Below are 55,541 nucleotides of genomic sequence, written 5' to 3' on the forward strand. Positions count from 1 at the left end.
GGGACTAAAACCTTTGAAACGCTATGATTCCATGAAAAGCCAAAATCACGAAATTTCAGCACATTAGCCCCTATCATATCACAAAATGACATGATACAATGCCATACAATGCCATAAATACGGCAAAATATCGTGTACAAATTCGTGTACGTGGTTTTTACGTTGATATATTCGTGTACCATCATAAATTGTCAAACCGGGACATTGCCCGTTCTTTCAATTCATCGACAATTTTAACGTATGGTTTCATTGCCGAAAAATCATTGTGTCCCGTCCACTTCATTATCACCTCACTTGGGATTCCGAGCTGCAAGGCGGTAACAACAAACGTGCGCCGCCCGCAATGGGTGGTGAGCAACGCCCACTTGGGGAACACTTCTTCATGCCGGACATTCCCTTGGAAATATACAATCCTTATCGGTTCATCAATGCCGCACACTTGCCCCAAGATTTTCAAATGTGCATTCATTTTTGTATTAGCAATCACAGGCAGAGCCAAATCACCGCGCAATGTTTTGTCTTTGTATTTGTCAAGGATGGATTGTGAATGCTTGTTCAACTCAATGCGCAAGCCATCCACGGTCTTTTGTGTTACAACATCAATGAATCCATCTTTAACATCCGTTTTTCTCAATTTGGCAACATCCGAATATCGTAACCCGGTGAAGCAACAGAACAAGAAAACATCCCGGACTTGTTCAAGTGCCTTTTGTGTCGGCAAGAATTGGTAATTCTCCAGCAACTTGATTTCGGCTTGGGTCAAATAGATAATTTCCTTTGAATTGCCGTCCGTCCCTTTCAATTTTGGTTTGAATGTGTCGTGAATATCACCATCATAATATCCTTTTGATGCAGCCCAACGGAAAAACCAACGCACAAATGCAAGATGCTTGGCGATGGTGGTGTTTCGGAATCCTTGCTTGTTCAGATAGCCAAGATATGCTTGCATCTTTGATTCTGTAATTTGCGGGAAAGACAACTTGGGGTCAAAGTCTTTCAAGTGTCTTTTCAAGGCTGCAAACTTTTCGTGTGTTGCATCCGTCCATTGATTTTGCTTGCCCATCGTGTCCGTGAAGATGTCAAACACGGTAAACAGATTGTCGCCGGGATTCGGCACACTTTCATTCGTCTTTGTCTTGCGCCCGACCATATCATTGAAAAGGTCTTTGATTTCCCCAACGGTCGGAACACGCTTTTCAAGTAATTCATACCGGGCAAAGATTTCATTGATGTTGGCTTTCCATTCATCAATGGTGCGGTTGATTGCAGATGCCCCCGGTGCAGCACTCAAAGCGTGTTGTGTGGTCGTGTCCCATTGTTCAATATCAATATCAAGCCTTGTCGGGAAATCAATAGGAGTTTGACCGCGCAAAGTGACACGCATTCGGATGGATGCTTTTGTGTCCCTTGAATGCCGTTTGTGCAATATGAATTTTACGCCCCACTGAATTTTCATTGCTTTTCCGTTTTAAGAATCTTTCCCCGACCAAGCAACAACCATTCAGCCGACACACCAAAATCCGAACAGAGAGCCGCCAGCGCGTCAATATCAATCATTTTATACGTTGATTCCTCAATGGGTTTATCCAACGCATTCTTAATGCGTGAATACTTTGTGCGATTCAACTTGTGTTCTTCACAAAATCCTTTCAAGCCATTCACCTTTTCCGATGCAATAGCCAAATCCAACGCTTGAAAGAATCTGCGTTGAATTTCAAAGGCACGGGGATTTATGCTTTTCTTCATCGTAAAAGTCTTGCCTTAATTGTTGAACTTGAATTTTGTGTGCGACCTTTTATTTTCATTGTCGCAATGTAGGAATCATTCAAAACACCGAAATCAAAGGCGATGTCAAGATTCCATCCTTTCGGTTCTGTAATATGGGCAATCTTTGTTTCGGCATTATATACCCATTCCCCTTGTTTTATGATTTCCTTTTCCCCGGATTCATTTACGGTGTATTGCGTGAATATATTGGGATAGGCAAATTCATAATATGCGCAATCCCCGGTGTCTGATATATCCACAAAGTACCCATCGGAACACAAATAAGCATATTGAAACCATGTTCCGGCAATATCGGACAATACGGTTTGGGGTTCTTCATTGTCCAATGTATTATCCTTTGAACAAGAAACAGACAGGGCGCAAAGCAACGCTAATATAAGGTATCTATATACTTTCATGGCTTCATCTTTTTGTCGTATTCAACAATCATTTTATCAAATGCCGCCCTTTCAACGGTGGCAAGTTCTTCACCTTTTAATGATGCAAGTTCAAGTGCATCAAAGATGGATTCCGGCATAACCGAATAATAAGATGGGTTGCCGTAATAGTCATTCACCTTGATTTGTATTGTGTCCATATCTTTATTTTGTTAGTCGTTCAATTATCACCAATAATTTATCAATGTGTTCTTGTGCCTTGGCAAGTGATTGTTCCTTGCTTGCAAGCAAATCCAACAATCTTGCGGTGTCAGGCTTGTTGTTTACCGTCACATTGTTGCCGTTGATATTGTCGCCATTGACATTGCTTTGTTCAGCACCCCCGGCATACTGATGTTGTTTTAGCATCAAATCACGCAACATTGCGTGTTTTGCTTTCGGTATTGTTGTACCTGATTCCCAATTTTGAACGGTTCTTGGGTGTACTCCAAGCATTTCCGCAAGTTTTTCTTGCGAAACATTCAATTGCTCACGAATTTTTTTAATATCAAATTCATTCATATTCAATTAGTTATGTTATACACGCAAATTTAATACGCAAAATTGTGTGATAAAAATTTGGTTTTTCGCACAATATGCCGTATCTTTGCAAACGTAAACGAAAACAATGCAAAGGTAAAGCAAAGTTTCGTTGAAACAAATAGCAAATTTACGTCAAATTTGCGACATGACGAAAAATTGTGCCGCAATTTTACAATAATTAAAAATAAAAGAGTAATGAGCAAAGAACAATTTTCATTTTCAAAAGGGTGGTCGCAAGTTCGTAATGGCGACATACCAACGTGCCGCGAAAAGCTGATGGCGGCATTGAATGTGACAACGCGGGCGGCATTCCTTATCCGCATGAAAGGAAAGGTTGAACCAAAAGTTTCGGAAGCAAAGGCGGTGGAAGAAGTCTTTTCGGAATTTGGAATCACTGATGTTTGGGGGATTGCAGAATGATAGAAGATGCCGTAAAACTCACCAAACGCGAATCCGAAATTGCGGAATTATTCGCATGGGGCGCAACTAAAAAGGATATAGCAAACCGCCTTTATATTTCGGAAAGAACGGTTGAAAATCATGCCCGGAACATCTTTGAGAAAACAAGATGCACCAAGGTAAATGAATTGTCCGCGTGGTGGTTTTGCATGACATTTCACATATCATTTGAACTTTCACCATTCAAAAGAAAAGTGTTTGCATTGTTCCTTTTGGGTATTCTGATACCTCAAATGTGGTCAAATGACAACGTGATTATGGCACGTAATGCCCGGACAACAACGACAAGGATTTGCCGTGTACGTGGTCGCCGAAAGGCTGATGGGGATTTTTCACCATTCGTTTAACATCAAAATTTCGCAACAATGAATGAATTAAAAAATGCCTTTGTCTTGAAAGGCTTAACAATCAAACAAAAAGCCGTGGTTTGGTGGTTCTCAATATCGCTTTGCCTTTTGTGCAGTACGGAGGATGCCCCCTTGTGGTTTTTATTCTTGGAGGTGGCAAGCCTTGCATTATCCGCACATTTCTTAAAGAAAATACCAATCCCCGATTATTTCAAGGAAGATGAAGAATGATAAACATTGACCCACAAACAAGAATTATCGACCTAACGGTTGGGCAACTGATGGAATTGTTGGAAAGTGCGAAAGAAGCACCGAAACAAGCCCCCCAAGAAGTCAAGGAACATCGCAAGGTGTATGGCATTGCCGGGATTGCTCAAATTTTCAATTGTAGCATGACAACGGCAAACCGCATCAAACGAAGTGGGCGCATTGACCGGGCTATTACCCAACATGGGCGTATAATTGTGGTTGATGTTGAATTGGCTTTGGAACTATTTAATAACAAATAAATATCGCAACAATGAAACAAGTAACATTAAAGTCCTTGACCTTTGTAAACTTCAAGGGTGAAAAGGAGCGGACAACGAATTTCAATGCCGATGTTACAACCATTTCCGGCGGCAATGGTCTTGGCAAGTCAAGACATTTTGACGCATTCATTTGGTTGTTGTTTGGCAAAGACACCAAAGACCGCAAGGATTACGAAGTAAAGACACGCATTAACGGGCAAGAGCTTCACAACGTGGAATGCAGTGTGTCAGGTGTAATTGTCGTTGATGGTGAGGAAATCACCCTGAAACGTGCTTTTGTTGAAGATTGGGTAAAACCGCGTGGACAAGTTGAGCGAGTGTTCAAGGGAAATCACACGGAATGTTGGTGGAATGAAACCCCGGTCAAGGTGGGCGAATACACCAAGCGCATTGAAGCAATCATTGATTCATCCGTATTCAAGATGATTACCAACCCGGCTTTCTTTGTGAATATGGATTGGAAGTTGCAGCGCGAACAATTGTTTCAGCTTGCCGGAACAATCACAGATGCCGAAATTGCTTCACAAAAGCCCGAATTTGCCCTTTTGCTTGATAAGATAAGCGGCAAATCATTCGCAGACTTCAAAGCCGAAATCGCGGCTAAAAAGAAGCGTTTGAAAGGTGAACTTGACCAAAACCAACCGCGCATTGACCAAACCCACAAGATGATGCCGGAAAATGAAGATTTCCATGCAATAGAAATGGAAATTGAACGTGCAGACAGGGAGATTGCCGACATTGACAAGGCAATTGCCGATGTTACTGCCGCCATACGCAAGCAGTATGACAAGGAGCAAGCAAAGCAGAAGCAAATAAATACGTTGAAGTCAGAATGCCAACAAATCATTTTCAAGGCAAAGGAACAAGCGCAAAATGCCGCCTTTGAAGCCAATAGCAAACGCCGGGAATTGGAAAGCAGCATCAAGGACAAGAAACGTGAACTTGATTCCGTGAAAAAGGATATAACCAACGGGCAAGTTGAGGTCGCACGCATCCACCGGGATATTGACAAACTCAAAGAAGAACAAGACACCATCCGCAATGAATGGTACAAGGAAAACGGCAAGAAATATGACGGTGGTACAATATGCCCGCATTGCGGACAAGAATTGCCCGAATCCATGCTTTCGCAAGCCCGTGAAGTGTTCAACAGGGCACAAGCTGACAAATGCAATGAAATCACCGAAAAGGGCAAGAATCTTGGCGCAAGAATCGCCGAAAAGGAAGCAAGGGTTGAGAGCATCAAGGAATCAATCGAGGAATCCAAGAAGCAAAGCGAATCTTTGACCAAAGAGATTGAAATCTTGGAAGCATCTTTTGCCGGAATCCCCGTTGTTGATGTTGCCGCCGTTGTGCCTGAAAACATCCCCGAATGGGTTGCCAAGCAAAAGGAAATCGCCGACATTGAAGCCACCGTTTCAACCGACAACACCGGGATTGACACAAAGGATTTGCAGAGCCAAAAGGCAACGTGGAACGCTTCGCGCGATGAACTGAAAGCAAGACTTGCAAAACGTGATGCCATTTCACGTTGTGAAAAGGAAATATCACAGCTTGAAGAAAACGGCAAGAAGTTGGCACAACAAATCGCCGATGTCGAGCGTGAAGAATACACCATTGAGCAATTCACCAAGACCAAGATTGACGAATGCGAAAAACGCATCAATGCCATGTTCAAGTTCGTTTCATTCAAGTTGTATGATTACACCTTTGATGGCAATGCCGTTGAAACGTGCGTTCCGCTTGTTGATGGTGTGCCTTATGGCAGTGCCAACACCGCCGGACAAGTCAATGCCGGGTTGGATATTATCAACACCCTTTGCCGACATTATGGCATTTGTGCCCCGATATTCATTGACGGTCGCGAAAGTGTCAATGAGATAATCCCAACGGAAAGTCAGATTATAAACCTTGTTGTCACCAAAGACAACAAATTAACAATTCAATAAAATTTCGTAACAATGGAAGAAAACAAGAAAAGTGCATTCATTTCCAAGGTGGAAGAGTTTGCAACATCAATGTCAGAAATGACAAGTGAAAACAAGACAAAGCGCGGTTTGGTGATATTAGCCACCGAAACCCCGGAAGATTCCAACACCACCGCCCAAGAAATCGCAATCATGGGCAATCAAGGGCAAATAGTCCGGGCAATTGCGGAACTTGCCACACAGGAGCAAACAAGGGAACTTGTTGTTGAGGGTCTGAAACTTGCTTCAATTAAAACCCTGATGGATAAATTGGGGGGGGATTTGACAACCATAAATCTAACAATTAAATCATAAGACAATGAACGAATTACAGCCAAAAAACAACAATGCGGTGGTTGTTTCACAACCCACCCAAGTAGGGTTCAACTTCTTTGACCCGGTGCAGTTTGACACAATGCAACGTGTGTGCAAGTTGTTTGCTTCATCCGAACTTGTGCCAGAAATGTATAAGGTTTCAGAGAAAAATCCGATTGAAAAAGCAATGGCAAATTGCATGATTGCTATTGAGATTGCACAACGTATCGGCGCAAGTCCTTTGATGGTGATGCAAAACATGGTTCCCATCTATGGCAAACCGTCTTGGTCGTCCAAATTCCTTGTCGCAACCGTGAACACTTGCGGGCGTTTCAATCCCTTACAATACAGATTTATCGAAAAGGGTATGTTGGGGATGGTGGATTACACGGATTATGTTTGGGACAATGCAACACGTTCCAAACGTGCCGTAACCAAGCAATTTGACGGCAAAAAGGTGATGGACATTGAATGTGTCGCATTCACGACCGCCAAGGGTTCGGACAAGATGTTGGAAAGTTCGCCCGTTTCCGTCCGGCTTGCCATTCAAGAGGGTTGGTTCACAAAGAACGGTTCAAAATGGCAGACAATGACACGGCAAATGCTAATGTATCGTGCCGCATCATTTTGGACAAGTGCTTATGCGCCGGAACTTTCAATGGGTATGAAAACCATTGAGGAATACCAAGACATTCAGGATGTCGAGTATCAAGAAATCAAGGACACCCCGGAAGAAGAACGCAAGAACAATGCTAACAAGGAACAAATAAGCATGGACTTGGCAGATGGTAAAGACAAAACAACAAAAACGGTTGTTGATGCCCAAACCGGGGAAATCAAGAGCGAGATTCCAACGGAAGAAGCACCGAAAACGGAAGAACCGCAAAATTCACCCAGTTTCTAAACCCTAAATCCGAAAGGTTATGCAGCTTAAAGTATTGGGTTCATCCTCAAAGGGCAATTGTTACTTGCTTGACAATGGCAAGGAAGCCTTGGCAATAGAATGTGGCATTTCATTCAAAGAAGTGCAAAAGGCGGTCAATTTCGATGTTTCACGCATCAAAGGGGCGATTGTATCACACGAACATGGCGACCACGCCAAACACGTTGAAAACTTCATTCAGGCGCAAATCCCCGTGTATATGTCCACGGGAACATTGCATGAAGTGATAAAGAAGTTCAAAAGCCCCTATTTGTCACCGCTTATGATGGAAGCCGGGTGCATTGTCGAAATCGGCAATTTCAGGGTTCAAGCATTCGACACCATACATGATGCCGCCGAACCTTTCGGATTCCTGATATATCACCCGGAATGTGGAATGGTCTTGTTTGCGACTGATACGCATTATTTGCACTATACGTTTGCAGGATTGAACAATATCTTGATTGAATGTAATTTCAGACAAGACATTTTGGATGCCAATGTTGAATCCGGCAGATTGCCAAGTGCATTGAGGGCGCGAACCATGAAATCCCACATGGAATATGAAACTTGCAAGGGGACATTGCTTGCAAATGACTTGTCGGGGGTGAACAACATTGTGTTGATACACCTTTCCGATGGCAATTCAAATGCAAGTGAGTTCCGGCAAGGAATCATGGAAGCGACAGGTAAGACCATCCACATTGCGGAAAGTGGAATGACATTAAATTTCAACAAATCACCCTTTTAATTCAAAAAGACATGAAAAAGTTTTTAATCACAAACAAGAAAACGCAAGAGATTTGCGGCAAGTTCGATTCAAAGAATGAAGCTGCGGACGAAATGATGGACTTTATCGAGAATCACAATGAAGATTTGGATTCGGAAGATGAAGATTATCTGACCCCGTTTGATTTCTCCCTTGAAGAAGTCGAAATCAAGGAAGTAAACGAGTGTATCACCGACTTTGAAAAAGCCCGGAAGCATCTTAATGGCAAGCCAAATGCCGACTTCACCGTATCAAAGAAGATTCTTTCCGACAATAGTGTGAAACTTGAAGATGTCGCCCGATTGGTGAACGACATAAACCCCAAGCACATGAAAGCCCTTGTCGCCCTGAATGAGTTGTTCACCATTGCACAGGCATGGAACAAGGAAGATAATTTCACCCCGGATTTCTCAAACCGAAATCAAACGAAATGGTTTCCGTGGTTTGTATATTCCAATGCTGCTGCGGGGTTCGTGTTTGCGTATACGGGTCATACGGCTACGTCTGCGTATGCGTCTTTCGGTTCTCGGCTTTGCTTCAAAACATCCGACCGCGCCCGCCAATTCGGGGAACAATTCATTGACTTGTGGAATGATGTTTTGTTGTTCAGACAACCAAGTGTTTCACTATAAAACAAAATGGTCATGGGAAAGTCACTTGGTAAAGAGTACACAAGCAAGATTGAACGTGTTGCCTTTCTGAAAGACAATTGCGATGCTTGCGAAAACAAGGGGTACATGAAGCCATACACCCCGGAAGAACTGCAAGGACACAAAGAAAATCTTGCCAACGTGTCGATTGAGATTGCTGAAATCGAAGCGGAAATGAAGCAAGTGCAAGCCGAATACAAAGGACGCTTGAAACCACTTAAAGAACAACGGGCAAACATGGTTTCCAACATTAAGGCAAAATCGGAGTATGTGAATGAAGTATGTTACAGGTTCACAGACCGGGAAGCCCGCGTAACGGAATACTACAATGACGAGGGCGACATGATAGAGAGCCGCCCGGCAACCGCTGATGAACTGCAACCGACATTGTTTCAACCACGAATTGTTGTCGGTGAACAGGCTAAAACAGGAACAAACAACTAACATTCAAAAGTAAAAGAAAATGCAGAACGAAAAATTCCAAGTAAATCTTGCACCAAACATGGCAAAAGCCGAATTGGTGATTCGTGAGGGTGCAGCCCCCAAAGAACTTGAACCGAAAGCCCCGGTCAAGACCGATTTGTCGGGCGTTATCGGTGCGGTTGTTGAATATCTTGCAAAGAGAATCAACACAGGGCAATTTGAACAGAAGAATTGCCATATCCTTGTAAACCGTGATAAGGTTGAAATAACCTTGATAACCAATGAAGCGGACGAATACACACGCGGAAAGGTTGTTGGCAAATTGGCATACAATCCCAAGTTTGTTGAGTTCGGAATAAATAGTGGCAAGGTGTGGACACCAACGGAACTTGGCTTGTTTATCAAAATGAACCGGGCTTTCTTTGCCGACCGCATGGAAAACATGAAGTTGGTTTCAAGCCTGATGAACTTCACAGCCGATGTGAACAATAAGATTGACCGTGCCGTAAAAGAGAACGGCAACAGGACGGACAATTTCGCCCAAGTGGTCAATTCCAACTTGCCGGAATCATTCACCGTTCAAATGCCTATTTTCAAGGGCTTGCCGTCTGAAAGTATCGAGGTTGAAACATTCGCACAAGTGAATGGGCGTGAAGTGTCATTCGTGTTGCTTTCACCCGGAGCGCAAGCAACCCTTGAAGATTTGCGCGACAAGGTGATTGACGAACAATTGGAGCAAGTCAAGGAGATTGCCCCGGAAATCGCAATCATTGAGGTTTAAGAAGTTGAATCGCCCCCGGCTTGACCATGTGCCGGGTCGGGGGCTTAAAAGTCGCAACAATGAATGAATTGAAACAAAAGATGGATGCCCTTGCGGAGCAATTCAACACCCCGGCTTTCATTGAAAATGACCCGGTACAATTCCCACGGGCATACGAAAAACAACAAGACATTGAAATTGCCGCATTCCTTGCTTCAACAATCGCTTGGGGAAACCGAAAGCAGATATTGACAGGATGCCGCAAGATGTTCCATGATATTATGAAGAACCGCCCATTTGAGTTTGTTATAAGTGGGAGATTCAATGACATTGACCCGGCAATGAATATACACCGCACATTCTTTGGTCGGGACTTGGTGTATATGTGCCGGGGATTGCAATTTGTATATCTGCAATGCAACACTTTGGCAATCGCCTTTTCCGAAAGTGATTCTAATGTGTGGGATGGCTTTTCAAGGTTGCGTGAATTGTTTGCGCAAGCAAATGGCGGTGAGTATTCAAGGCACATATCCAACCCGACACCCAACAGGCACAAGGGTGGTTCAGCTTGCAAGCGTTTGAACCTGATGTTGCGTTGGCTATGTCGGCAAGATGGCATTGTTGATATGGGTATTTGGCACAATTTGAAGCCAAGTGAATTGATGATACCACTTGACACCCATGTTGCCCGGATTGGGCGCGAAATGGGTTTGATTGAGAGGAACGGCAATGACCGCAAGACGGTTGAAGAATTGACCGCCAAATTGCGGGAATTGGATAAAAACGACCCTTGCAAATATGATTTCGCATTGTTCGGGCTTGGTGAATCACAAAAACGTGCAAAGTTATGAAAGAGTATTTTTCACATGATTACAATGCCCGTAATGACCCAAAGTTGCAAGAAGTCTTGTTTGAACATGGGATTGCCGGGCTTGGTGTCTTTTGGTGTCTTATAGAGAATCTGTATGAACAGGGCGGCGAATTGCCTTTGACCGCTTGCAAAAGCATTGCATTTGCATTGCATACGGAAAGCAACATTGTTGAAAGTGTTGTCCGGGACTTCAATTTGTTTCAAAATGATGGCGAAAAGTTTTGGTCAAATTCGGTAAATGCACGGATAAACAAGCGCAACGACATAACAGAGAAGCGGAAACAAGCCGCTTTAAGTAGTTGGCTTTCAAGGCGTGAAAAGCAAATGCAAAGCAAGCCCGATGCAAATGTAATGGATTGCAATGCAATAAAAGAAAATAAAAGAAAAGAAAAGAATAAATCTATATCTAACGATATAGAGAGGGAAAAAGCAAAAACCGTCAAACGGTTTTGCCCCCCTACATTGCAAGAAGTTCAAGCATATATTCAAGAAAAAGGGTATTCGATAGATGCGGAAGCATTCATTGCCTTTTATGAAAGCAAAGGTTGGATGGTCGGTAAGAACAAGATGAAAGATTGGCGCATGGCAATCGTAACGTGGTCAAAACGCGACAATCGCCCGGCAACCTCAAAAAAAAGTCAAACCAATAAAAGTTGCAATGACGAATGGACATAAAAGAAACATTTACCGACAAAAACGGTAGCAAAAAGCAAGTCAAGGTTCAGATGCCAAGCATTGACCAAATCTTAAATGCCATAAACCAACGTGGAATGTTTGCAGGGTTCACCCGTTATCAATACTTGCATTATGATATTGCGGAAGCCTTGAAGATTGTTGAAGCAATCGGAAAAAGTCGAAACCCCAAGTTCGTGATTGATGATGAAAACCGCTTCACTTACGAAAACTTTATCAAATGGTGTCATTGTGACCCCACAATGCAATGTTTGAACCCGGAAACGAAAGGGGTTGTCCCCGGTCGCTTGAAAAGGGGAATATATATTGCCGGGAACACAGGCACGGGCAAATCTTGGTGTCTTGAAATCATGCTTGCATATTGCACGGCTTGGGGATTCCGGGTGCAATTCATTGATGATTCAAGCCCGCGCCCCCTTTGGTGGAGAACATTCCGTGCGGATGCCATTTGCGATAAATTCATTGACACCGGGGAGATTCACACCTTGAAGCAAATTTCCATGTTAGGCATTCAGGATTTGGGATGTGAGCCGCAAGAATCACTTTACATGGGAAACCGTGTTGATGTTGTCCGGCAGCTTATCGAATACCGGGGCGACAAGACCGATGAAATCACCCTTATAACCTCAAATCTGAAAATCAATGGTGAAAAGTTGGTGAACAGATACGGCGACCGGGTGGCAAGTAGGTTGAATGAAATGTGTAATTACTTTGAAATCAAAGGAAAAGACAGAAGAAAATTATAACAAAATGAATAAGGAAGAATTAAAGCAGCAGTTGGACGATGAATTGTGCAAGTTTTGTCCTTGGCAACAAGGTGAAATCGAGCATCCATGCAATGCACTTTGTGAGGGTGTATATTGTGATGATGCACTTGACACAAACAATGAACGGCATTATTCAACAAAATGTGGTCTATAAGACCAACAAAGGAACACCCGTGACGGATTCCGTCAAGGTGGCACAAGTGTTCGGAAAGCAACACAAGAACGTGATGCAATCCATAAGAAACATTTTGGGGACGGCTGAAAATTCAGCCCACCAAAGATGGTTTTGTGAATCAACATACTCTGATGCACAAAACAAACCGCGACCAATGTATTTGATGAACCGGGATGGATTTTCATTGCTTGCAATGGGTCTGACAGGTGCAAAAGCAATGCAATTCAAGGTCGGATTCATTGAACAATTCAATGCAATGGAAAGGATTGTTCAGGAAGTGAAGCAAGCAGCCCCGGCGATACCTCAAACATTCGCGGAAGCCTTGCGCCTTGCAGCTTCACAGGCGGAACAGATAGAAAAGCAACAAAAGCAGATTGAAGCGGAAAGACCCCGTGTCTTGTTTTCACAAGCGGTTGAAACGGCAAAACAATCCGTCTTGATTGGTGAATTGGCTAAAATCATTTGCCAAAATGGTGTTCAGACCGGGGAAAAGCGGCTTTTCGCTTGGATGCGCGAAAATGGCTATTTGTGCCAATATGGTGAACGGTACAACCAACCCACCCAAAAGGCAATGGAAATGGGATTGTTTGAAATGAAGAAAACCACCATTCAGAAAGCCAACGGCGAAACCCTTGTATCAACCACAACAAAGGTAACGGGGAAAGGGCAAATCTATTTCGTGAACAAGTTTCTATATAACAACCAACAAATCAATACAAGAAAATGAAAATTTATATATCCGGCAAGATTACAGGCTTGCCACTTGAAGAAACAAGGCGAAAATTCGCCGATGCACAAGCCTTGCTTGAAGAAATAGGCTTTGAAGTCGTGAACCCGATGGAAAAAGGTTTGTCCCCTGATGCCACTTGGGAACAACACATGGTTAAGGATTTTGAATTGCTTTTGTCTTGTGATGCAATCTACATGATGGACAATTGGATTGGTTCAAAAGGTGCTTCAATCGAGTACGACGCGGCAACACGACTTGAAAAGGACATTTGGTTTGAATCGAAAGTGTGCCGGGAAAACAAAGAAGTGATGCGGATTCAGAATGCAATCCACGAAGTTACCGGGATGCAGTTCCACGAATATATCACAAAGTCCCGGAAACGTGACGGATTCTTTGCCCGGATGTTGTTCGTGTACCATTGTCGCCGTGCAAAAATGAAGCTGACACAGATTGCGAAGTACGTTCACCGCGACCATTCTTCAATGCTTCATTTGCTGAATAAGTATGAAGATGATTTTCGGTACAACCCACAATTCAGAGATATGGCAACAAGGGTGAATAATATATTAAATACAACAAGTGATGAAAGATAAAATAAAGTGCGATGATTCAATTGATTGTGGAACAACCTGCATTCGTGGATGGCATAATTATAAAGATTGCCCGCATTCCGCCAAGTATAAAGTAACATTCAAGGATGGAAGCGTGAAGATGCTTTGCGGTGTTCACAAAAACAAGGCAGTGTATTACGACCAGTGGGGCAAAAAAATTGAAAAAGTAGAAAAAATATGATTCAACATAAATTTGATTACCGTTGGAATTTAGCGGATGCCCACTTTACCAAAGACAAAGGCAAGGTGTTTTCTTGTTTTGCTTGTGGGGGGGCAGTTCGATGGGTTACAAACTTGCCGGGTTTGATGTTATCGGTTGCAACGAGATAGACCACCGCATGATGTACGCATATTGTCAGAATCACAACCCGAAGTTCCCTTTCCTTGAACCCATCCAAGAGTTCAAGCATAAGGAAGATTTGCCCCCGGAATTGTTCAACCTTGACATTTTGGATGGTTCGCCCCCTTGTTCGACTTTCAGCATGGCAGGAAGTCGGGAAGATGCTTGGGGAAAGATGAAGCACTTTCGAGAGGGACAGGCGGAACAAGTGTTGGACACGTTGTTTTTTGACTTCATAGACCTTGCGAAAAGACTTCAACCGAAAGTTGTTGTGGCTGAAAATGTCAAGGGCTTGTTGCTTGGTGAAGCGAAACAATATGTCCGGCGCATATATGAATCCTTTGAGGATGCCGGATATTATTGCCAACATTGGTTGCTTGATGCACAAAATATGGGAGTTCCACAACGCCGTGAACGTGTCTTTTTCGTGTGCTTGCGCAAAGATTTGATTGACAAAGTGCCTTGCCAATATGACTTGTTTAATGCGTTTCCATACTTGGATATGACTTTCAAGGAAGAACCGATAATGTTTGGAGAATGCGCCGATTTCAAGGGTCGTGAAGCAAAATCAAAGGTGATACGCTTGTTGTGGGAGAATCGCCAACATGGAGATTTGAACCAAGGCGCGGCAAATGAACGGTTGTATGGCAAAGGAAGCAACTTCAGTCAAACTTATGTGTATATGGATAGGATATGCCCGACCCTTGCAAGCAAGGAATCATGCTTGATTCACTTTGAGCAACCCCGATTTTTGAGTGCAAGCGAGGTGTGTTGTATTTCAAGTTTCCCACAAGATTACAACTTTGCCGGGCAAAGCCCACAATACATTTGCGGAATGTCAGTGCCGCCCGTGATGATGGCACAAGTTGCATCCCGGATTTATGAACAATGGTTATCAAAAATATAAGAAACAATGAATGCAAGACAATTTTTCGATAAGGTGGTGGAAATGCGCCGATTGCAAAAGGAGTATTTCAAAAGCCGTAGTCATTTGACCCTTGAAAAGTCAAAGGCGGTTGAAAGGGAAATCGACCAAGAAATAAAAAGGGTGCAAGACATTGAAGCAGCTAACAGACCACCCGAACCAAATCTTTTTAATCAATAAGTGTATCACTATAAATCAATGCAACAATGAAACTATTATTTTTTGACCTTGAAACAACCGGGACAAACCCCGGACGAAACGGAATCCACCAAATAAGCGGTTCAATCGTGATTGATGGAAAGCACATTCAGGATTTCGACTTTCACGTTCAACCGAACCCCAAAGCGGTGATTGAAGATGCCGCCTTGCAGGTTGCCGGGGTGACACGTGAACAAGTCCTTGCATACCCACCCATGCAACAAGTTTATCAAGAATTTGTGGCAATGCTTGGCAAGTATGTGGACAAGTACGACAAGAAAGACAAGTTCTTTTTGGTAGGTTATAACAATGCCGCATTTGACAATCAATTTTTGCGTGGATTCTTCTTGCAGAACGGTGACCAATACTTTGGTTCTTGGTTTTGGTCAAATTCCATTGATGTGATGGTTCTTGCATCCGCTTACCTTGCCGACCGCCGCGCCGATATGGAGAATTTCAAGTTGTCCACCGTTGCAAAGTTCTTGGGCGTGTCCGTGTCTGATGATTCTTTGCATAATGCACTTTATGATATTGAATTGACACGGGCGATTTATGATATTGTGAAGCGATGAACAAGGTTGAATTATTCAATGACCATTTCCAAAACTTCAAAGTTTATGGAATCCCCAAAGCACAATTGATTATTGCCGACCCGCCTTATAATTTGGGGGTAAATGCTTATGCAAGCAATCCTTCATGGTATGTGGATGGTGACAACAAAAAGGGGGAATCCGCAAAAGCCGGAAAAGAATTTTTCGACACCGACAAGGATTTTCGCCCGGCGGAATTTATGCACTTTTGTTCCCAAATGCTTGTCAAAGAGCCAAAGGAAGCCGGGAAAGCCCCTTGCATGATTGTGTTTTGTGAGTTTGAACAACAATTCAAATACATTGAGTTAGGCAAAAAATATGGCTTCAACCATTATATAAACCTTGTATTCCGAAAGAACTTTTCAGCGCAAGTTCTTAAAGCGAATATGAAGATAGTTGGTAATTGCGAATATGGTGTGTTGCTATACCGTGACAAGTTACCAAAATTCAACAATGGGGGGGCAATGGTATTCAATTGCATGGATTGGGTGCGAGATACCAAAACACCCAAAGTGCATCCGACCCAAAAGCCCGTTCCATTGCTTGAAAATCTGATACGCATATTTACCGACCCCGGCGATGTGGTTATTGACCCGACCGCCGGAAGTGGTACAACCCTATATGCAGCAAGAAATCTTGACCGCCGGGCATACGGATTTGAGATAAAAAAAGAGTTTTTCAAAGCGGCAAATGAAAAGATACTTTCATTACCCGTTCAACCAAGATTATTTTTATAAACATGAATTACAACGAATTAAAAGAGAAAGCACATTCCAACGCCGTGAAACATGGTTTTTGGAAAGAAAAATGGAGCAATGAACATTGCTTGATGTTGGTTATCACCGAGGTTGCCGAATTGGTGGAAGCTGACCGAAAAGGGGATAAAGCCGGATACGGCGCAAAACTACTTGTGAAGCAAGATTTGGACAAGGGGGAATCTTTTGCCGATGTTTTTGCTTCACACGTAAAGAATACCGTTGAAGATGAAATGGCAGATGTTGCCATTAGGCTTTTTGACCTTGCCGGGGCTTTGGGAATTGATTTTGACATGATGAAGCCTTGTCGATATTACCGGGCTTATCACAAATTCAGCTTCACGGAAAATGCCTTTGGACTTGTCAAAGGACTTTCCCGCGATGTCATAAGCATTGAAAAACGAGTGCAATTTGGTATCGCCTACATTGAGGGATGGGCAAAGACCTTGAAAATTGATTTGCTTTGGCATATCAACACAAAAATGAAGTACAATTAAAATCGCGAAATTTTGCATGGAAAGGAGTATTAACAAGCAAATGCAATGCACTTGCATATCAAAAGCATAAGAAATGAAACGTGTAAAAATAACATCCGACAATTTTGTTTGGCACGTTCTGACAGAAGCGGAAGCCAAACAAGCGTTGGGCAAAGTGGAAGTGTTCGCCTTGTATGACGATGATTCCGAAAGCCTGATTGAGAGTGAAGCAGAAATTGAAACCCATATTCGCCGGGGTGGATATGTCGGCATTGAAGTGGGATTCATTGATGATAACCAAAATTAAATTCAAAAATCATGTTACAATTAGAAGTTATCGGCAATATCGGAAGTGATGCCGAAATTAAAGAGTTCAGCGGCAAAAAGTATGTGTCTTTCAATATCGCACATTCAGAAAGAAGAAAAGATGCCAACGGCACAAGTGTAGAATCAACAACATGGGTGTCCGTCTTATGGTATGGCGATGGCGGCGGTCTTACTCAATACCTCAAAAGAGGGTGTAAAGTGTTCGTCCGGGGTCGCTTGTCGGTGAAAACCTATCAAGACAGGAACGGAAACATACAAGTTGCCGTCAATGTGAACGCAAGTGAAGTGAACTTGTGCGGTCTGAAAGGTGAACAATCCACCGCAAGCAGTTCCCCGGCGCAACAAGCAGCAGACCCCGCACAGCCGAATGACGATTTACCCTTTTAATCCTGATGTCTTATGAAATATCAAAATGTGATTGGTATTGACCCGGACATTGACAAATCCGGGGTTGCCCACCTCAATGTGAAGAATCGGACATTGGAAGTTTCGACATTATCATTCGCCCGGTTAGTGGATTATTTCGACTATGTTGTTGAACGACAAAAAGCAACCGGGCAAAGTGTGATTGTTGTTGTTGAAGCATCTTGGATGGTCAAAAGCAATTGGCACTTGAAGTTCGGTTCACGCAAGGAATATGCCGCCGCAACAGGCTATAAGGTCGGGCAAAACCACCAAACGGGCAAGTTGATTTGTGAAATGGCACGGGCAAAGGGGCTTGAAGTCTTGGAACACGCACCATTACGCAAGTGTTGGAAAGGCAAAGACGGTAAAATTACGGCGGATGAACTGCAACAGATAACCGGGTTGATTGGTCGTACAAATCAAGAATCGAGGGATGCCGTCTTGCTTGCTTGGTGTTATGCCAACTTGCCCATACGGTTGAAGTGTGTATAACTTTGGCTTATCTTTTTTCATATTAGGGTGTGTTATTGTAAAACACACCCTAATTTTGCATTTGCATTACAAATGATTCAAAAAAAGATGAAACCAATTGATTTTCCGCAGTCCACAAAGGTACTGCAAAGACCGTCCACAATGACGGAAAAAGAATGTCAATCGTTGCCCGTGTGGAACGATGGCAAACAATGCGTTTCTTGTTGGAAGTTGTCTTTCAAGGAGCGCATGAAAGTTTTATTCCACGGCAAAGTATGGTTGGGGGTATTGTCCGGCAAGTCGCAACCGCCCGTTTTCCTTTCCGGGGAAAGTGTATTTATGAAAGCCCCCATAAAAGAGCGTTTCAGGGCTTTTGTTTCCGAAGCAAAGGAAAGTATCATTGGAGCCTTTGAAAGTGTCAGAGAAGCCGCCAAACAGCCCGACAAACGCAAACATTTCATTGTCGGCGCACTGATTGCTTTTGTTTTGGGGATTTTGATTGCCCCGTGGGTCGGTTTTATTGCCGGATGCCTTGCCGCAATCCTCAAAGAATGGTGGGATTCAAAAGGGCATGGCACGGTTGAAGTCATGGATGCCCTTTTCACAATTCTTGGTTCGGCATTCGGAACATTGTTTGCCGTGTTCGTGATTTGGTTGTTCCACCTGATAATTCCGTGGTGTCATGGCAAAGATGATTGAAACGAGGATTGAAAACCTTATCCCCGATGATAAGAACTTCAATAAGGGAACGCAATTCGGTGAACACCTTATGGATGAATCCTTGCGCAAGTTCGGTCTTGGTCGTTCAATCCTTATTGACAAGAACAACCGTATCATTGCCGGAAACAAGACAGCAGAAAAAGCCGCCGACATAGGTTTTGACAACGTGATAATTGTTGAAACCGATGGTAATTCACTTGTGGCGGTCAAGCGCAAGGACATTGATTTGGATTCGGCAAAAGGACGGGAACTTGCACTTGCAGACAATGCGACAAGCAAAGAGAATCTTTGTTTTGACACGGATTTAATCATGCAGGAAGCCGAAAAATTCGACTTTGACCCGGAAGATTGGGGCGTGTCCCTTGATTCTGATTCAGAAGAAGAAAACAATGATGAAGATTCCGGAAAAAAGGCTATTGACACACGTTTGATTGTTGAATGTGGGGATGTAACCAAATTATCATTGTTATTCAATGAGTTACAAGAAAGGGGCTTTAAGTGTGAATTAAAAGAGTAAGTTATAAATGTAATAAAATCAACGCTAAAAAGGAGAATACAGAATGGCAAAGTTCAGTAAAAAAACGGTGGACAAGATTGTTGGGCTTGTGAAGTCTGACACATACACCATTGCCGAAATTTGCCGCCAAGTGGGGATAACCCCTAAAACATACCATCAATGGGTGAATGATTACCCGGACTTTGCTGATGCGATAGAACAGGCAAAGGAAGAACGGATGCAATTCTTTGTTCAAGAAGCAAAGAAAAGTCTTTTGAAGAAAATACAAGGCTATGAAGTCACCGAAACAAAGGTTGTGACGATACCGGGCAAGAAAAAGGATGAAAGGGGCAACCCCAAGCCCGAAATCAAAGAACAAACCACCACCAAGAAGCACATTCAGGCAGACACGGCGGCAATCATATTCACTTTGACGAATGGCGACCCTGACCATTGGAGAAACCGACAATCAACGGAAGTGACGGGCAAGGATGGCAAGGATTTGTTTGCCAACAAGACCGATGAAGAATTGGACAATGAGATTGAGGAATTGAAACGCAAGTTGGAGTGATGCAAAAGAGGGCGGACAAAATAAGGCTATACAAGGCGATGAAAGAACGGCTTACACGTGAAAGTCGTTCCGATTTGTTGCGTTTTACCCTTTCCACCATGCCGACATTTCGCCCGGCAGACTTTCACCGCCGATATTACAACGTATTGACCGACTTTGCACATGGCAAGATTCGCAAACTTATGGTCTTTATGCCCCCGCAGCATGGGAAAAGCGAGGGTTCAACACGAAGATTGCCCGCTTTCATCCTTGGAGATAACCCGGACAAGAAAGTTGCCATTGTGTCCTACAATGCACCCAAGGCGCGAAAGTTCAACCGAGAAATCCAAAGAATCATTGATTCCGAGGAATACCACGACATATTCCCCGAAACATCCTTGAATGCAAGCAATGTCACAACGGTTGCCGGGTCTTGGTTACGCAATGCAGATGAATGTGAGATTGTCGGACACCGGGGCGGCTTCAAAACCGTTGGTGTTGGTGGCGCATTGACGGGTGAACCCGTTGATGTGCTGATAATGGATGATATTTACAAGGATGCAAAAACGGCATGGTCGCCGATAGTCCGTGAATCCGTGTCCGATTGGTACGATACGGTTGCCGAAACCCGACTTCACAATGATTCCCAACAACTGATTGTCTTTACCCGGTGGCATGAAGATGATTTGGCGGGAACACTATTGCGGCAACAAGGCACATACGACAAGGACACAAACCCGAATGGATGGGTTGTTGTCATTTACAAGGCTATCAAAGAGGGTGCGCCCACCGACTATGACCCAAGACAAGAGGGTGAACCGCTTTGGGGCGAAAGACATAATCTTGACAAGCTGCAATCCATCCGCAAGCGCAATCCGCAAGTCTTTGAATCCTTGTACCAACAAGACCCACAACCAAGCGAGGGTCTTATGTATGAAAGTGGCTTTTCGGAGTATATCACGCGCCCGGCAACAATGCGTTGCAAGCGCAAAGCATACGTGGACACCGCCGACACGGGCAATGATTACTTGTGTGCAATCATTTATGATGAAACGGAGATTGCCAACTACATTGTTGATGTGCTTTACACGGCAAGGGCGATGGAATACACCGAACCCGAACTTGCAAAGATGCTTACCAAACACAATGTTGCCGAATGTGTGGTTGAATCAAACAATGGCGGTCGTGGCTTTGCCCGGAACGTAGAAAAACAATGTCGCCTTATGGGTAACAACAAAACAACATTCAAGTGGTTTGCACAGACCGACAACAAGGATGTCCGCATTTTCAGCAATTCCGCAACCGTTCAGAACCTCACAATCATGCCGCAAGGTTGGAAACGCTTGTTCCCTGAATTTGCAAATGCCATTACAGGCTATTTGAAAGCTGGAAAGAATGCCCATGATGATGCGCCGGATGCTTTGACGGGTACGGTTGAACGCAGGGCAAAGCGCAACAAAACCGATGTGGCAAGTCTTTTTGGATAAAAATATGTTTCACTATAAAACATTATCAATATGACAATTGAAGAAATCTTGAAATTGGCAAGGGAAAACAAGGGGAATGATGCCATTCCCGAATTGAAGTCACACCGTTATATCCCGCAGCCTGACACGGAAGCCGCGAACAAGGCTTTGAATCCCAAGTTGCATGATATTAACAACCCCTTATTGCGCCCCGACAAGCGCGTGAAAGTAACCGATGACAACCAAGGAGAATCCGCGCAAAAGGTGATTGACACAGGCGGAGAAAGCACGAATTTCCGCACGGTGAAAGTGGCAAGGGTTGCCCTTGCCTTGCAAAAGCTGATTATTTCCCGTGCCGTGTCATTCTGTTTTGGCAACGCCCCGGAGTATAACAGCACCCCGGAGAATGAGAAGCAAGAAATGATTGTTAAGGCATTGAACCGCATTCTTTATGATGTCAAAAGTAAGTCTTTGAACCGCAAAATAGGGCGGTCAATTTTCGGTTATAAGGAATGTGCGGAGTATTGGTACACCGTGAAAAAGGGAAAGAAGCATTCCAAATATGGATTCCCAACCGACCACAAATTGCGTTGCACGTTGTTTTCCCCGGCTTATGGTGATACACTTTACCCGTTCTTTGATGAAACCGGGGATATGGTAGCCTTTTCACGTGCATTCAGCCGAAAGGATAGCAAGGATAATGCCATTGATTACTTTGAAACATTCACCGACACCGAACATTGGTTGTGGATGAATGGCGACAATGGGTTTGAAGTTGTCCCCGGTTATCCGAAGCCCGTTGCGATTGGCAAAATCCCGGTTATTTACGGATACCAGCCCAAGTTTGAAACGGAAGATGTGGATGCACTGATTGACCGATTGGAAACCTTGCTTTCTAACTTTGCCGACACCAACGATTATCATGCAAGCCCGAAAATCTTTGTTACTGGGCAAATCAATGGTTGGGCAAAGAAAGGTGATTCCGGCGCGGTTATTGAGGGCGAAGATGGCGCAACAATGCAATATGTGTCTTGGCAACAAGCCCCGGAAGCCGTCAAGTTGGAGATTGAAACCCTTTTGAAATTGATATACACAATCACGCAGACCCCGGACATTTCGTTTGATGCGGTCAAGGGGCTTGGAGCTATTTCCGGCGTTGCCTTGAAGTTGTTGTTCATGGATGCGCATTTGAAAGTGCAGGACAAATGCGAAATCTTCGACGAATACTTGCAAAGGCGCGTGAATGTGATTCTTGCATATATCGGTCAGATGAACACCACACTTGAAGAAGAATGCGACCAAGTGGAGATTGAACCCGAAATTGTGCCGTATATGATTACAAGTGATATTGATGATTTGAACTATTGGCTTACAGCCAACGGCAACAAACCCGTGATTTCGCAAGAAGAATCGGTTGAACGTGTCGGATTGTCAAAAGACCCGACCAAGACCATTGAGAAAATCAAGGAAGAACAATCCGCCGAAAATTCCTTTGTGATTGGTGAACCTCAAATTGATGTAGATGCGTAAGGGTATGGCAAAAAAGAAAGCATTTGAGAAAGCGCAATATCATTGTCAAGATTGCGCCCATTCTTATGATTGGCACGAAATAGGGGCAAACGGCAAACCATTCATGTGCCGTTGCCCTTATTACACCGATGGCAAGTATTGTCGTTTCTTGTCAGACCCACAATGTGAACATTTCAAAAAGCGGCAATAATGGCAAAGCGACAAAAGACAACCCGGTTTTCAATACAGGCATACGACAATGCACATTACAGGACAACGGAACAATATGCACGTGCCGTTGATGCGTTGTTTGATGTGGCGACAAGGGAAATATCCCAAGCCGCGACAAGGGGCAAAATTGACCCCGAAAAGCCCTTTTCTTTTGATGATTACCCAAAAATAAAAGGGGTGATGCAAGATGTTACGACACAACTTGCCGACCGCCTTACAACCACAATCGAAACCGGGTCAAAGAAACAATGGTTGTTTGCTTGCAAGAAGAATGATGGCTTCATTGCATCCATCATGGACACAAGTAGATTGAGCAAAGCCCGGTTGAACAAGATGCAAGACCGCAACTTGGATGCTTTGCAAGCCTTTCAGGGGCGCAAGGTCGAGGGGATGAACCTTTCGGAACGTGTTTGGAAGTATGTTGGGCAATATCGTGAACAGATGGAAACCGCCCTTGATGCGGGATTGGGCGAGGGTCGCAGCGCACAACAATTGGCAAGGGATGTCAAGCAGAACTTGAAAGACCCGAACCGATTGTTCCGCCGTGTCCGTGATAAGCGCGGCAACCTTGTGTTGTCAAAGGCTGCAAGGGCATTCCATCCCGGACGGGGTGTTTATCGGTCAAGCGTAAAAAATGCCCAAAGGCTTACCCGTTCAGAAATCAACATGGCTTATCGTGAAAGTGATTGGCAAAGGTGGCAATCACTTGATTTTGTTGTGGGCTATGAGGTGGTAAGAAGCAACCATGAACCATTGTGTGATTGTGATATTTGCGCCCGTCTTGTCGGCAGATACCCCAAGACATTCAAGTTTATTGGTTGGCATCCTCAATGTATGTGTTATGCAATCCCTATCTTGATGGACGAAGAAACCTTTGATGATAACGAGTTAGGCGACCTCAAAGCGGCATTGCGTGGCACAACCTACAAGCACAAGCAAGCGGCAAACACCGTTACCGATGTGCCGGATTCATTCAAAGAGTGGGTCAAAGACCATATCGAAGCACAAAAGAAATGGGCTTCAACCCCCTATTTTATCCGGGACAACTTCAAGAACGGGGATTTGTCCAAGGGGTTGAAGATTGCATTGCCGACCATTCAACAAGTCGATGTATTGGCGGCATATCGAAGCCAAATTGAAGAAGCAAGGGCAAATGCAACCAAGTGGGGTTTGTCGGTTCAACTCAATATGCTTGAATTGCGTGTTACCAACAAGGATATTGCCGGGCTTCAATCAACCCTTGCAACAATCAAAAGCAAAACCGCCCAAATGGAAAAGATGGATGCGGATATTCGTGCAAAATGTCGTGATTGGGGCTTGAACACATACATTCTTGATTCTGCAATGAACACCCATGATTCCAAGCAGATATTAAAAGCAATAGCGGATTTGGAAGATAGGTGTGTTGCAGCCGAAAAGGAATACAAGGATTACATAAAGCAAGCCGGGCAAGCAATCAAGGATGCGAACAAAGCCAAGATTGATGCAATTGATGTGACAAATGACCTTGCCGCCGTTTTGGGTGACAAGCGCGAATGGCTTTTGGCAAAGTCAAACATCAAAAAGCGATTGAATGATTTGTTGGCAAAGATTGATGCGAAAAAACCACAATCAAGCGTTTCAAGGCTTATGCCGGATGAATTAAAGACAAAATCCGCTTATTTGAACGGAGAAGATTATACCTTTGCAAAAGATTTCTTTGATTTGATAGACCCGAACAAACCAATTCGTCTTGAAATCTTGGATTCTGATACAGGTTCTTATTCTTCATTCATTGGCGATTTGGTACACATTGCAGGAAAGAAACGTGGCAAATTAAGTCCTTGGGAATGCAAGGCGGTTATTTATCACGAATATGGGCATTGTATTGATGCACAACGTGATTTGTGGAAAGACCCCAAATTGATTGCAATGCGTGATGCGCAAATTAAGAAGTTGAAAAAGAAAGGTGAATATACACTTTATGAACGCAAATGGAATCACGAAAGCGGCGGTTGGTATTATGAAAGAACAAAACAGACAATCACAATGGTTGAATACATTGATAAACGACTTATTGCATTGTCTGAAAAAATATCATGGATGAATGATGATGTTTTCGCAAAGCGTGGAATCACAAAACATGATGTCCTTGAACAGATAGGAAGTACCCGTGACACAATAAAATCACTTGTCGTTAAATATGGATTTGGACATTCAACCGCATATTTCAGAAAAATAAGAATGAAAGAAACGGAATATCTTGCCCATGCCTTTGAAAATGCTTTCTTGGGCAACCGTGTGTTCCAAAAGTATTTGCCGGACATTTACGCGGAAATGGTGGCTTATATAAGGGCTTTGAAACCGATAACAAACAAATAAAAAGATAAGAACATGAAAATCGACATTAAAAAATTGAAAGGTATTGACTTGTATTACTACATAACAAGTGACGAATACCCCGACAAGGACTTTTCGGAAGCCGTGTCTTTGCTGATGTATGCACAACCGAACAAGGATGAAGCCTTGAAGTTGCTTGAAGAGGTCGTAAAGAAAGGCAAACGACTTGTTGCCATTTATCCCGGAACGGGTGATGTTGCACCCCAAAGGGCGGAATTTGTCGGCGACATTCCCGATGGGGCTTTGTATGTCTTATAATGGAAAAGGGTTGCTTCTATCGGCAACCCTTTCTTTTCATTCACCATACTTGCTTGGCAAACTTCGATTTGTTTTCTTTCGGTGAATAATCCCCTTGCGGATTACACACTTTTTATTCTGATACGGCTTTTCTTCCGTTATACCGTATGCCCACAACCGGGACTTTGACACCCCCAAATCTTCTGGGGTGAATTGGTCAAAGATGGCAGATATTGAACCGAAATATCGGTGCAATGCGCCCTCCAAGCAAACGTGATATATTGTATTGCCATTCATATATCATACTTTATATTACATTTTTGAAATTCAGTGCATTTGTGGCATCGCTTTTTTATCATGCGCCTTTTCTTTATGAAATAGCCCCATGATTTTATCCAATACCGCAATCCGTGAGTAACCACCAATGTTATGCTTGGTGTATTTGTCATTGCACGTTTCATGCAATACGCGCAATCATTTCGTATTCTTTTCAATGCAAGTGCAAAATGATAATCAAACCTTTCTTTGACATTATCAATAATTATTTTGTCCGCGTCCCGTCTTAAAGGACAACAATAATGCGAGCAGATGTGGCAAGCATGATTGCAATTATTACAACTTTGGTATATCATACCTTATAATTTATTTTTGATTACACTTTCTATCTTTTCTAATTCTTCAATGGTCAAAGATTTGGTTTTGTCATACGACTTAAAGAATTGGGTGATTTTGTTACGCAAAGAAATACGGCGTTGTTCCTTTTTGTAATTTATAACATCTTCTTCCGTGGCAAGTCGGCAACTTCTATAAGCGTCACCAACCATTGAACCATCTTTCTTGCGGAATCTATATGCCCCGGCTTCAAATTGTTTCGGTGTTACCCTTGTGACTTGGGCAATGGTTGGTATATTATACCAACTACTTGCACAAAAAACAACGGAATCACCCACCTTGATATTTTCAAAACATTGTTCCATACTATTTTTTATTTGCAAAGAAAATCCATTATTTATGTAATTCGTTGTGATACAATCTATTCTTATTTGCAAGGAAATATATTGTCACGCAACAGGGCAATTTCACACAACGAAAAATCCCTTTGAATCATTCCGTGGAAAGAAAGCTGGGCAATATCTTTGCTTGGTAATTGTTTAACACATAAACCGTCACTTCTTACATTGAAATCCACATTTTGGTTTTGCTTGATATATTCAATTGTAAGAATGGCAACTTCTTTGCACATTCGCAAACGAATTTCGTTCACCCTTTCAATGTATTCTTCTTTTGTCATTTGGTCATATTGTTAAAGTTAAACCATTCACGGGGCGAATTGACCGCCGCTTTCTTCACTTTCCGATAAAAGGCTTTGTTCAGCTTGCGCAGCCTTGCCAATGCTTCATGCGGTTGCCAACGGAAGTTGGGCATGACTTCATTGTTTGCCATGTAGATACCGCCTTGTTTTGGCTCAAAGTGTGCAAAGGCAACCAAGTGTCCATCCTTGACAAAAACAACCTCTGAAACGGCTTTATTTGCCTTGCCGTGTGATGCCAAACGCTTGCAGCCCGTGTAATACTCCACAATCTTGCGTTGTTGTTCCATTGCCGCTTTGACCTTTTCTTGTTGATTGTGCCGGAAGTCCCGCAAGTTCCGGGCAACGGTTTTGCGATATTCGGCAACATTGATAGGGTCTTTCCCGGTTGCCATATCATAAGGCAACAACCCATCCGCAAACATCTTGACGGCGCGGGTAAAGTTTTCTTTGTCCACAATCTTTGCTTCAAGTTCGTTCAGGAACTCAACCGACAACCCATGTTGGGTTGAAAGTTCTTCAATACTTGCTTTTTTCATACAAAAGTAATTATTTTATTTAATATAACATCAATCAAATAAACTTTTCGTGCATTGCTTACTTAACCATAAAGATGCACTTTCGTTGCTTATCCACCATTCAAAGCATTGTTCCGGGGATTTGAAATTGTCATAATGCCCTTTTTCCATAAGTTCGCGGATAGCACGAATATAAACCCTTTCCGCAACAAGAGGGAACATTTCAAGTTCGCGCCTTTTCTCCTTGACTGATGCAAGGGGGCAAAACAAACATCCAATGCGATGAAATCCCATGTCGTATAAGTCGCAATAAGGCATATTGTTTCCTTTGATGAAATCCCAAACATCCGTGTCCGACCAATGAAATATCGGGGAAATAACAACCTTATCTTTGCCCTTGATGCAATAAACTTTTGTGTCCGAATCAAGGTCAAACAACATTCCACCACCATTTTCATACACCAATTCATTCCCGATTATGTCAAAGCCGACACCCTTTTGCCCAATTACTTCTATTGTCTTACGATTTGCCCTTTTGGAACTTTCAGCAGCACGAACACCGACACAGGTACAAGACCCCGCCCCGGCTTGTTCTTTGAGTGTTGCGCAACAATAACGTGCTTGGCGGGTAGGTAATAACTTTTTTTGGATAATGAGTTGCCGCATATTTTTCTTTGGCAAATTCAACTTTACTTGTGGATAGTTAGCACGAACAAACCGCATAAGATTGGGAGAATCAACGGATGTAACTTGCATTTCCGCATGATACTTGCACCCGGACAATTCCATTAAAGCAAGTAACACTTGGGAATCCTTGCCACCTGAAAAGGCAACGTGAAAGCCCTTGTCGGACATTCGCATTGCCAATGATTCAGCCTTTTTGATGAATTTGATGGCTTCTTTTTCCTTGTTGAATAGGTTTTGTTTCATAGTGATACAATACTACATACAAGTAGGAAGTTCATGTGATTGCAGCCGATGCCCGGCAAGAACCAATAAGGCTTCATTCATAGGAAAAGAACGTGCGATTGTTCCCGGTGTGCCGTGGTTGATTGTCGGCGACCAATATGTGATGCAGACACCCGAACCATCCGAATAAAATTCAACTGAATGCGCCTTGCCATTGTCAAGGGCTTTGATAGTGTCCATTATACGAAGTTGGGCTTCATAATCCAACTTTCCAATTGCTTCTTTGATATTCTGTTTCATTGTGCGAAAGTATTTGTGGGGCGGTTGCCCGCCCCGGTTGATATTAAAGTTTGTAGAAATCAATAGTTGCATCCTCAACCGTCAATGTGTGTGTCGGCTTAACACCCGCTTCTTTGATGAACCCGAAAAACAAGGTGTCAGGTTCGCGATACACATAAACGAATTGACCTTTCAATTCGATTTTTTCGGCAGTCCCGAAATAATCGGTGGTGTCTTTGATGTCTTGGCAAAAACCCCACATTCCATTGTCGATTCCCTCACGATTGATTGCGTCTAAAAGACGGAAAGTTTCTTTTTTCATTGTTGCGAAAGTTTTATTTATTATTACTCTTGTGTTTTATAGTAACACACTGCAAAGATAATAGTTTTATTTAATACAACAAACATTTTGGGAGAAAATTTGCACTTGCATTGCAAAAATGTGGATAAGTAAAGCATAAGTCCGGGTGAAATAATAAGTGTATCACTATAAAACATAGTAATTTTGGGCATGATTTGATTTGTAACACATAAACCATTTAGAAAATGAAAGAAAAAATTTTGGCATTACTGATTGCAAAGTTTTCAGGCGTGCGAAAAGATGTCCTTACCCACATGGCACGTGCTTTTGCGTTACAGGTGGCAACGGAAGATGAAGCGAAAGCCCTTGTCGAAAAAATCACTGATGCGCAGGTGAACGAATTTGTCAAGGAAGTTCGTGCAGATGTGGACAAAGAGGTGTCCGAAAGCAACAAGACCTTTGAAGCGAACTTGAAAAAGAAGTTCAATTTCGTTGCCAAACAAACCGAACCCGGCGGCAAGGGCGGCAAGGATGATGAACCCGACCCCAACGACATTTCCGCCGTGATTAAAGCAGCGGTTGCCGAAGCGGTCAAGCCATTTCAAGAAGAATTGTCCGGCTACAAAGCCGACAACATCGCAAAAGCAAGGCTTCAGGCATTAAACGAGAAGTTGAACGGATGCAAGGATGAGAATTTCAAGTCGCAAACCCTGAAAGACTTTGCCCGAATGAACTTCAAGGATGATGCAGATTTCAATGAATACTTGACAGGCAAAGCAACGGACATTGAAACCGCAAATCAAAATGTGGCAAACGACAAGTTGAACAATGCCGGGGGAAGCCCGCTTTTCTCACAGAAAGAAGAAAGTGGTATTTCCAAGGGCGTTGCCGAATATGTCGAAAGCCAAAAGCCCGGCAAAGACAATTTCACGGGCAAGGAAATTTAACTTTTAATTTTTCAAACGTATGTCATTAACGATTAAACGAAAGAAAGACAACCGCGTTGTGAAGTGTATTCTTCACCGCGTTGCCGATATTCCCGGTGGTGTGACGGTTTCCGTTGCTAATTTGGGCGGTTCGGCTCTGTTTGAGGGTACACCCCTTGCCGTTGGCGGTAATGGCTTGTATGTCGTTGTTAAGACCGCGCAGATTGTAACGGCTGCAACCGCAACCGCGACAACCTATGAAGTTGCCAAAGGACACCATTTCAAAGTTGGCGACCGTTTCGCAACTGATGCTTGCAATGGTCAGCTTATCACGGCAATTGACAAGACCGACCCGGCAAAAGATGTTATCACCGTTGGCACAACGCTTGGCGCGGCAATCACCGCCGGAACGTGCGCATTTGAATCCAAGGGAGCGGACAAGACATTGAAGAACACCCCGGTTGCCATTGCGGGGTCAAACTATGATGTCGAGAGTGGCGAAAACTTGTTTACTGATGCGTGGGTTATCGGTGTGGTACGCAAAGCCAATGCCCCGATTGTCAATGATGCCATTCTTACGGCATTGAAAAATATCGCTTATGTTTAACCCTTAAAATGTAAACAGATATGCAGAAATCATTGATGGTAGGGTTGAATGAAAAGGATATGGAAGCCGTAATTCGTACTTACGACCTCAAAGATTACTATTATCCAACCCTTTTCCCGCTGAAAGAAACAAACTTCTTGACGTGGAAAATGCTTGAAGCGCAATCCGGCTTGAAGATTGCCGCCGACCTTGTTTCAAGGGGTGCGACCATTCCAAGAAAGACCCGTGAAGCGATTTCAAGAATCCAAGGTGATATTCCCAAAATCACCATTTCAAAAGAAAAGAACGAAGATGAATTGACCGAATACGACATTATGGTTGCCATGTCGAGCAACAACCCCGACTTGAAAGCCCTTGTCGAATTTTGGGCGGAAGATACCAAGTTTTGTTGGGATGGCGTTGCAGCCCGTGCCGAATGGATTGCATTGCGTGAAATTTCGCTTGGAAAGGTCAAGTTCACCAATTCCAACAATGCGGCAGTTGTAACCGAATACGATGTTGATTATCTGATTCCGGCAGAACAGAAAATTGGTGTTGCAACGGCATACGATTCCGGCACGGCGGCAAAGCCTTTAACCAAGGATATTCCCGCCGCCCTCAAATTGGGCAAAAAGTTGTTCGGTGCAAAGTACAAGTTCGCATTTATGAATGTTGATACCTTTGAAAAACTTGCTTCACAGGAAGAAGTTTGGAAGAAGTGTTCTTCATTCATTCAGAATGCAACGGGAACACAGGATGCACCCGACCTTGCGACCGTGAACGCATATCTTGCCAAGAAGAAAGAATTGTACCGTGGTTTGCAGATTATCGTAATTGACCAAGACATTATGATTGAACTTGCCGATGGTTCGCGTGTCACCTCAAACCCCTTTGAGGATGATGTAATTCTTTTCTCCGAAAGCAAGGTTCTTGGCAACACATATTGGAAGAAACCGATTGATGCGAAGAAGTTGCCCGGCAGCGTAGCCGAAAAGGTTATGCACGGACATACCCTTGTCAAGAAGTATTCCAACGAATCGCCCGTTCAGGAAGTCACCGAGGGAATCGCAAACCTTTTCCCCGCTTGGAATCTTGCGGGTCGTTCCGTACTGATGCAGACCAACGCAACATCTTGGAATAAGAACTAACATGACCAATGGGGCGTGAAATATAGCCCCAACGGTCTTTTGCAAGAAAAGGAGATATGACAAACAAAGAGTACATAACCAAATCATTGAATGGCTTGAACATTTCAGATGATGATATTGAAATTATCATGTTGAAAGGTTCGGTCAATGCAGACGCGCCCGCCGATGCGAATGCGTGTGATATGGCAGTTTATCACAGAATGTCGGCGGTGATTAAGGGCATGACACAAAATGTGTCCGAGGGCGGATATTCTATTTCGTGGAATATGGATGCCGTCAAATTGTTTTATGCGGCATTATGCAATGAATTGGGAGTTGAAAACGTGCTTGTCAATCGTCCCAAAGTCCGTGACCGTTCAAATTTTTGGTGATTATGGCAATGGTGAAGCAATATCCACATTTCCTTTTCATTGAGGAAGCAACCGAAAGCATCCAAGATGCTGATGGCAATTGGACGGAATGCACGGTGTCGCGCAAATTCATATCAATGTGCCGTGAAGAATCGGATGGCAGAGGAACGGAATTTCAAGTTGCCGGGGGCGAATACCACAAGGCAACATCCGTTATTCAATGCCCGAAGAATTGCCCCAAGGTAAACAAAGGCGCAAAGGTATTGATTGCAAACGACCCCGAATGTGCGGATGTCCGCATTGAGGGAATATGCCTAAACTTTGACCCGGCACAACTTCATTCAAGGCTATGGGTATAACGGCGAATTTCACGAAAGATGATGTCAAGGCGCGTTTTGATGCGTTTCTTGATGAAATCCAAAGAAAGCAGATTGCGAGGTTGCAAAGACTTGGCGAAATGTGCTTGATTGAAGCCCGGACAAACAAGGGTTACATGATGCAGACAGGCGCATTGCTTTCTTCAACGGGTTATTCCGTCTTTGTTGATGGTGTCGCCGTGCATACCCAATTTGATGCCGCGAGTGGCGCACAAAGTGATGCCGCCGCAAAAGGTGTCAAGGCTGGACAAACCCTTGCCGACCAAATCGGCAAGGAAACAAAGGGTGTTGCCCTTGTTGTGGTTGCCGGAATGAATTATGCCGCCTATGTTGAAGCAAAGGGAAGAAACGTGCTAACAAGCGCGGAACATCTTGCAGAACGGGAATTGCCCCGGATGTTGGAAAAGTTGATAAGTAACATTAAACGTGCAGCAGAATGAAAACACCATTTGATACCGATGCAATCTTGTTTGCGTTGCTTGATGGCAAAACATCAATCAAGGGTGGTTGTTTTGTCGGGGATGATAGACCCGAAGATTCAACCGATGAAGATATTGTTGTGAACACCATTGATTTGCCGCAAGACAGTTTGCCGCAAATCGGCACTTCAAACATCAACATCTATGTCAAGGATACAAGCAAGAAAATCAAAGGTAAGGTGCAAGTTTCCGCCAACCGCACGAGATTAAAAGCCTTGGCAAATGAAGTCATGGCAATAGTGAGAAACGCGAATATAACAGGGTTGAAAGCCATTGTCGGCAACATGGTTATTATGAACGAGCCGACAACCAAACAACACTTTGCAAACATTCGCATTGATTGGAACATTCAAATTGATTAAATTATGGCAACGAATACAAGAACATCTTTAATCACCCTTGGACTTTCAGAAATCCAAGTTGGTGTAGCGTCCAAAGCCGGGACAATGCCGACCGCATTAAACAAAATCGGCAAGACCTACAAGGACACGTGTAAAATTGCCCAAGATTCCGCCGATGTGACCGAGCATTACGAAGAGGGTATGGCAGCCCCGGAAGTGCGCAAGAAGTCACGTAAGATTCCCCGTTTGACATTCTCCATCATGGATGCCAATGTGCAAGACTTGGTGGATTATGTCGGTGGCGAAAACATTGGGTCAGAAACCAAGCCTAAATGGGGATATGATGGCAACGAAGTGGTTGCAGACAAGGCAATCTTTGTCAAGACCGAACAGGGCTTGGACTTTGAGATTCCAAACGGTGACATTGAAGCGGTTATCAACGCGGATATGTCGGCAAAGGGAATTTTCCTTGTTGATTTCACCGTTACCCCTATGGCGGTAGATGCTGGAAAGGCATTGCGCGGCATTCCCAAGAAGAATGCGTGAGTCGGGGCATAAACAGAAACCCGAAGCCCCGGAAATCATTGTTCCGGGGCTTTACTTTTTATAAGCGATTATATGGAAGATATAAACAAACTTGAACAAGAGCGAAAAGAATTGAACACCTTGATAAACAAGGGTGTGTCTTTCGAGGTCAAGGACATTGAGTTTGAAACCCACAAGCGATTCTTTGGGCTTGTAAAGAAACGTGTTCCCAAGGAGGTGACACGAACATATAAAATCGAGGAAGTGACACTTTCAACCCTTGACCGTCTTTCGGCTGAATGGATTGAATTTGCCATTGATGAAACCTTGATGAAGTCGGCGGACGGAATGAAGCGGGCAAGGGGGCTTGCAAAGGAACACGCGGTGCGTTGTGCAAGAATCATTGCTATTGCCGTATTGGGCGAAAATCGGTTGATTCCTTACCCGCACAAAGGCGGAACACGTTGGGTTGAAGATGTGAATGCCATTGAGGATTTGACCGCCTTATTCGCAAGGAAAATCAAGCCATCCCGGTTGTACCAACTTTGTGTTCTTGTCAATGCGATGTGTAACCTTGGGGATTTTTTGAACTCTATTCGATTGATGTTGCCGGAAAGAACCACAATGCCGAATCGGATAGAGGAAAACAACGGGGTCTAAATAGTCCACATGGGCGGCGTGGCGCAATATGCGAACATTTCGGGTGGACTTATGACTACTTGTTACACGGCATTGCATGGTCAATTGTTCAACGCATGATGATTGATGCACCAAGTTATGATTTTGAGGATAAACAGGATGTGCAGGAAATCAAATTGACAGAGGACAACAACGAACAGATTATGAACTTTGTAAACTCAATGATGTAATGGCAGAAATTGACGGTGGGGCATTATCTTTCAAATCCGTAATGGATAATGACCAACTAAATGTGGCAATCGAAGAAACCTTGCGGCGCGTACAAGGCTTTTCCGATGCCGTTGTTGGGTCGGGTGAAGCAATGGATTCAACCACACAAGAAATGGTTGAATGTATCGAGATTCAGAAACAAGTCATTCAGGATTTGGAAACAAGTGTTTCCGAATTGAATGCCCGTATTGATTCAATCGAACCGGGGGACGCGCAAAATATCCTGATTGAACAAGCCAATGCCGCCCGGAAAGAACTTGAAGAAGAAAGGCAAGGTTTGGTGGCGTTGGAAAACCAATTGAACACCTTGCAACAAGCGAATGCCGGGGCGGCGATGTCGTTTGAAGATGTCCGGGCAACCTTGGGACAAATCGGCGCAGCTTGTGAGGTACACGAAAAGGAACTTGCAAGCCTTGAATCGGAATATAACAGATTGGGTACGGAAATGGGCAAAGCCTTTATGTCCGGGCGCGATGATGAATATATTGCCTTGAAGCAGCAACAAACCGCGATTCAAGGTGAAATTCGTGTTCGCAAATCATTGTTGAATGAGTTGCGCGACCAATCGAATGCCCTTGAAGAAGTGGCAACCAAGATTGAAACGGAACGTGCCAATGTTGAAAAGGCGGCAAATGCGCACACTTCTTTGCGCTCAAAAATCCGTGAGGTCAAAGAAGAAATGGCAAATTTACGTGCCAATGGCATTGATGAAAATTCGGCGGCTTACAAAAACCTTGTCAATGAGTTGGGACGGTTGCAAGACATTCAAGGTGATATTCAGGCGCAAGGGTCAATCATGGCAAATGATGAAAACCAATTTGCGGGTATGTTGTCCGGGCTTCAAGGTGTTGTCGGTGGCTTCACCGCCGCCCAAGGTGCGGTTGCCTTGTTCGGTGCGGAAAATGAAGAATTACAAAAGATAATGTTGAAAGTGCAATCCCTGATGTCAATTACAATGGGATTGCAACAGGTGGCGCAAACCTTGAACAAGGATTCCGCGTTTTCCCTTGTAACCTTGAACAAGGCAAAGGAGTGGTGGAACAATCTTTTGGATGTCGGACGCGGAAAGCAGATTGCAGACACGGCAGCGATGGAAGCCAATACAGTTTCCCAAGTTGCAAACACCGCTTCAAAGACCGCCGGAGCAACGGCAGAAACCGCAAAAGCGACCGCACAAGCAGCAGGAACAGCGGCGGCAAATATGAATACAGCCGCCCAAGGTGCAAACACCGTTGCAACAGGCGCACAAGCGGCAGCAGCAACCGCCGGAACAGCCGCGAATATCAGTCTTGCTGGAGCATTCCGAATGGTCGGGGCGGCGATTAAGTCCATCCCGGTATTCGGTTGGATTCTTGCGGGCATTTCGGCATTGATTGCCCTTGTGTCCCACTTTGTCGGCAAGGCAAATGAAGCCAAGAAAGCACAAGAAGAATGGTATAAATCCGTTGCCGAAAATGTGTATAAACCCGTTGCGGCGATTGAAGAATTGTCCGTGAAGTGGAACCAACTTGGGGACAATTTGGAAGCCAAAAGAAAGTTTGTCGAAGCCAATAAAAAGGCATTCGATGAATTGGGCGTGTCCATCAATGATGTACGGGATGCCGAGAACCTTTTGAGTGACCCGGCGCAAGTCCAAAAGTTTGTGAATGCCCAAATAAAAAAGGCGGAAGCAATGATTTACGTTCAGCAAGCACAAGAAAAGGTGAAGACCTTGATGGAGCAAGAACAAAAATACAAGGGAATGTCCGACACGAGAAGTATGTGGGTGCAGACTTCAAGTTTTGGCACGGGATATTATGTGCAAGTGCGCAATAAGGAAAAAGACGATTTGAAAGTTGCCAATGAAGCCTTACGCAAGGAGATTGAACAAGGATTCAAGAATGCGGCAGCGGCAGAAACCGCCGGGATGACCATCCTTAAAAATGCCGGAATTGAGGGGGCTAATACATACAAAGCGGGAACTTTGGGGGCAATCCAAGAAGCAATCCGCACAAAACAGGAAGCCTTGAACACCCTAACAAACAATGAGGATTACAAAAAGGCTTTGAAAGAAATTGAGGATTTGCAGAAGCAAGCCGACAAAATCACCGGGACAAAGAGAACAACGGGTGGTGGTGGCGGTGGTGGCAGTTCCATCAATAAAGACCCTTTCTTGGAAAGATTGGCGAAATACAAGTCAGAATATACCCGGTTTATGAAATGGATAAATTCGGGTGATGATGTGTTGGTAAAAGCCGCAAACCAAGAATTTGCAAAATTACTCAAAGAGGGCGCGACATACATTGACTATCTGAAAAACCAACGTGATATAATTTTGGGTGTTGATGTTGCAAATCGGACAAAGGCGCAAAACAAGCAGTTGCGCCAACTCAATGATGCCATTGCGGAAGAAACTAAAAATACCGTATTGGAAGCATTCAACAATGAATTGTCCGAACAACTGACCAATGCGAAATCCATCCTTGAAATGCTGAATATCATTGAGAAGAAGCGCAAGGAATTGTCCGGCGATGGTACGGAGTTGGACAATGCCAAGAAAGAAACCTTGGATAATGCCGAAAAGGATGCCCAAACCAAATTGAAAGAGGAAACAGAATCTTTGCTTGAAGAATATGCTTCCTACATGGAGAAGAGGCGGCGCATTGATGAACAATACAATGCCGACCTTGCTTTGCTCAACCAAAGACGCGCGCAAGCCCAATTGGATTCAGAGCGTGCCGAAATAGATGCGGCAATTAAGAACCGCACAAGGAAATATGAAGCCGACACAAAGGGGTCAGGAAATGCCGATTATGATGCGATGTTGGCAGATTATGGCACATTTGAGCAGCGCAAGCAAGCAATCATTGAATCTTATGCTGAAAAGCGCAGAATTGCGGAAGAAATGGGCAATCAATCAATGATTGATGCACTTGATAAGGCACAACAACAAGCCTTGTCAAAATTTGCCCTTGACCAAATGAAGATGTCCCCGGATTGGGAATTGATGTTCGGCGACCTTGACGAAATCACCACCAAAAAACTTGAAGAATTGATTGCAAAAATCAATGGGCTTGATGGTGCATACCTTGGTATTGAGTTTGACCCGAAAGACCTTGAAACCTTGAAGAAGAAAATCGAGGAAATGAAAGGCGAAATCCAAGAACGCAATCCGTTCAAGGCTTTGATTTCCTCAATCAAGGACTATTCAAAGGCGGCAGACAGCGAAAGCAAGAAAAAGGCTTTGTCCAATATGTTTGAGAGTGCGACCGGGGCGATTGACCTTGTGAAAGGCTCACTTGATGCGGTTGTGTCCGGCATGGATAAGATGGGCATTGCGATGGATGATAATACGCAAGCCATTTTGGGTGATATTGGTGGAATCCTTGATGGCGCAAGTCAGATTTCACAAGGTATCGCAACGGGCAACCCCTTGTCTGTAATTCAAGGGTCAATCGGTTTGCTTTCATCCGCCTTTGACTTGTTCAATTCCCGCGACCGCAAGGCGGAAAAGCAAATCAAGAAACACCAACAAGCAATCAAAGACCTTGAAAACGCATACAAGCAACTTGAATGGCAGATTGACAAGGCTTTGGGTTCTGATGTGTACGAGGGGCAAATGCAAGCCATTCACAACATGGAATCCCAACGGCAGCACTTGCAAGGAATGTGGGAAGCCGAGGAAAGCAAGAAAAAGACAGACCATGACAAAGTACGTGACTATAAAGAGCAATATGCGGAACTTGGGCGGCAAATCGAAGATATGTATGATGCCATTTCCAAAGACATATTGCAGACAGATGCGAAAGATTTTGCCGGGTCGTTGGGCGATTCCCTTGTTGAAGCATTCAAAAAGGGTGAAGATGCTTCAAAGGCATTTAAAACAACCGTGAACGAAGTTTTGCAAAATGCAGTCGTGAACCAATTGAAAAAACGATTCCTTGAACAACAATTGCAAGGTGCGCTTGACCAATTGGAATCCAACATGGGATATTGGAATGGTGATGATTTCGTGTTTGATGGTCTGACGGATGCCGAAATTGAATCATTCAAACAAAGGGTTCAAGCAGCCGCCAACAACTTCAATCAAGCCTTGGGCATATATTCGGACTTGTTCAAAGACATAATGGGCGAAGAAGATGCCGACACTTCATTGACGGGTGCGGTTAAGGGTGTAACGGAAGAAACGGCAAGCATTGTCGCCGGACAAATGAATGCAATCCGTATCAACCAACTTGAAGCCACGGTGGTATTGCGCCAATCCTTGTTGCAATTGAACACGATTGCGGCAAACACCCAATATAACCGATATTTGGTGAAGATAGACCGTATCATTTCATTGTTGGAAAGTTCCGGCAACACCTTACGTTCACAAGGTTTGTCCTAATATGTATCACTATAAAACGAAAATATAATGAATCTATCAAAAGAACTTGCAGAACGCGCCCGGAAAAAGGGCATTTGCAAAGAATGGCATGATGAATTATTGTCACTCAAAGACAAAGACAAGATGATTAAAATGTATTTGCGTGGCATTGATTTTTGCCTTTCCAATGATTACCCCGAAAATGACTTCATACGAAGCTATTTCAAGGGGGCAATGGAGAAATACGGGGTTTTCCTTGATGATGCCGTAAAAGTCGAAAATATGCCCAAATGCGTGTGTTTGGGGGCTTGTTCCGGCAATGTCTTGGCGGACAACTTCAATGCTTGTGAAGTTTTCGTGAAGCACAATTCGGAAATTGTCATTACGGCAAAAGACAATGCCTTTGTCATGGTTGATGTTTTCGATAATTCAACGGTGATGATTCATGCACATGACCGGGCAAAGGTGTGTGTGAACAGATACGGCGGCACGGTCAAAGATTTTGCCGACAATGAAGCAGTGATAAAGATTCGGGAAAAGAACAAAAAAACTTATTGATATGGATGCAAACAATATAATCTTTCAAATGCCTTTCGATGAAAGCGATGGGGCAACAATCGCGTATGATTACAGCCAAAACCGCGCCGATGGCATTGTGTCCGGGGCGCATTTTGTCGCCGGAAAGAATGGCAATGCGATTTCCTTTTCAGGGAATGACACTTGCGAAGTGTCGAAAAGCATATTGCCCAACATGAATGTTGAATTTACCATTCTTGCATGGGCGCAAGGTGGGGAAGCCGAAAGCGGTTCACCCCAAAAGATGATTTGGAACTTGAACTTTGCGGGCTTGAACAAATACGTTGAAGTCTCAATCGAAGCAAAGCCCGGTTCTTGGTTCTCGCTTGCCGTTGCAAGGCGTGGCGGTTTGTTCCAATTCTATGTCAATTCATCATTGATTAAGACCATCAACAATTCCGGCACACTCAAAGGCATTTCATTGAATCAAGACTATTACGGCGGTGATTATGGCTTTGGCTTGCTTGATGATGTCAAGATTTACAATGTCGCTTTGACGCAAGCCGACTTAATCAATGAATTGTCAAATGCAAAACAACAAGCATATTTGTTGGATGGTGTGGACTTCAAGACATTTGGCGTGTATGTGTCCGGGTCTGACGGCATATTGACAAGACCGAAAATGAAAGCCCCCGCAAGCCTTTCTTGGGACAATTACCACGGTGAAAGTGTTGATTTGTACCACAAATTCTATGAATCACGCGAAATCACCTTGTCATGCTTTGTCAAAGCTGATTCAAAGATGGATTTTATCAAGCGTGTTTCGGAGTTTGAAGCCCAATTTGACAAGAGAGGAACAAACCGCCTTGTCATTGATGTTCACCCGATTAAACCCTTGATTTATGAAGTCTATTGCAAAGATGCAATCGAAATTCAAAAGGAATGGTCGGATGAATTGATGGTGGGTACTTTCAAATTGAAATTGATTGAACCCGAACCCGTGAAACGTGTATTGAAGCACATTCGCATTTCTGATTCAACAAAGACTTGCACAATCACCTTGACAAGCCACAAACTTGTGAACATCTATTGGGGTGACGGGCAAGTTGATTATGACATTTCAGGCGAAAACAGAACCATTACACATGATTTCGCGCAAAACGGTGACTTTTTCCCGGTGATAACCGGGTGCATTGAGGAAATCACTGACTTTAATACAAATGCAATTGTTGTATGGGAACGAATTTAATAATCCAAAAAGCGGATGGAAGTCTTGTGCCTATTCAAAACAGGCACACGGCAACCCGCGTAACATCCGGCAAACAAACTTGGGCGTTGAATGCGGAAGATACTTTGAATATCACCGTTGAATCCCCTTTCCCTCAAAAATACAATATCGGTGATTCGATTACCGTGTTCGGTCGTGACTACAAGTTGAACCGATTGCCAAAGGTTAAGCGAACCGGGATGCACGAATTTTCCTATGATTTGGAATTTGAGGGAATCCAATATGACCTTTTGCGCGTTACATACGACTTGACCATTGACACAACCAACAATCAATTGCAGGATGTCCAAGGAGATTCCCTGACGGGTGATTTGCGGCGGTTTATGGTCGTGTTGATTGCTAATGCCAACCGTGTGTTCCCCGGCAAATGGAAGTTGGGGACTTGCCCGGAAACAATCGGCGACAAGACATTGACATTTGGGGAATCCGATAATTGCTTGTCGGTTCTTCAAAACCTTTGTGGCGAAAGCAATTTTGGGGTTGAATTTGAGATTGAAACAGCCGATGGCATTCACACGGTCAATTTGAAAGAACGTGTTGGACAAACCTTGCCTTACACTTTTATGTATGGCAAGGGGAATGGCTTGTATGCCTTGAATCGTGACAATGTTTCAAACTCTAACATTGTCACCCGGTTAAAGGTGTATGGCAGCACGGAAAACATTACAATGAAATATCGTGCCGACCGCTTATGTTTGCCCGGAAAGAATAAGGCGCAATCATATATTGAAAAGCCCGAAGCCGTGATGAAATATGGAGTATTTGAAGCCCGGAAGAACTTTGACAACATCAAACCAACATACACGGGTGTTGTTAGTGCCATTGTTGCCGGGAACGTGCTTCAATTCAAGGATAATTCTTTTCCCTTTGATTTGAATGCAAAAGAACCCGATGGGGAAACAACCAAATATCTTATTGCCGGGGTGGATGCGAAAATTCACTTCAACACGGGCAATCTTGCCGGATATGATTTCACGGTGAAGAATTATGACCATGCAACGCGGACTTTCACGTTGAACAAACTAACTGACGACCGGGGCGATGTGTTCCCGTCTGAAACTTCTTTGGCATTTCAATTCGGTGTCGGTGATGAATACAAGATTACCGATATTGCCTATTCGGAAGAAATAGAGCAAGCCGCCGAAAACAAGTTGGCGGAAGAAGCGAACAAATACTATGACCAAAACAGCCAACCAAAGGTTCAATATGGCTTGACCGTTACAAAGGAGTGGTTGAAATCCCTTGTTGATGCAACGGATGATAAGGTTGTGAACGTATTTGTCCCCGGTGATTATTTGCACGTTGTGGATGATGATATTGATGTGGACAAGTCAGTGCGCATTAAATCATTCACACGCAACATCCTATCCCCTTATGATTACCAATTAACCATTTCAGACATAACAACCAACACACCAATCATAAACCGCGTTATTTCCGACCTGATAGACATTGACAAAATAATAACTATCAACAACCTTAAAGACCCAACAAGGGCGCGGGCAAATTGGCGGTCAAGTCGTGAAGTGTTGGACATGGTATTTGACCCGGAGGGCGACTATTACACCGACAAAATCAAGCCAAATTCAATTGATACCCTTGCATTGTCGGTTGGTGCTAAATCAATGCAATTCGGTTTGACAAACACAGTCTTTCAACCAAACTACAATGGCAATAAAAATGTCATAAAGTGGCAAGGCGGTGTCTTGACCCATTACACCATCAACGAAGAAACGGCGGTGTCTTGGGTTCTTGCTGATGGACAATTGACACTTGACAAGGATTCGGATGCGTACTACATTTATGCAAAGTGCGCAAAAGGCAGTCAAGCCGGAACAATCGTGTTCACAAAAGAGCAACACAAGGTGGATGGCGATGCCAATTATTATTATTTTTGGATTGGTGTGCTTAATTCGGTTGATTTTGAACTGAAAGCCCGTTCCCTTGCCTTGACCTATGGTTTCACGATGGTAAACGGTCGCTTTATCAAGACCGGGCGCATTGAATCGGCAGACGGCACAACATACTTCGATTTGGACAATTCCGAAATCGGCGGGCGCATTGTGTTCACCTCAAATGGTCAAGAAAAGACCCTTGAAGAATTGGGGCAAGAAGCCCTTGAAAGCAAGGATTTCATCAATAACACGTTGCCCGGCATATTGTCCGAAATCCAATCACAGCTTGACGGACAGATTGAACAATGGTTTGATACCTACAACCCGACCATGAATAATGCCCCGGCAAATGAATGGAAAACGACCACCGACAAGGAAGCCCACTTGGGTGACTTGTTCTATAATACCGACACGGGCAAAGTGTTCCGTTTTGTGAAAAATGGAAATGTGTATTCATGGCAGGAATTGCAGGATTCAGAGGTTGCACAAGCCTTGGCAATCGCAAATGATGCCTTGAAACTTGCCGGAACAAAGCGGCGAATTTTCACTTCAACCCCTTACACCCCCTATGAAGTGGGCGATTTGTGGGTTCAAGGTGCAAACGGTGATATTATGCGCTGCAAGACCGCCCGTTTGTCCGGGGCTTATTCTTCCGGCGATTGGGAAAAGGCTTCAAAGTACACCGATAACACGGCATTGAACAATTTTATCAATAACACATATACAAGCGCAATTGGCGACCTGACAAACCAAATTGACGGCAAGATTGAAACATGGTTTCAGACAACTGACCCGGCAGCATCTTGGACAACAACGGCATTGAAGAAAAAGCACGTTGGCGATATGTGGTTTAGAACGGACAAGAACACGTTGTGGAGATATTCAGGTTCTTACACATGGCAACAGATTCAAGACCAAAAGGCGATTGATGCCTACAATGCCGCAAGCACGGCACAGGACACCGCCGATGGCAAAAGACGTGTGTTTGTTACGACCCCTAAACCGCCTTATGACATTGGCGATTTGTGGGTTGATGGAAAGGATTTGCGCCGTTGTATCACCAAAAGAACAACAGGGTCTTATGTTGCAAATGATTGGGTCGTTGCCGTGAATTACGACAATACCAAGACAATCATTGACGGTGGTATTGTAACATCCGGCACAATCCAAGTGGCGGGCGACAACAAAAGCATCCTTGCGGGTATAACCGGGCAAGGAACGGCGGCAACATCCATCCGCTTTTGGGCTGGTGCATCCTTTGAGAATCGCGCAACCGCGCCTTATAGGGTGATGCAAGACGGTTCGGTTGTTATGACCAAAGCAACCGTTGAGGGTATAATAAATGCCATATCCGGCTATATAGGTGGCTTCAAAATCCAACAAGGACAAATCGGTTATGGTTCTTCATCCGAACAGGACACAACCACGGGACTTGCCTTGTTGCGTGATTTTATACGCTTCAATAACGGACAACAACGTGTCTTGTTGGGGTGTTTAAGTTCTTTGGGCTATCCTTTTAATGGATTGATGGAATTAACCGGGACAATGGGAACAACGCTTGAATTGCACCACAAATATGCAAGTACAAGTGATGAATCCCTTGAACATTGGTATCGCCCCAAAGCCCTTGCAGTGTTTGGGAATCAATACAATCTTGGCAAGATTGCCATGTTTGAAAAAGGATATATCGGACAGGCATACACAGATATTATTCAAACCCATATCGGTATTACACACAAGTACCTTTTCACAAGCACGGGAACAAGCACATTCCTTGGCATAAATTTGCCGACCAAATCCCAAATTGATTCAATAACGGGCAATGTACCCGTACAATTTGACCTTGAAATTGTTTGTGACCGCACGATGCCAAACAAAATAAGGATATATTCAAAAAGTGGTGCGTATGTATATGACAACAATGGCAATGTGATAACATCTAACGAAAGTTCCAAGAATGGTATCGACATGGCAAAAGGTGATGTCTTGCGATTAAGATATTACAATGGTGGATGGAATAGGATATTTTATCATTATTAAAAACAATATGGCAAAAATACTTTTAGCAAAATTTTTCGGTGTAGGAATGCCGCTTGATTTGCGGCAAGTAGATACAAAGCAAGGCGAATACCTAACGGAATTAAGGGAATCCGGGTTTCTTGATTTCGTGCCGTGTGAACCACCAACGGAAGAACCGGGAAAAACCGTTGTTGAATCATACAACATCATTGATGGCAAGTTGGTACAATCATGGATTGTTCAAGATTTGCCCGAAAATGATGCCGAATAGGTCAAGTTATGCTTTACTTATGCAACTTTGTGTTTTATAGTAATACAATTAGGTAATTTTGTAAACGGATTAAATTTTCTGAAAATGGACAAAACAAGGTCGGGCGAATTTGTTTCGCCCCAAATCGGCAAAATGGGCATTATTGACGGTTTGAACAATGGTGATTTCACCTTGCCGGACGGTCAAGTGTTCAATATCAAGAATGACGGTGTGCAGCCCGTGAAACTATCGGTGCAGCTTGCCGGAATGAGTGATGGCGATTTCATTGAAACGCAATTCGATTGCGGTTGGAATCCTGAAATAATTAAGGCGGTGAAGCAAACTTCATTGTCGGGTACTAACTTAAAATGGGGCTACTAATATGGGACTTCTAATTGGCATTGGCGGAACAAAACCGTCTTTCCCTTATGATTATTATTATGGCATTGAATGGGACATTACCGTGTCCAACAAGAAGCCAACGAGAATCGGCAAAATGGAACTTCACCAATCTTTGCCGCTTCAAAACATGATGCGCCGTTGCATCCTCAAAGATGATGGTTCGGTGAATTACTACTTACACGCAAACGATTCAACCAAGCGTGATAATGGAGCGGCGGCAGACCTGACGGGCGCACATGGTCAATACATGGTTGAATTGCCGGATGTGTATGTACGTTTTGAAATGGACGGCAACAAATGCCGACACTTGCAATCCACAGAGCCTTTGCCCGGCTTCAAGAAGTGGCGAAAAGACTATGTTTCGGCGGTTGAAGCGACTGTTCACAGACCGACAAACACCCTTTGCGCGGTTGTGAACAATACGGCGGATTATCGCGGTGGCGGCAATCAATCTGATTGGGATGTGTTGAGCAAAACACAGCTTGGAAAGCCCGCAACAAACATCAACTTAAACAATTTCCGTGCGTATGCCCGCAAGCGCGGTTCAACCGAATGGAATTGCAACTTGTATCAAACCCACAAGAAATTGTGGTGGCTTTTTGCGGTTGAATACTGCAACTTTGATTCACAAGATGGGTTCAATGCCGAACTAACAGAAGATGGATTCAGACAGGGCGGTTTAAGTGCGGGTGTAACCACCTTGAACAGCACGAAATGGTCTAATTTCTGCGGCTATTACCCAGTAATTCCTTGCGGTACGACAAACAGCCTTGGAAACCATACGGGCGTTGTTGAATACACCATGCCGGATGATTACGACCCCGGTGTTGTGGTGAAAGTCAATGTCCCGTCTTATCGAGGTGTTGAAAATCCCTTTGGGCATATTTGGAAGTGGACGGACGGTTGCAAATGTCTGATTCAGTCGGAAGCCGATGGCGGTTTGTCTGAATTTTATGTTTGTGATGACCCGGCGGCATTTACAAGTTCCGGCACGGCAAACTACACCTTGCGCGGCAATTTACCCCGAAAAGAGGGCTATGTGAAGAAATTGATTCTTGGTGAGGATGGCGAGATTATGCCCCTTGAAGTAGGTGCAGGAAGCACAACATATTTTTGTGATTACTTCTATACCAACATCCCGGCAAGTGGAGTTTCGGAACGTGGCGTTTTGTTCGGCGGTTCTGCGGATTCTGGTGCGTCTGCGGGGTTCGTGTATGCGCGTACGAATTTTACGGCTACGAGTGCGTATGCGTTTATCGGTTCTCGGCTTTGCTTTTATCCTCAAATCGAACAAATCGAAGCAGCGTAAAATGGTGGCTTGATGTCTTGAAAGAAATAAAATAAAAGGTTGTCCGATGTCGTGGCGTTTTGTTCAGCGGTAATGCGAATAATGGTGCGAATGCAGGGTTCGTGTATGCGAATACGAATAATACGGCTACGAATGCGAATGCGAATATCGGTTCTCAGCTATGCTTGTAAAAATATAGTTGCATATCGGAAACCTTGCCACAAAAACGACCCAACCGGGGTTGAATGAGTTGGAGAAATCCAACGGCAAAAAATAGAATAAGTAAAACGGTTTTGGTAGGGGCAACCCGAAGAATCCTAATATACAAGCAAACTTGATGCAATGAAAAGAGTTGGCAACATATTCGATAAGGTGATTTCCCTTGAAAATTTGCGCCTTGCAGATGAAAAGGCACGAAAGGGGAAGTTGCATTCGTATGGTGTTAAGGTTCACGACAAGAACCGGGATGCCAATTTGCTTGCCTTGCATGAGAGTTTGAAAAATGGCACTTTCAAGACTTCAAAATATCACATTTTCAAGATTTACGAGCCAAAGGAACGTGAAATTTTCCGATTGCCGTATTACCCCGACCGCATTTTGCATCATGCAATAATGAACATCCTTGAACCCATTTGGGTGTCCGTGTTCAACAAGAACACATATTCTTGCATCAAGAACCGGGGAATCCATGCTTGTGCCAAGGATGTGAAACACGCATTGAAACAAGACCCGGACGGGACACGGTATTGTCTGAAAATTGATGTCCGAAAGTTTTATCCGTCAATCAACCATGAGATTTTGAAACAGGTTGTGCGGCGAAAAATAAAAGATAGTCGCCTTTTGGCATTGCTTGATGAAATCATTGATTCTGTTCCAAGCGGTGTGCCAATCGGCAACTATCTTTCCCAATACTTTGCAAACCTATTCATGGCATATTTTGACCATTGGTTGAAAGAAACCAAGGGTGTGAAGTATTATTGGCGATATGCCGATGATATTGTGATTCTTGCACCGAATAAAGATGTGTTGCATTCCTTGTTGCATGAAATACGTGCATACTTGCGCGACAATCTGAATTTGAAAGTCAAACGCAATTACCAAGTCTTTCCCGTTGATTCTCGCGGGATTGATTTCTTGGGCTATGTCTTTTATCATTCCCACACGCTTTTGCGAAAGTCAATCAAGCAAAAACTTTGCCGCCGGGTGGCGAAGTTGAACAAACGCAAGGTTGCACCGACAAAAGAGCAATACAAGCAACAAATATGTTCTTGGTGGGGTTGGTGCAAGTATTGTGATTCAATCCATTTAATGAACAAACTTCAAAATTCATTCCCTTATGAAATTAAATTTAATCGAAGCAAATGCACATTATGACATGGTGCATGGTAAACCCGCCGTGTTGGAACATGACAATGACGGGTCAAGTATTTACCGATTCAACATTGAACCCGAAATGGGTATTCCTGACGGTGAAGAATCGGAAGTTCAAATTGGATGGAAGTGTTGCGAAATCCGCATTTGGAGCAAGCCGACAAAATCCAACTTAAAAAAGGCAATTATCCGTTCAGTCATTGATGAAACGGCAGAATTTGACCTTGTGAACAGCTACAACAAGCACGTGTTGGGTATTGCACCCAATGACAAGGCAGTTGCCGATTACAAGGAATACTTGCAGTTTACCGAAGATTTGGATGTGATGTTGAAAACTGATTTATCAAACTAAAAACACAGAAAAAGGCAATGGCAAGATTTTGTGAACTTGGAGTGGAAGCCGATGTAATAATTGGCAAGGGCATTGACATGGAAGAATTGTTCAATCGCCGTATCTTGATTGAAAAGACAATCATTCAGCCAACAAAATATCCGGGTAAAAATTCATCCGGCTTACGAATGCAAATGCAAGTGGTTCTTGCAACTTTCAACACGACACCCGACCAATCCGGCGATTATTACCAAAAGGATGCAAGCGGTGTTGCAATCGGTGAAAGGCGTTCTTGCTTTACCGGGTCGGACATTCTGATTTCCGCAATTCAGAAAGCGGAAAACCAAATGCCCGCATTGAACAAAGCACGGCAGGAACGGGGCGAACCCTTGTTGAGTGTTTATCCAATAGACACAACGATTGTCAAAGTCGGAAAGTGTTTTCAATTCACTTAAACATGGAAATGATGGAATATATCCCGGCTATCATTAGCGCAATAGGGACAATCCTTGTTGCGTGGTTTGCGTACAATCAAAAGACAAAGGACAAAATGACGGACTTAAAGATTGAACAGATACGCACAAACAACGAAGTGAAACAAAGGCGGCGGGCGGACAATTCCGCAATCGTGCATGGTGAACTTTGGGAAGCCTTGCACGAGTTACACGCTGATAGGGTCTATATCGTGCAGCCACACCCACTTGGCAATGAATCAATGATAAGCATTTACTTTGAATCCAAGCGCAAGGGGGTTGAATCCATGAAACCCAAGATTCAGGATTTGAAGATGTCGGAAGTGGCGGTTTTTTGTTCGGACATGGCAAAGAACCTCTATATGTTCTTTGATAACATTGATGAACAAGTAAAAGACCGATTCGCCAAATCGCTTCTTTCGGCTTGTGGCACAAGCAAGGTCGCAATAAAGAGATTGAGCGACAACAACCATGATTGGGTTGGTTCTGTATTCTGCGAGTTTACGCACGATGTGGAAGTGAACGAAGATGAAGTTCGTTCCGTGCTTCACGAAGTTGCAATGAATATCCAATATCTTTTGCCCGAATATAAAAACTAAAAGAAGATGGCAGATGTCGATAAATTATTGCCGTTTATCCTGAAATGGGAGGGCGGATTTGCGAATGACCCGGCAGATGCGGGCGGCGCAACGAACAAAGGTGTAACAATCGCAACGTGGAAGCGATGCGGATATGACAAGGACGGGGACGGTGATGTTGATGTTGCTGACCTTAAATTGATAACCAATGATGATGTCCGCAATCGAGTGTTGAAACCCGCGTTTTGGGACAGGTGGAAAGCTGACAATATCCAATCACAGAAAATCGCAAACATTCTTGTTGATTGGGTTTGGGGTTCAGGAAAACACGGCATTGTCATTCCCCAACGGCTTTTGGGTGTAACCCCGGACGGTATTGTTGGAAATAAGACTTTGGCGGCGGTGAACTTTGCCGACCCTGACCAATTGTTTAATGTGATATACAACGCACGTGTCAAGTTCCTTAAAGACATAACCACGTCAAGTATTGCCGCCTATGAAAAGAGAATTGGGCGCAAGGCAACCGAAAAAGAATTGATGAAGCACACCAACAAGCGGTTCTTGAATGGTTGGTTGCGCCGTCTTGCGGACATTAAAAACATATAGCATGAAAAGAGTTATCGCAATTGTCGCCGTTTTTGCCTTGCTTGTATCTTGCGGAACAACACGCAAGGTTCAAGAAACAAAGCAAACTTCATACGCTGATAGTATGGCGGTGCAAGAGGTTGAAAAAAAGGAGTTGTCCAAGTTTATAGACACAACCCGGTCGGAACATGGGAAAATCACAATCACGGAAATTGAGTTTGAACACCCCGTTCCGCTTGACACGCCAAGGCGAAAGCCTGATGTTTCCCCGGTTTCCCCGCCAACGACAAAAGCCAAGGTGGATAATGTCGGGGAGTTTTCCGGGGTCAAGTCTATAAGACAAACGGTGATAGAATCGAATGTTGAAGAAAAAGGCGAAAGCAGCGAAAACGAAAAGCAAGAGCAATGCAAAAGCGAAGCAAATGCAATTCGTGAAAATTCCAACATCCAAATTAAGGAATCACCCGCGCCCGACCCAAACCGATGGCGATATGCCTTTTATGTTTCATTGCTATTTGTAGCGGTGTTGTTATACTTGAAACGTGTGCCGATATTGAATTGGATTAAAAAGATTCTTGCCGGATTAAGGCGGATTTTCTAAAAAATGCAGTATCTTTGCATCCACATTGTTGCGAAAGCCACAATTCACGTTGTGGAACAATGTTGAAGCCCGGTTTGTGCCGGGCTTCTTTGTTATCGGAGTTATCACTCTAAAAAGGACATGAAAAAAGCCCCAAAAATGGGGCTTTCGTGTACAAATTCGTGTACCAATTTTGCAAATCCTTGATTTTCAAGGTTTATTGCGGAGAGAGAGGGATTCGAACCCCCGGAGGTGTGACCCTCAACGGTTTTCAAGACCGCCGCAATCGACCACTCTGCCATCTCTCCAAATGGATGTTGTTATTTACGGGTGCAAAGTTATGGTTTTATTGTGAGATTACCAAATATTTTGACGGTTTTATTTTGCGGCCGGGGTTAAAATCATGTCGAAATGTACATTTGGCATCTTTTCGACGGGGAGAATGGGGCGATGATTGGATAATTATCCATAACTTTGCCGGCGATGAAGAAGGTGTATTTGTTCAATCCTGAAAATGACATAGCCCTCGGATATGGGAAGAATACGTTCTCGCTGTCGCCGATGGTGCAGGCGCTGTGTCGCGACGGTGCGGTGTTGCCGTTGTGGTACTGCGACCGCGACGATTGCATAGTGGCTTCGGATGTACCTTCTGCATGGCTTGACGAAATGGAGCGTATGTTTGGTGTCAAGGCTGTGACGGGTCGTGACGATATGTCAGGATATAAGGGCGCTCCGTGGGGATGGTCGCATCATTCGCGTAAGGTACTTTCGGGATATGGAGCCGAGGTGCCCGGCGTCGACTGTATTGAGCGTATAAGGGAACTGAGCCACAGGCGCATTTCGGCCGATGTCATGACTCGACTGGGGCGTGAGGTCGATTTTGAGCTCCCTCCCGTCCCGGTAGAATCCGTCGATGTTGACGCGGTAAAGGAGTGCTTGTCGCGTTACGGCTCGATTTTCGTGAAGTCGCCCTGGTCGAGCAGCGGCCGAGGGGTAATCCATGTCGATGCCTGGAGCCGCAGCGTCGAGCAGCGGGTGGGTGCCATGTTGCGCCGACAGGGCAGTGTGATGTGCGAGCAGGCTCTCGACAAGACTCGTGACTTTGCAATGCTTTTCCATGCCGCCGACGGTGCCGTGAAGTGGATAGGTTATTCGCTGTTCTTCAATCATGAAGGCGCGGCCTATTCGGGAAATGTGATTGCCGACGATGATGAGATTGAGCAGGCGCTTGTTGATTCGGGTGCCGACAGGGCGCATCTGCACGCTCTATCCTCGGCGCTTGGCCGGGTGCTGACGGCGATTATCGGTGATGACTATGAGGGATACTTGGGTGTCGACATGATGGTGACGCGCTCGGGCATGATTGCACCCTGTGTCGAGGTGAATCTGCGAATGACTATGGGCGTGGTGGCGTGGTTGTGGGGTCGGCGGTTTCTTGCGCCCGGCAGTGTGGCGCGTTATACGGTAGGCCCCGTGGGAGCATGCAATCCTGTCGGAAACGCGGTGGTCAGCGATAGCAGGCTTGTCGAGGGCGCATTGTCGCTGAATCCGATAGGCGACAATACAATCTTTTCGTTCAGGGTTGAAGCATATAGAGAGTCAGAACTCTCTCAGCTCATTGTATAGCCGGTGAAGCGGCAGACCCATTACGTTGTAGTAGCTTCCCGATATTGATTTTACGCCTATGGCTCCTATCCATTCCTGGATTCCGTAGGCTCCGGCTTTGTCAAGCGGCGAATAGCGGTCGACATAGTAGCGTATCTCCTCGTAGGAAAGGCGGGCAAACTCCACCGTGGTTTCCACGGCGAAAGTGCGGGTGCGTTCAGTCGTGGCGAGCGTGACTCCTGTCATTACGGTGTGACTGTGGCCCGACAGCTTGCGAAGCATCTCCACTGCTTCATCGGCCGAGTGCGGCTTGCCAAGAATCTCGCCGTCGGTTATCACGACCGTATCGGCTGTTATTACCAACATTCCTTCACGAAGTGTCTTCCTGTAGGCGTCGCCTTTCTTCTTGGCGATGTAAGGCGCCACCTCGTTGGTGGGCAGGTCGTGGGGGTAGCTTTCATCCACATCTATTGTTTCGGCAATTGAAAACTGTAGGCCGAGCATTCCCAACAGCTCGCGTCGTCGCGGTGACTTGCTCGCAAGCCTTATGTCGTAGCGTGACAGGTTGTGTAGCGGTGATTGCATGAGCGGTAGTTTAGAGTCATTACCATCCGAAAGCCTTGGCCGATGTCATCCATTTGCCTTGAGCCCTCATAATCTCCTCAAGCAGGTCGCGGGCCACTCCGTAGCCTCCGTTAACCGGCGAGATGTAGTCGGCTATCGATTTGATGTCGACAGTCGCGTCAAGCGGAGCCACTGCGAGGCCGGCGTGCTGCATCACCTCGTAGTCGGGAATGTCATCGCCCACGTAGGCCACCTCTTCGACGAGCAGGCCGTTGGCATCCATCCATTGCTTCAGCACATCTATCTTCTTGCCTGCCTTCATGTATATGTCGGTTATGCCGAGTCCGTTGAAGCGTGCCTTTATCGCCGGGGAGTAGCCTCCGGTTATTATGGCTATCTTGTAGCCGAGCTTTACGGCAAGCTGCAGGGCATATCCGTCCTTGATGTTGACCATGCGCGAGGGCATTCCTTCGCTGTCCATGGGTATTGTCGAGGGCGACAGAACTCCGTCGACATCGAAAACGATGCCCTTTATGCGTTCCAGGTCGTAGTTTATCTTGCTCATGATTGGTGGTCGGTGAGGTTGTGGTGATATTCGTTCATGATGTCGGTCGACAGTGTTTCGTAGAGCTTGTGCTTCACTCCCGACAGCATGCTCAGATGCTTTTTAATTATGTCGACATCACCTCGGCGTGCCGGGCCTGTCTGTCCGTCGTGGGGCGACATTGTCAATGTCTTGTCGAGGGTGGCTTTTATGAGCGGGTGCATGACGCTGAAGTCGGCACCGATTGATTCGAGTATGTCGGCCGACTGCGCCCACATGTAGTTGGTGAAGTTGCAGGCAAACACTGCCGCGATGTGCAGCTTTACGCGGTTGGCACTCGACACCTCGAGCACCTTGTGCGATAGCGACGAGGCGAGCTCGCGTATGGCGCGGGTGACATCGCCGTTGCATCCCTCGATGAAAAACGGCACTTCGGTCATGTCGACATCGGCATCCTTGGAGAATGTCTGCATGGGGTAGAGCACTCCGTAGCTGTCGACAACGCCGTCAAAGACTTTCATGTCGACCGAGCCCGATGTGTGGAGCCACAATCCCTTGCGGCCGGCGACCGATGCGGCCAGCGACGCGATGGCATCGTCCTTGATGGCGATGATGTATATGTCGGCGTCAAGAGCGTCAAGGTCGACAACCGCAGTTGCTCCCACGGCTGAAGCGAGCCGTGACGCGCTTTCGCAGCGGTGATTGTAGATCGACAGCTTATAGCCGGCTCTCGTGACAGCCTTGGCAAGGTGTGTCGCCACATTGCCCGAACCTATGACGGCTATGCGGGGGGAGTGGCTTAACGTTCGGTCCATGTGCCAATGTGAACCTTTTCCCACTGCAGCTTGTCGACTGCCTGGGGCTTGCGTTCTTCGGCTTTATGGCCTAATGTTATTATGCACACGGGGATGATGGAGTCGGGCATTTCGAGCAGATTCTGCACATATACCTCCGATTCAAGATCGGTTTCGGTAAAGCGTCCTTTCACCTGAATCCAGCAGGAACCCAGGCCAAGGTCCTCGGCCTGCAGCTGGATGTAGGTTGCAGCTATTGAGGCATCCTCAATCCACGGCTCGGTGATTTTTGCGTCGACGGCCACCACGATTGCGAGTGCGCATCCGGCTACGGGGCCGGCTCCGCTTACCTTGCACTTGCTTAGCAGTTCAAGCTGCTTCGAGTCCTCGACTACGACAAAGTGCCATGCGCGGCTGCTCTTGGAGGTGGGCGCCATGAGCGCGGCCTCAAGTATGGTTTTTACATCTTCGGGTGAAATCTCTTCGGGGGTGTATCGGCGTATACTGCGTCGATTAACGATTAAGTCATGAAAATCCTTCATAGCGGATCGGGGATGTATAGGTTTTTGTTTTGGATTCTATCGCTTGCACACCCAGGCATCGGGGTATCGGTCGCCGTATCCGTTGGCGCCAAGCTTGTTGAAAGCGTCGGAGTAGGTGGCGCCTGCCGCGATGTAGACACGGTAGCGGCCTCCCGATTCCAGAACTGACAGTGAATCGCGGTCGGCGCTGTGGGCGATGTATTCGTCGGCGGCCTTGCGTGTAGGCAGCGATGCGACTACAAGGAAGTAGCGCATGGGCTTGGTTGTGGCCGTAGGTGCTGCGGGCTGCTGTGCCGTGGTGACGGCGGGGGTGAATGTGCCGCGTGATGTTGCGGGGTCGGGCAGGGCTATCGACAGCTCGATGTCGGGCGACGGCACTGTGTAGACCGGGGCGGGCTTGGTGACATTCATCGTAGTCGCAATTCCTGCATAGTTGGCCTCGTCCTGTATTATCGGGGTCGAAAGCATGAATCCGAGTCCGATGAGGAGTGCTATCGATGCTACGATTTTGAGTATGTTGCGGCTCACGGGGACATAGTAGACCGATGCCGATTCGTTGCGCTTCTTCAGCGTTTCGGCCAAGTCGACCGCCTTTACGGCAATGAGTCCGGTGTAGTCGGGGGCGGTGTTGGTGGCTGTAGCCGGCTCAAACACTATCGAACCTTCGTCGTTGAGGCTGAATGAACCGAGTCGACCGAATGTTATCGACTCGCCCGATTCAAGAGCGTGACGCATTGCGTTGACCTCCTCGGCAATGAGGGCCGACGCGTTGTCGTAGGTGATGCCGTTGCCACGGGCTATCG

Annotated in this window: 72 protein-coding genes and 1 tRNA gene (1 of these 73 cut by a window edge); 56 read left to right on the plus strand and 17 right to left on the minus strand. The window is 44.8% G+C overall.

Annotation, left to right across the window (positions count from 1 at the left end):
• Positions 1–181: 181 nt before the first annotated feature.
• The 5 genes from E5354_RS09540 to E5354_RS09560 are packed head-to-tail and all read right to left on the minus strand — an operon-like array spanning position 182 to position 2,726.
• Positions 182–1,456: a phage integrase SAM-like domain-containing protein gene (locus E5354_RS09540; RefSeq protein WP_104404141.1), complete on the minus strand. Its 1,275-nt coding sequence runs from the start codon at positions 1,454–1,456 to the stop codon at positions 182–184.
• Positions 1,453–1,746 (minus strand): hypothetical protein, encoded by a 294-nt coding sequence (locus E5354_RS09545; RefSeq protein WP_104404140.1) that lies wholly within the window; start codon positions 1,744–1,746, stop codon positions 1,453–1,455. The genes E5354_RS09540 and E5354_RS09545 overlap by 4 nt, the downstream gene beginning before the upstream one ends.
• Complete coding sequence (locus E5354_RS09550) at positions 1,743–2,186, minus strand: hypothetical protein (protein WP_135947305.1); 444 nt, start codon at positions 2,184–2,186, stop codon at positions 1,743–1,745. The genes E5354_RS09545 and E5354_RS09550 overlap by 4 nt, the downstream gene beginning before the upstream one ends.
• Complete coding sequence (locus tag E5354_RS09555; protein ID WP_104405366.1) at positions 2,183–2,365, minus strand: hypothetical protein; 183 nt, start codon at positions 2,363–2,365, stop codon at positions 2,183–2,185. Before E5354_RS09555 ends, E5354_RS09550 begins: the two co-directional genes overlap by 4 nt.
• Positions 2,366–2,369: 4 nt before the next feature.
• Entirely contained in the window at positions 2,370–2,726 is a 357-nt protein-coding gene (locus E5354_RS09560; RefSeq protein WP_135947306.1) for a helix-turn-helix domain-containing protein, read from the minus strand.
• A gap of 216 nt (positions 2,727–2,942) precedes the next feature.
• On the opposite strand from E5354_RS09560, the gene E5354_RS09565 reads away from it, so the two are divergent.
• The 33 genes from E5354_RS09565 (at position 2,943) to E5354_RS09725 (ending at position 25,832) form a co-directional block, all read left to right on the plus strand.
• Positions 2,943–3,167 carry a hypothetical protein gene (locus E5354_RS09565; RefSeq protein WP_133159580.1) on the plus strand — a complete coding sequence of 75 codons (225 nt, stop codon included), beginning with the start codon at positions 2,943–2,945 and terminating at the stop codon, positions 3,165–3,167.
• Entirely contained in the window at positions 3,164–3,553 is a 390-nt protein-coding gene (locus E5354_RS09570; protein WP_104405369.1) for a response regulator transcription factor, read from the plus strand. The genes E5354_RS09565 and E5354_RS09570 overlap by 4 nt, the downstream gene beginning before the upstream one ends.
• 18 nt (positions 3,554–3,571) lie before the next feature.
• On the plus strand, positions 3,572–3,784 hold the full coding sequence (locus E5354_RS09575; RefSeq protein ID WP_104405370.1) for a hypothetical protein: 213 nt from the start codon (positions 3,572–3,574) through the stop codon (positions 3,782–3,784).
• A 50-nt stretch (positions 3,785–3,834) separates the two neighbouring features.
• Positions 3,835–4,062, plus strand: a complete 228-nt coding sequence (locus tag E5354_RS09580) for a DUF3853 family protein (RefSeq protein WP_168353875.1) — start codon at positions 3,835–3,837, stop codon at positions 4,060–4,062.
• An 11-nt stretch (positions 4,063–4,073) separates the two neighbouring features.
• Positions 4,074–6,032 (plus strand): AAA family ATPase, encoded by a 1,959-nt coding sequence (locus E5354_RS09585; RefSeq protein WP_104405372.1) that lies wholly within the window; start codon positions 4,074–4,076, stop codon positions 6,030–6,032.
• Between the two features lie 12 nt (positions 6,033–6,044).
• Positions 6,045–6,365 carry a hypothetical protein gene (locus tag E5354_RS09590; protein WP_135947307.1) on the plus strand — a complete coding sequence of 107 codons (321 nt, stop codon included), beginning with the start codon at positions 6,045–6,047 and terminating at the stop codon, positions 6,363–6,365.
• A gap of 4 nt (positions 6,366–6,369) precedes the next feature.
• On the plus strand, positions 6,370–7,269 hold the full coding sequence (locus E5354_RS09595) for a hypothetical protein (RefSeq protein WP_135947308.1): 900 nt from the start codon (positions 6,370–6,372) through the stop codon (positions 7,267–7,269).
• A gap of 19 nt (positions 7,270–7,288) precedes the next feature.
• Positions 7,289–8,038: an MBL fold metallo-hydrolase gene (locus E5354_RS09600; RefSeq protein ID WP_135947309.1), complete on the plus strand. Its 750-nt coding sequence runs from the start codon at positions 7,289–7,291 to the stop codon at positions 8,036–8,038.
• Between the two features lie 11 nt (positions 8,039–8,049).
• Positions 8,050–8,688, plus strand: a complete 639-nt coding sequence (locus E5354_RS09605; protein ID WP_135947310.1) for a hypothetical protein — start codon at positions 8,050–8,052, stop codon at positions 8,686–8,688.
• Positions 8,689–8,700: 12 nt separating this feature from the next.
• Entirely contained in the window at positions 8,701–9,150 is a 450-nt protein-coding gene (locus E5354_RS09610) for a DUF244 domain-containing protein (protein ID WP_135947311.1), read from the plus strand.
• A 58-nt stretch (positions 9,151–9,208) separates the two neighbouring features.
• Positions 9,209–9,910 (plus strand): hypothetical protein, encoded by a 702-nt coding sequence (locus E5354_RS09615; protein ID WP_317130411.1) that lies wholly within the window; start codon positions 9,209–9,211, stop codon positions 9,908–9,910.
• Positions 9,911–9,969: 59 nt separating this feature from the next.
• On the plus strand, positions 9,970–10,740 hold the full coding sequence (locus E5354_RS09620; RefSeq protein ID WP_135947313.1) for a TIGR02757 family protein: 771 nt from the start codon (positions 9,970–9,972) through the stop codon (positions 10,738–10,740).
• On the plus strand, positions 10,737–11,435 hold the full coding sequence (locus E5354_RS09625) for a Lin1244/Lin1753 domain-containing protein (protein WP_135947314.1): 699 nt from the start codon (positions 10,737–10,739) through the stop codon (positions 11,433–11,435). Before E5354_RS09620 ends, E5354_RS09625 begins: the two co-directional genes overlap by 4 nt.
• Complete coding sequence (locus E5354_RS09630; protein WP_135947315.1) at positions 11,426–12,199, plus strand: hypothetical protein; 774 nt, start codon at positions 11,426–11,428, stop codon at positions 12,197–12,199. The genes E5354_RS09625 and E5354_RS09630 overlap by 10 nt, the downstream gene beginning before the upstream one ends.
• 4 nt (positions 12,200–12,203) lie before the next feature.
• Entirely contained in the window at positions 12,204–12,374 is a 171-nt protein-coding gene (locus E5354_RS14205) for a hypothetical protein (protein WP_168353874.1), read from the plus strand.
• Positions 12,340–13,122 carry a Rha family transcriptional regulator gene (locus E5354_RS09635; protein ID WP_135947316.1) on the plus strand — a complete coding sequence of 261 codons (783 nt, stop codon included), beginning with the start codon at positions 12,340–12,342 and terminating at the stop codon, positions 13,120–13,122. Before E5354_RS14205 ends, E5354_RS09635 begins: the two co-directional genes overlap by 35 nt.
• Complete coding sequence (locus tag E5354_RS14210) at positions 13,119–13,718, plus strand: DUF4406 domain-containing protein (protein ID WP_136419388.1); 600 nt, start codon at positions 13,119–13,121, stop codon at positions 13,716–13,718. The genes E5354_RS09635 and E5354_RS14210 overlap by 4 nt, the downstream gene beginning before the upstream one ends.
• Positions 13,708–13,917, plus strand: coding sequence for a hypothetical protein (locus E5354_RS09645; protein ID WP_135947317.1), 210 nt, complete (start codon positions 13,708–13,710; stop codon positions 13,915–13,917). The genes E5354_RS14210 and E5354_RS09645 overlap by 11 nt, the downstream gene beginning before the upstream one ends.
• 22 nt (positions 13,918–13,939) lie before the next feature.
• Complete coding sequence (locus E5354_RS09650) at positions 13,940–14,983, plus strand: DNA cytosine methyltransferase (RefSeq protein ID WP_246863786.1); 1,044 nt, start codon at positions 13,940–13,942, stop codon at positions 14,981–14,983.
• A gap of 6 nt (positions 14,984–14,989) precedes the next feature.
• Entirely contained in the window at positions 14,990–15,181 is a 192-nt protein-coding gene (locus E5354_RS09655; RefSeq protein WP_135947318.1) for a hypothetical protein, read from the plus strand.
• A 26-nt stretch (positions 15,182–15,207) separates the two neighbouring features.
• The gene (locus E5354_RS09660) at positions 15,208–15,771 is read left to right on the plus strand and encodes a 3'-5' exonuclease (RefSeq protein WP_135947319.1); all 564 of its coding nucleotides are present in this window, start codon (positions 15,208–15,210) and stop codon (positions 15,769–15,771) included.
• Positions 15,768–16,526 carry a DNA-methyltransferase gene (locus tag E5354_RS09665; RefSeq protein ID WP_135947320.1) on the plus strand — a complete coding sequence of 253 codons (759 nt, stop codon included), beginning with the start codon at positions 15,768–15,770 and terminating at the stop codon, positions 16,524–16,526. Before E5354_RS09660 ends, E5354_RS09665 begins: the two co-directional genes overlap by 4 nt.
• A gap of 2 nt (positions 16,527–16,528) precedes the next feature.
• Entirely contained in the window at positions 16,529–17,041 is a 513-nt protein-coding gene (locus E5354_RS09670) for a hypothetical protein (protein WP_135947321.1), read from the plus strand.
• A 73-nt stretch (positions 17,042–17,114) separates the two neighbouring features.
• Positions 17,115–17,327 carry a hypothetical protein gene (locus E5354_RS09675; protein ID WP_135947322.1) on the plus strand — a complete coding sequence of 71 codons (213 nt, stop codon included), beginning with the start codon at positions 17,115–17,117 and terminating at the stop codon, positions 17,325–17,327.
• A gap of 11 nt (positions 17,328–17,338) precedes the next feature.
• Positions 17,339–17,734 carry a single-stranded DNA-binding protein gene (locus E5354_RS09680; RefSeq protein WP_135947323.1) on the plus strand — a complete coding sequence of 132 codons (396 nt, stop codon included), beginning with the start codon at positions 17,339–17,341 and terminating at the stop codon, positions 17,732–17,734.
• A 12-nt stretch (positions 17,735–17,746) separates the two neighbouring features.
• Positions 17,747–18,244, plus strand: a complete 498-nt coding sequence (locus tag E5354_RS09685; protein ID WP_135947324.1) for a hypothetical protein — start codon at positions 17,747–17,749, stop codon at positions 18,242–18,244.
• Positions 18,245–18,331: 87 nt separating this feature from the next.
• The gene (locus tag E5354_RS09690; protein WP_135947325.1) at positions 18,332–18,922 is read left to right on the plus strand and encodes a hypothetical protein; all 591 of its coding nucleotides are present in this window, start codon (positions 18,332–18,334) and stop codon (positions 18,920–18,922) included.
• Positions 18,906–19,460 (plus strand): hypothetical protein, encoded by a 555-nt coding sequence (locus E5354_RS09695; RefSeq protein WP_135947326.1) that lies wholly within the window; start codon positions 18,906–18,908, stop codon positions 19,458–19,460. The genes E5354_RS09690 and E5354_RS09695 overlap by 17 nt, the downstream gene beginning before the upstream one ends.
• 43 nt (positions 19,461–19,503) lie before the next feature.
• Entirely contained in the window at positions 19,504–20,010 is a 507-nt protein-coding gene (locus tag E5354_RS09700; protein WP_135947327.1) for a transposase, read from the plus strand.
• A gap of 38 nt (positions 20,011–20,048) precedes the next feature.
• A complete protein-coding gene (terL, locus tag E5354_RS09705) occupies positions 20,049–21,476 on the plus strand; it encodes a phage terminase large subunit (protein ID WP_246863787.1) in 1,428 nt (475 codons plus the stop codon).
• Between the two features lie 30 nt (positions 21,477–21,506).
• Positions 21,507–22,985, plus strand: a complete 1,479-nt coding sequence (locus tag E5354_RS09710; protein WP_135947328.1) for a phage portal protein — start codon at positions 21,507–21,509, stop codon at positions 22,983–22,985.
• 189 nt (positions 22,986–23,174) lie between these two features.
• Complete coding sequence (locus tag E5354_RS09720) at positions 23,175–25,556, plus strand: hypothetical protein (protein ID WP_135947330.1); 2,382 nt, start codon at positions 23,175–23,177, stop codon at positions 25,554–25,556.
• Positions 25,557–25,568: 12 nt separating this feature from the next.
• Positions 25,569–25,832, plus strand: coding sequence for a hypothetical protein (locus E5354_RS09725; protein WP_135947331.1), 264 nt, complete (start codon positions 25,569–25,571; stop codon positions 25,830–25,832).
• A gap of 614 nt (positions 25,833–26,446) precedes the next feature.
• On the opposite strand, the gene E5354_RS09735 is transcribed toward E5354_RS09725, so the two are convergent.
• The 6 genes from E5354_RS09735 to E5354_RS09760 all read right to left on the minus strand — a co-directional run bounded on the left by E5354_RS09735 (position 26,447) and on the right by E5354_RS09760 (position 29,148).
• A complete protein-coding gene (locus E5354_RS09735; RefSeq protein ID WP_135947333.1) occupies positions 26,447–26,788 on the minus strand; it encodes a hypothetical protein in 342 nt (113 codons plus the stop codon).
• A 62-nt stretch (positions 26,789–26,850) separates the two neighbouring features.
• On the minus strand, positions 26,851–27,102 hold the full coding sequence (locus E5354_RS09740) for a hypothetical protein (RefSeq protein ID WP_135947334.1): 252 nt from the start codon (positions 27,100–27,102) through the stop codon (positions 26,851–26,853).
• A complete protein-coding gene (locus E5354_RS09745; RefSeq protein WP_135947335.1) occupies positions 27,099–27,659 on the minus strand; it encodes a hypothetical protein in 561 nt (186 codons plus the stop codon). The genes E5354_RS09740 and E5354_RS09745 overlap by 4 nt, the downstream gene beginning before the upstream one ends.
• A gap of 30 nt (positions 27,660–27,689) precedes the next feature.
• On the minus strand, positions 27,690–28,568 hold the full coding sequence (locus E5354_RS09750; RefSeq protein ID WP_135947336.1) for a phosphoadenosine phosphosulfate reductase family protein: 879 nt from the start codon (positions 28,566–28,568) through the stop codon (positions 27,690–27,692).
• 12 nt (positions 28,569–28,580) lie between these two features.
• Positions 28,581–28,847, minus strand: coding sequence for a hypothetical protein (locus E5354_RS09755; RefSeq protein ID WP_135947337.1), 267 nt, complete (start codon positions 28,845–28,847; stop codon positions 28,581–28,583).
• Positions 28,848–28,890: 43 nt separating this feature from the next.
• Positions 28,891–29,148 (minus strand): hypothetical protein, encoded by a 258-nt coding sequence (locus E5354_RS09760; RefSeq protein ID WP_135947338.1) that lies wholly within the window; start codon positions 29,146–29,148, stop codon positions 28,891–28,893.
• A gap of 224 nt (positions 29,149–29,372) precedes the next feature.
• Between E5354_RS09760 and E5354_RS09765 the strand changes: the two genes are divergently transcribed.
• The 22 genes from E5354_RS09765 to E5354_RS09875 all read left to right on the plus strand — a co-directional run bounded on the left by E5354_RS09765 (position 29,373) and on the right by E5354_RS09875 (position 50,710).
• On the plus strand, positions 29,373–30,074 hold the full coding sequence (locus E5354_RS09765; RefSeq protein WP_135947339.1) for a hypothetical protein: 702 nt from the start codon (positions 29,373–29,375) through the stop codon (positions 30,072–30,074).
• A 19-nt stretch (positions 30,075–30,093) separates the two neighbouring features.
• Positions 30,094–30,660: a hypothetical protein gene (locus tag E5354_RS09770; RefSeq protein WP_135947340.1), complete on the plus strand. Its 567-nt coding sequence runs from the start codon at positions 30,094–30,096 to the stop codon at positions 30,658–30,660.
• 20 nt (positions 30,661–30,680) lie between these two features.
• Complete coding sequence (locus E5354_RS09775; RefSeq protein ID WP_135947341.1) at positions 30,681–31,787, plus strand: major capsid protein; 1,107 nt, start codon at positions 30,681–30,683, stop codon at positions 31,785–31,787.
• A gap of 56 nt (positions 31,788–31,843) precedes the next feature.
• Positions 31,844–32,158, plus strand: a complete 315-nt coding sequence (locus E5354_RS09780; RefSeq protein WP_135947342.1) for a DUF6706 family protein — start codon at positions 31,844–31,846, stop codon at positions 32,156–32,158.
• Positions 32,159–32,160: 2 nt separating this feature from the next.
• Complete coding sequence (locus E5354_RS09785; RefSeq protein WP_135947343.1) at positions 32,161–32,496, plus strand: hypothetical protein; 336 nt, start codon at positions 32,161–32,163, stop codon at positions 32,494–32,496.
• Complete coding sequence (locus E5354_RS09790; RefSeq protein WP_135947344.1) at positions 32,487–32,954, plus strand: hypothetical protein; 468 nt, start codon at positions 32,487–32,489, stop codon at positions 32,952–32,954. The genes E5354_RS09785 and E5354_RS09790 overlap by 10 nt, the downstream gene beginning before the upstream one ends.
• The gene (locus tag E5354_RS09795) at positions 32,951–33,355 is read left to right on the plus strand and encodes a hypothetical protein (protein WP_135947345.1); all 405 of its coding nucleotides are present in this window, start codon (positions 32,951–32,953) and stop codon (positions 33,353–33,355) included. The genes E5354_RS09790 and E5354_RS09795 overlap by 4 nt, the downstream gene beginning before the upstream one ends.
• Positions 33,356–33,358: 3 nt before the next feature.
• Complete coding sequence (locus E5354_RS09800; protein WP_135947346.1) at positions 33,359–33,880, plus strand: hypothetical protein; 522 nt, start codon at positions 33,359–33,361, stop codon at positions 33,878–33,880.
• Positions 33,881–33,952: 72 nt separating this feature from the next.
• The gene (locus E5354_RS09805; RefSeq protein WP_135947347.1) at positions 33,953–34,519 is read left to right on the plus strand and encodes a hypothetical protein; all 567 of its coding nucleotides are present in this window, start codon (positions 33,953–33,955) and stop codon (positions 34,517–34,519) included.
• 208 nt (positions 34,520–34,727) lie between these two features.
• On the plus strand, positions 34,728–39,134 hold the full coding sequence (locus E5354_RS09815) for a hypothetical protein (protein WP_135947348.1): 4,407 nt from the start codon (positions 34,728–34,730) through the stop codon (positions 39,132–39,134).
• Positions 39,135–39,161: 27 nt separating this feature from the next.
• Complete coding sequence (locus E5354_RS09820) at positions 39,162–39,671, plus strand: hypothetical protein (RefSeq protein WP_135947349.1); 510 nt, start codon at positions 39,162–39,164, stop codon at positions 39,669–39,671.
• Position 39,672: 1 nt separating this feature from the next.
• Positions 39,673–40,878, plus strand: coding sequence for a LamG-like jellyroll fold domain-containing protein (locus E5354_RS09825; protein ID WP_135947350.1), 1,206 nt, complete (start codon positions 39,673–39,675; stop codon positions 40,876–40,878).
• Positions 40,863–44,852, plus strand: a complete 3,990-nt coding sequence (locus tag E5354_RS09830) for a hypothetical protein (RefSeq protein ID WP_135947351.1) — start codon at positions 40,863–40,865, stop codon at positions 44,850–44,852. Before E5354_RS09825 ends, E5354_RS09830 begins: the two co-directional genes overlap by 16 nt.
• Before the next feature lie 7 nt (positions 44,853–44,859).
• Complete coding sequence (locus tag E5354_RS09835) at positions 44,860–45,102, plus strand: hypothetical protein (RefSeq protein ID WP_135947352.1); 243 nt, start codon at positions 44,860–44,862, stop codon at positions 45,100–45,102.
• Between the two features lie 84 nt (positions 45,103–45,186).
• On the plus strand, positions 45,187–45,462 hold the full coding sequence (locus E5354_RS09840; protein WP_135947353.1) for a hypothetical protein: 276 nt from the start codon (positions 45,187–45,189) through the stop codon (positions 45,460–45,462).
• A gap of 1 nt (position 45,463) precedes the next feature.
• Positions 45,464–46,792 (plus strand): hypothetical protein, encoded by a 1,329-nt coding sequence (locus E5354_RS09845; protein ID WP_135947354.1) that lies wholly within the window; start codon positions 45,464–45,466, stop codon positions 46,790–46,792.
• Between the two features lie 321 nt (positions 46,793–47,113).
• Complete coding sequence (locus E5354_RS09850; RefSeq protein ID WP_135947355.1) at positions 47,114–48,145, plus strand: RNA-directed DNA polymerase; 1,032 nt, start codon at positions 47,114–47,116, stop codon at positions 48,143–48,145.
• Positions 48,108–48,494: a hypothetical protein gene (locus E5354_RS09855; protein ID WP_135947356.1), complete on the plus strand. Its 387-nt coding sequence runs from the start codon at positions 48,108–48,110 to the stop codon at positions 48,492–48,494. The genes E5354_RS09850 and E5354_RS09855 overlap by 38 nt, the downstream gene beginning before the upstream one ends.
• Positions 48,495–48,511: 17 nt before the next feature.
• Positions 48,512–48,928, plus strand: a complete 417-nt coding sequence (locus E5354_RS09860) for a hypothetical protein (protein WP_135947357.1) — start codon at positions 48,512–48,514, stop codon at positions 48,926–48,928.
• Positions 48,929–48,930: 2 nt separating this feature from the next.
• The gene (locus tag E5354_RS09865; RefSeq protein ID WP_246863788.1) at positions 48,931–49,545 is read left to right on the plus strand and encodes a hypothetical protein; all 615 of its coding nucleotides are present in this window, start codon (positions 48,931–48,933) and stop codon (positions 49,543–49,545) included.
• 6 nt (positions 49,546–49,551) lie between these two features.
• Positions 49,552–50,130, plus strand: coding sequence for a glycoside hydrolase family 108 protein (locus tag E5354_RS09870; RefSeq protein ID WP_104405378.1), 579 nt, complete (start codon positions 49,552–49,554; stop codon positions 50,128–50,130).
• A gap of 1 nt (position 50,131) precedes the next feature.
• On the plus strand, positions 50,132–50,710 hold the full coding sequence (locus E5354_RS09875; RefSeq protein WP_104405379.1) for a hypothetical protein: 579 nt from the start codon (positions 50,132–50,134) through the stop codon (positions 50,708–50,710).
• A gap of 202 nt (positions 50,711–50,912) precedes the next feature.
• Here the strand turns inward: E5354_RS09875 and E5354_RS09880 are convergent.
• Positions 50,913–50,997, minus strand: a tRNA-Ser gene (locus E5354_RS09880).
• Positions 50,998–51,172: 175 nt separating this feature from the next.
• On the opposite strand from E5354_RS09880, the gene E5354_RS09885 reads away from it, so the two are divergent.
• A complete protein-coding gene (locus E5354_RS09885) occupies positions 51,173–52,315 on the plus strand; it encodes a hypothetical protein (protein ID WP_135947358.1) in 1,143 nt (380 codons plus the stop codon).
• Here E5354_RS09885 and E5354_RS09890 read toward each other — a convergent pair.
• The 5 genes in view from E5354_RS09890 to E5354_RS09910 are tightly spaced (at most 36 nt apart) and all read right to left on the minus strand, a layout consistent with a single transcriptional unit that may run on beyond the window.
• Positions 52,289–52,879, minus strand: a complete 591-nt coding sequence (locus E5354_RS09890) for a Maf family nucleotide pyrophosphatase (RefSeq protein ID WP_135947359.1) — start codon at positions 52,877–52,879, stop codon at positions 52,289–52,291. The genes E5354_RS09885 and E5354_RS09890 overlap by 27 nt on opposite strands.
• 19 nt (positions 52,880–52,898) lie before the next feature.
• Positions 52,899–53,423 carry a KdsC family phosphatase gene (locus E5354_RS09895; protein ID WP_123396469.1) on the minus strand — a complete coding sequence of 175 codons (525 nt, stop codon included), beginning with the start codon at positions 53,421–53,423 and terminating at the stop codon, positions 52,899–52,901.
• Complete coding sequence (locus E5354_RS09900; RefSeq protein ID WP_135947360.1) at positions 53,420–54,217, minus strand: Rossmann-like and DUF2520 domain-containing protein; 798 nt, start codon at positions 54,215–54,217, stop codon at positions 53,420–53,422. Before E5354_RS09900 ends, E5354_RS09895 begins: the two co-directional genes overlap by 4 nt.
• Complete coding sequence (locus E5354_RS09905; protein WP_123396471.1) at positions 54,202–54,738, minus strand: nitroreductase family protein; 537 nt, start codon at positions 54,736–54,738, stop codon at positions 54,202–54,204. The genes E5354_RS09900 and E5354_RS09905 overlap by 16 nt, the downstream gene beginning before the upstream one ends.
• Positions 54,739–54,774: 36 nt before the next feature.
• Positions 54,775–55,541 carry the 3' portion of an HU family DNA-binding protein gene (locus tag E5354_RS09910; protein WP_135947361.1) on the minus strand. The gene runs 193 nt beyond the window's last position, so 767 of the gene's 960 nt are visible here — the last part of the coding sequence; its start codon lies beyond the right edge, outside the window; it ends in the stop codon at positions 54,775–54,777.

Source organism: Muribaculum sp. NM65_B17, assembly GCF_004793735.1.
GTDB classification, from domain to species: Bacteria; Bacteroidota; Bacteroidia; order Bacteroidales; family Muribaculaceae; genus Muribaculum; species Muribaculum gordoncarteri.

Bases quoted from the DNA above. Each gene is read 5' to 3' on its own strand.
- E5354_RS09600 (WP_135947309.1), top strand. From the start codon at position 7,289: ATGCAGCTTAAAGTATTGGGTTCATCCTCAAAGGGCAATTGTTACTTG.
- E5354_RS09890 (WP_135947359.1), bottom strand. From the start codon at position 52,879: ATGCAATCACCGCTACACAACCTGTCACGCTACGACATAAGGCTTGCG.
- E5354_RS09630 (WP_135947315.1), top strand. From the start codon at position 11,426: ATGGACATAAAAGAAACATTTACCGACAAAAACGGTAGCAAAAAGCAA.
- E5354_RS09700 (WP_135947327.1), top strand. From the start codon at position 19,504: ATGGCAAAGTTCAGTAAAAAAACGGTGGACAAGATTGTTGGGCTTGTG.
- E5354_RS09645 (WP_135947317.1), top strand. From the start codon at position 13,708: ATGAAAGATAAAATAAAGTGCGATGATTCAATTGATTGTGGAACAACC.
- E5354_RS09840 (WP_135947353.1), top strand. From the start codon at position 45,187: ATGGACAAAACAAGGTCGGGCGAATTTGTTTCGCCCCAAATCGGCAAA.
- E5354_RS09680 (WP_135947323.1), top strand. From the start codon at position 17,339: ATGTTACAATTAGAAGTTATCGGCAATATCGGAAGTGATGCCGAAATT.
- E5354_RS09655 (WP_135947318.1), top strand. From the start codon at position 14,990: ATGAATGCAAGACAATTTTTCGATAAGGTGGTGGAAATGCGCCGATTG.
- E5354_RS09560 (WP_135947306.1), bottom strand. From the start codon at position 2,726: ATGAATGAATTTGATATTAAAAAAATTCGTGAGCAATTGAATGTTTCG.
- E5354_RS09860 (WP_135947357.1), top strand. From the start codon at position 48,512: ATGGCAAGATTTTGTGAACTTGGAGTGGAAGCCGATGTAATAATTGGC.
- E5354_RS09835 (WP_135947352.1), top strand. From the start codon at position 44,860: ATGGCAAAAATACTTTTAGCAAAATTTTTCGGTGTAGGAATGCCGCTT.
- E5354_RS09865 (WP_246863788.1), top strand. From the start codon at position 48,931: ATGGAAATGATGGAATATATCCCGGCTATCATTAGCGCAATAGGGACA.
- E5354_RS09615 (WP_317130411.1), top strand. From the start codon at position 9,209: ATGGCAAAAGCCGAATTGGTGATTCGTGAGGGTGCAGCCCCCAAAGAA.
- E5354_RS14205 (WP_168353874.1), top strand. From the start codon at position 12,204: ATGAATAAGGAAGAATTAAAGCAGCAGTTGGACGATGAATTGTGCAAG.
- E5354_RS09800 (WP_135947346.1), top strand. From the start codon at position 33,359: ATGGCAACGAATACAAGAACATCTTTAATCACCCTTGGACTTTCAGAA.
- E5354_RS09665 (WP_135947320.1), top strand. From the start codon at position 15,768: ATGAACAAGGTTGAATTATTCAATGACCATTTCCAAAACTTCAAAGTT.
- E5354_RS09550 (WP_135947305.1), bottom strand. From the start codon at position 2,186: ATGAAAGTATATAGATACCTTATATTAGCGTTGCTTTGCGCCCTGTCT.
- E5354_RS09755 (WP_135947337.1), bottom strand. From the start codon at position 28,847: ATGAAACAGAATATCAAAGAAGCAATTGGAAAGTTGGATTATGAAGCC.
- E5354_RS09660 (WP_135947319.1), top strand. From the start codon at position 15,208: ATGAAACTATTATTTTTTGACCTTGAAACAACCGGGACAAACCCCGGA.
- E5354_RS09620 (WP_135947313.1), top strand. From the start codon at position 9,970: ATGAATGAATTGAAACAAAAGATGGATGCCCTTGCGGAGCAATTCAAC.
- terL (WP_246863787.1), top strand. From the start codon at position 20,049: ATGAAAGAACGGCTTACACGTGAAAGTCGTTCCGATTTGTTGCGTTTT.
- E5354_RS09670 (WP_135947321.1), top strand. From the start codon at position 16,529: ATGAATTACAACGAATTAAAAGAGAAAGCACATTCCAACGCCGTGAAA.
- E5354_RS09605 (WP_135947310.1), top strand. From the start codon at position 8,050: ATGAAAAAGTTTTTAATCACAAACAAGAAAACGCAAGAGATTTGCGGC.
- E5354_RS09855 (WP_135947356.1), top strand. From the start codon at position 48,108: ATGAAATTAAATTTAATCGAAGCAAATGCACATTATGACATGGTGCAT.
- E5354_RS09760 (WP_135947338.1), bottom strand. From the start codon at position 29,148: ATGAAAAAAGAAACTTTCCGTCTTTTAGACGCAATCAATCGTGAGGGA.
- E5354_RS09635 (WP_135947316.1), top strand. From the start codon at position 12,340: ATGAACGGCATTATTCAACAAAATGTGGTCTATAAGACCAACAAAGGA.
- E5354_RS14210 (WP_136419388.1), top strand. From the start codon at position 13,119: ATGAAAATTTATATATCCGGCAAGATTACAGGCTTGCCACTTGAAGAA.
- E5354_RS09790 (WP_135947344.1), top strand. From the start codon at position 32,487: ATGGGTATAACGGCGAATTTCACGAAAGATGATGTCAAGGCGCGTTTT.
- E5354_RS09710 (WP_135947328.1), top strand. From the start codon at position 21,507: ATGACAATTGAAGAAATCTTGAAATTGGCAAGGGAAAACAAGGGGAAT.
- E5354_RS09565 (WP_133159580.1), top strand. From the start codon at position 2,943: ATGAGCAAAGAACAATTTTCATTTTCAAAAGGGTGGTCGCAAGTTCGT.
- E5354_RS09895 (WP_123396469.1), bottom strand. From the start codon at position 53,423: ATGAGCAAGATAAACTACGACCTGGAACGCATAAAGGGCATCGTTTTC.
- E5354_RS09820 (WP_135947349.1), top strand. From the start codon at position 39,162: ATGAATCTATCAAAAGAACTTGCAGAACGCGCCCGGAAAAAGGGCATT.
- E5354_RS09765 (WP_135947339.1), top strand. From the start codon at position 29,373: ATGAAAGAAAAAATTTTGGCATTACTGATTGCAAAGTTTTCAGGCGTG.
- E5354_RS09900 (WP_135947360.1), bottom strand. From the start codon at position 54,217: ATGGACCGAACGTTAAGCCACTCCCCCCGCATAGCCGTCATAGGTTCG.
- E5354_RS09695 (WP_135947326.1), top strand. From the start codon at position 18,906: ATGGCAAAGATGATTGAAACGAGGATTGAAAACCTTATCCCCGATGAT.
- E5354_RS09885 (WP_135947358.1), top strand. From the start codon at position 51,173: ATGAAGAAGGTGTATTTGTTCAATCCTGAAAATGACATAGCCCTCGGA.
- E5354_RS09625 (WP_135947314.1), top strand. From the start codon at position 10,737: ATGAAAGAGTATTTTTCACATGATTACAATGCCCGTAATGACCCAAAG.
- E5354_RS09905 (WP_123396471.1), bottom strand. From the start codon at position 54,738: ATGAAGGATTTTCATGACTTAATCGTTAATCGACGCAGTATACGCCGA.
- E5354_RS09770 (WP_135947340.1), top strand. From the start codon at position 30,094: ATGTCATTAACGATTAAACGAAAGAAAGACAACCGCGTTGTGAAGTGT.
- E5354_RS09590 (WP_135947307.1), top strand. From the start codon at position 6,045: ATGGAAGAAAACAAGAAAAGTGCATTCATTTCCAAGGTGGAAGAGTTT.
- E5354_RS09720 (WP_135947330.1), top strand. From the start codon at position 23,175: ATGGCAAAGCGACAAAAGACAACCCGGTTTTCAATACAGGCATACGAC.
- E5354_RS09540 (WP_104404141.1), bottom strand. From the start codon at position 1,456: ATGAAAATTCAGTGGGGCGTAAAATTCATATTGCACAAACGGCATTCA.
- E5354_RS09815 (WP_135947348.1), top strand. From the start codon at position 34,728: ATGGCAGAAATTGACGGTGGGGCATTATCTTTCAAATCCGTAATGGAT.
- E5354_RS09875 (WP_104405379.1), top strand. From the start codon at position 50,132: ATGAAAAGAGTTATCGCAATTGTCGCCGTTTTTGCCTTGCTTGTATCT.
- E5354_RS09595 (WP_135947308.1), top strand. From the start codon at position 6,370: ATGAACGAATTACAGCCAAAAAACAACAATGCGGTGGTTGTTTCACAA.
- E5354_RS09740 (WP_135947334.1), bottom strand. From the start codon at position 27,102: ATGACAAAAGAAGAATACATTGAAAGGGTGAACGAAATTCGTTTGCGA.
- E5354_RS09870 (WP_104405378.1), top strand. From the start codon at position 49,552: ATGGCAGATGTCGATAAATTATTGCCGTTTATCCTGAAATGGGAGGGC.
- E5354_RS09610 (WP_135947311.1), top strand. From the start codon at position 8,701: ATGGGAAAGTCACTTGGTAAAGAGTACACAAGCAAGATTGAACGTGTT.
- E5354_RS09545 (WP_104404140.1), bottom strand. From the start codon at position 1,746: ATGAAGAAAAGCATAAATCCCCGTGCCTTTGAAATTCAACGCAGATTC.
- E5354_RS09690 (WP_135947325.1), top strand. From the start codon at position 18,332: ATGAAACCAATTGATTTTCCGCAGTCCACAAAGGTACTGCAAAGACCG.
- E5354_RS09850 (WP_135947355.1), top strand. From the start codon at position 47,114: ATGAAAAGAGTTGGCAACATATTCGATAAGGTGATTTCCCTTGAAAAT.
- E5354_RS09785 (WP_135947343.1), top strand. From the start codon at position 32,161: ATGGCAATGGTGAAGCAATATCCACATTTCCTTTTCATTGAGGAAGCA.
- E5354_RS09845 (WP_135947354.1), top strand. From the start codon at position 45,464: ATGGGACTTCTAATTGGCATTGGCGGAACAAAACCGTCTTTCCCTTAT.
- E5354_RS09795 (WP_135947345.1), top strand. From the start codon at position 32,951: ATGAAAACACCATTTGATACCGATGCAATCTTGTTTGCGTTGCTTGAT.
- E5354_RS09830 (WP_135947351.1), top strand. From the start codon at position 40,863: ATGGGAACGAATTTAATAATCCAAAAAGCGGATGGAAGTCTTGTGCCT.
- E5354_RS09580 (WP_168353875.1), top strand. From the start codon at position 3,835: ATGGAATTGTTGGAAAGTGCGAAAGAAGCACCGAAACAAGCCCCCCAA.
- E5354_RS09570 (WP_104405369.1), top strand. From the start codon at position 3,164: ATGATAGAAGATGCCGTAAAACTCACCAAACGCGAATCCGAAATTGCG.
- E5354_RS09805 (WP_135947347.1), top strand. From the start codon at position 33,953: ATGGAAGATATAAACAAACTTGAACAAGAGCGAAAAGAATTGAACACC.
- E5354_RS09675 (WP_135947322.1), top strand. From the start codon at position 17,115: ATGAAACGTGTAAAAATAACATCCGACAATTTTGTTTGGCACGTTCTG.
- E5354_RS09775 (WP_135947341.1), top strand. From the start codon at position 30,681: ATGCAGAAATCATTGATGGTAGGGTTGAATGAAAAGGATATGGAAGCC.
- E5354_RS09825 (WP_135947350.1), top strand. From the start codon at position 39,673: ATGGATGCAAACAATATAATCTTTCAAATGCCTTTCGATGAAAGCGAT.
- E5354_RS09750 (WP_135947336.1), bottom strand. From the start codon at position 28,568: ATGAAACAAAACCTATTCAACAAGGAAAAAGAAGCCATCAAATTCATC.
- E5354_RS09585 (WP_104405372.1), top strand. From the start codon at position 4,074: ATGAAACAAGTAACATTAAAGTCCTTGACCTTTGTAAACTTCAAGGGT.
- E5354_RS09735 (WP_135947333.1), bottom strand. From the start codon at position 26,788: ATGGAACAATGTTTTGAAAATATCAAGGTGGGTGATTCCGTTGTTTTT.
- E5354_RS09575 (WP_104405370.1), top strand. From the start codon at position 3,572: ATGAATGAATTAAAAAATGCCTTTGTCTTGAAAGGCTTAACAATCAAA.
- E5354_RS09685 (WP_135947324.1), top strand. From the start codon at position 17,747: ATGAAATATCAAAATGTGATTGGTATTGACCCGGACATTGACAAATCC.
- E5354_RS09555 (WP_104405366.1), bottom strand. From the start codon at position 2,365: ATGGACACAATACAAATCAAGGTGAATGACTATTACGGCAACCCATCT.
- E5354_RS09745 (WP_135947335.1), bottom strand. From the start codon at position 27,659: ATGAAAAAAGCAAGTATTGAAGAACTTTCAACCCAACATGGGTTGTCG.
- E5354_RS09725 (WP_135947331.1), top strand. From the start codon at position 25,569: ATGAAAATCGACATTAAAAAATTGAAAGGTATTGACTTGTATTACTAC.
- E5354_RS09780 (WP_135947342.1), top strand. From the start codon at position 31,844: ATGACAAACAAAGAGTACATAACCAAATCATTGAATGGCTTGAACATT.